The 57,671-nt window shown below is 56.2% G+C and carries 55 protein-coding genes (1 of these 55 running past the window's edge); 42 read left to right on the top strand and 13 right to left on the bottom strand.

Annotated features, from left to right (window positions below; translation table 11 throughout):
- The 7 genes from VQ830_RS22635 to VQ830_RS22605 form a co-directional block, all read right to left on the bottom strand.
- Positions 1–609, bottom strand: partial view of an MFS transporter gene (locus VQ830_RS22635; protein WP_337270419.1) — the 5' portion only. Its footprint begins 603 nt before the window's first position; only the first 609 of its 1,212 coding nucleotides appear in the window; the start codon lies at positions 607–609; the stop codon falls past the left edge of the window.
- A complete protein-coding gene (locus tag VQ830_RS22630; RefSeq protein ID WP_337270418.1) occupies positions 606–1,463 on the bottom strand; it encodes an MBL fold metallo-hydrolase in 858 nt (285 codons plus the stop codon). Before VQ830_RS22630 ends, VQ830_RS22635 begins: the two co-directional genes overlap by 4 nt.
- A 142-nt stretch (positions 1,464–1,605) precedes the next feature.
- Positions 1,606–2,646: an MBL fold metallo-hydrolase gene (locus VQ830_RS22625; RefSeq protein ID WP_337270417.1), complete on the bottom strand. Its 1,041-nt coding sequence runs from the start codon at positions 2,644–2,646 to the stop codon at positions 1,606–1,608.
- Between the two features lie 88 nt (positions 2,647–2,734).
- A complete protein-coding gene (locus tag VQ830_RS22620; RefSeq protein ID WP_337270416.1) occupies positions 2,735–3,847 on the bottom strand; it encodes an HlyD family secretion protein in 1,113 nt (370 codons plus the stop codon).
- Positions 3,844–5,544: an MFS transporter gene (locus tag VQ830_RS22615; RefSeq protein ID WP_337270415.1), complete on the bottom strand. Its 1,701-nt coding sequence runs from the start codon at positions 5,542–5,544 to the stop codon at positions 3,844–3,846. Before VQ830_RS22615 ends, VQ830_RS22620 begins: the two co-directional genes overlap by 4 nt.
- Before the next feature lie 72 nt (positions 5,545–5,616).
- Positions 5,617–5,895, bottom strand: a complete 279-nt coding sequence (locus tag VQ830_RS22610) for a XapX domain-containing protein (RefSeq protein WP_337270414.1) — start codon at positions 5,893–5,895, stop codon at positions 5,617–5,619.
- Positions 5,896–5,965: 70 nt separating this feature from the next.
- Positions 5,966–6,622 (bottom strand): hydrolase, encoded by a 657-nt coding sequence (locus VQ830_RS22605; RefSeq protein ID WP_337270413.1) that lies wholly within the window; start codon positions 6,620–6,622, stop codon positions 5,966–5,968.
- A gap of 360 nt (positions 6,623–6,982) precedes the next feature.
- Here VQ830_RS22605 and VQ830_RS22600 point away from each other — a divergent pair, with 360 nt between their 5' ends.
- The 7 genes from VQ830_RS22600 (at position 6,983) to VQ830_RS22570 (ending at position 13,895) form a co-directional block, all read left to right on the top strand.
- A complete protein-coding gene (locus tag VQ830_RS22600; protein ID WP_337270412.1) occupies positions 6,983–7,804 on the top strand; it encodes an alpha/beta fold hydrolase in 822 nt (273 codons plus the stop codon).
- Positions 7,801–8,454: a response regulator transcription factor gene (locus VQ830_RS22595; protein ID WP_337270411.1), complete on the top strand. Its 654-nt coding sequence runs from the start codon at positions 7,801–7,803 to the stop codon at positions 8,452–8,454. Before VQ830_RS22600 ends, VQ830_RS22595 begins: the two co-directional genes overlap by 4 nt.
- Before the next feature lie 337 nt (positions 8,455–8,791).
- Positions 8,792–9,418 (top strand): hydrolase, encoded by a 627-nt coding sequence (locus VQ830_RS22590; RefSeq protein WP_337270410.1) that lies wholly within the window; start codon positions 8,792–8,794, stop codon positions 9,416–9,418.
- A gap of 54 nt (positions 9,419–9,472) precedes the next feature.
- Entirely contained in the window at positions 9,473–11,350 is a 1,878-nt protein-coding gene (locus tag VQ830_RS22585; RefSeq protein ID WP_337270409.1) for an amidohydrolase, read from the top strand.
- 11 nt (positions 11,351–11,361) lie between these two features.
- The gene (locus VQ830_RS22580) at positions 11,362–11,817 is read left to right on the top strand and encodes a DoxX family protein (protein WP_337270474.1); all 456 of its coding nucleotides are present in this window, start codon (positions 11,362–11,364) and stop codon (positions 11,815–11,817) included.
- Positions 11,818–12,297: 480 nt separating this feature from the next.
- On the top strand, positions 12,298–13,140 hold the full coding sequence (locus VQ830_RS22575) for an alpha/beta fold hydrolase (RefSeq protein ID WP_438618521.1): 843 nt from the start codon (positions 12,298–12,300) through the stop codon (positions 13,138–13,140).
- A 74-nt stretch (positions 13,141–13,214) separates the two neighbouring features.
- Positions 13,215–13,895, top strand: coding sequence for a YoaK family protein (locus VQ830_RS22570; protein WP_337270407.1), 681 nt, complete (start codon positions 13,215–13,217; stop codon positions 13,893–13,895).
- Between the two features lie 51 nt (positions 13,896–13,946).
- Here the strand turns inward: VQ830_RS22570 and VQ830_RS22565 are convergent, their stop codons facing one another.
- From VQ830_RS22565 to VQ830_RS22555, 3 genes are all read right to left on the bottom strand, one after another.
- Positions 13,947–14,837, bottom strand: a complete 891-nt coding sequence (locus VQ830_RS22565) for a helix-turn-helix domain-containing protein (protein ID WP_337270406.1) — start codon at positions 14,835–14,837, stop codon at positions 13,947–13,949.
- Positions 14,838–14,877: 40 nt separating this feature from the next.
- A complete protein-coding gene (locus tag VQ830_RS22560) occupies positions 14,878–15,459 on the bottom strand; it encodes an AraC family transcriptional regulator (RefSeq protein WP_337270405.1) in 582 nt (193 codons plus the stop codon).
- A gap of 581 nt (positions 15,460–16,040) precedes the next feature.
- Entirely contained in the window at positions 16,041–16,745 is a 705-nt protein-coding gene (locus VQ830_RS22555; RefSeq protein ID WP_337270404.1) for an alpha/beta fold hydrolase, read from the bottom strand.
- Between the two features lie 363 nt (positions 16,746–17,108).
- Between VQ830_RS22555 and VQ830_RS22550 the strand changes: the two genes are divergently transcribed.
- From VQ830_RS22550 to VQ830_RS22495, 12 genes are all read left to right on the top strand, one after another.
- Complete coding sequence (locus tag VQ830_RS22550) at positions 17,109–17,999, top strand: glyoxalase (protein WP_337270403.1); 891 nt, start codon at positions 17,109–17,111, stop codon at positions 17,997–17,999.
- Positions 17,996–19,447, top strand: coding sequence for an alginate export family protein (locus tag VQ830_RS22545; RefSeq protein WP_438618495.1), 1,452 nt, complete (start codon positions 17,996–17,998; stop codon positions 19,445–19,447). Before VQ830_RS22550 ends, VQ830_RS22545 begins: the two co-directional genes overlap by 4 nt.
- A gap of 201 nt (positions 19,448–19,648) precedes the next feature.
- The gene (locus VQ830_RS22540) at positions 19,649–19,891 is read left to right on the top strand and encodes an acylphosphatase (protein ID WP_337270472.1); all 243 of its coding nucleotides are present in this window, start codon (positions 19,649–19,651) and stop codon (positions 19,889–19,891) included.
- 176 nt (positions 19,892–20,067) lie between these two features.
- Positions 20,068–20,721: a Rieske 2Fe-2S domain-containing protein gene (locus VQ830_RS22535; protein ID WP_337270402.1), complete on the top strand. Its 654-nt coding sequence runs from the start codon at positions 20,068–20,070 to the stop codon at positions 20,719–20,721.
- Complete coding sequence (locus VQ830_RS22530; RefSeq protein ID WP_337270401.1) at positions 20,718–21,563, top strand: aromatic ring-hydroxylating dioxygenase subunit alpha; 846 nt, start codon at positions 20,718–20,720, stop codon at positions 21,561–21,563. Before VQ830_RS22535 ends, VQ830_RS22530 begins: the two co-directional genes overlap by 4 nt.
- Positions 21,560–22,234 (top strand): glutathione S-transferase family protein, encoded by a 675-nt coding sequence (locus VQ830_RS22525; RefSeq protein WP_337270400.1) that lies wholly within the window; start codon positions 21,560–21,562, stop codon positions 22,232–22,234. Before VQ830_RS22530 ends, VQ830_RS22525 begins: the two co-directional genes overlap by 4 nt.
- Positions 22,235–22,239: 5 nt before the next feature.
- Positions 22,240–23,619 (top strand): amidohydrolase, encoded by a 1,380-nt coding sequence (locus tag VQ830_RS22520; protein WP_337270471.1) that lies wholly within the window; start codon positions 22,240–22,242, stop codon positions 23,617–23,619.
- A gap of 31 nt (positions 23,620–23,650) precedes the next feature.
- Entirely contained in the window at positions 23,651–24,748 is a 1,098-nt protein-coding gene (locus VQ830_RS22515; RefSeq protein ID WP_337270470.1) for a BMP family ABC transporter substrate-binding protein, read from the top strand.
- Between the two features lie 36 nt (positions 24,749–24,784).
- On the top strand, positions 24,785–26,329 hold the full coding sequence (locus VQ830_RS22510; protein ID WP_337270469.1) for an ABC transporter ATP-binding protein: 1,545 nt from the start codon (positions 24,785–24,787) through the stop codon (positions 26,327–26,329).
- A complete protein-coding gene (locus VQ830_RS22505; protein WP_337270399.1) occupies positions 26,326–27,411 on the top strand; it encodes an ABC transporter permease in 1,086 nt (361 codons plus the stop codon). Before VQ830_RS22510 ends, VQ830_RS22505 begins: the two co-directional genes overlap by 4 nt.
- The gene (locus VQ830_RS22500; protein WP_337270398.1) at positions 27,408–28,319 is read left to right on the top strand and encodes an ABC transporter permease; all 912 of its coding nucleotides are present in this window, start codon (positions 27,408–27,410) and stop codon (positions 28,317–28,319) included. Before VQ830_RS22505 ends, VQ830_RS22500 begins: the two co-directional genes overlap by 4 nt.
- Positions 28,320–28,660: 341 nt before the next feature.
- Complete coding sequence (locus VQ830_RS22495; protein ID WP_337270468.1) at positions 28,661–29,545, top strand: fructose bisphosphate aldolase; 885 nt, start codon at positions 28,661–28,663, stop codon at positions 29,543–29,545.
- 163 nt (positions 29,546–29,708) lie between these two features.
- Here VQ830_RS22495 and VQ830_RS22490 read toward each other — a convergent pair whose 3' ends face one another.
- On the bottom strand, positions 29,709–30,407 hold the full coding sequence (locus VQ830_RS22490) for a FadR/GntR family transcriptional regulator (protein ID WP_337270397.1): 699 nt from the start codon (positions 30,405–30,407) through the stop codon (positions 29,709–29,711).
- A gap of 153 nt (positions 30,408–30,560) precedes the next feature.
- On the opposite strand from VQ830_RS22490, the gene VQ830_RS22485 reads away from it, so the two are divergent.
- From VQ830_RS22485 to attM, 7 genes are all read left to right on the top strand, one after another.
- Complete coding sequence (locus VQ830_RS22485; protein WP_337270396.1) at positions 30,561–31,358, top strand: transporter substrate-binding domain-containing protein; 798 nt, start codon at positions 30,561–30,563, stop codon at positions 31,356–31,358.
- Between the two features lie 62 nt (positions 31,359–31,420).
- Positions 31,421–32,092 carry an amino acid ABC transporter permease gene (locus VQ830_RS22480; RefSeq protein WP_337270395.1) on the top strand — a complete coding sequence of 224 codons (672 nt, stop codon included), beginning with the start codon at positions 31,421–31,423 and terminating at the stop codon, positions 32,090–32,092.
- A complete protein-coding gene (locus tag VQ830_RS22475) occupies positions 32,092–32,841 on the top strand; it encodes an amino acid ABC transporter ATP-binding protein (RefSeq protein WP_337270394.1) in 750 nt (249 codons plus the stop codon). Before VQ830_RS22480 ends, VQ830_RS22475 begins: the two co-directional genes overlap by 1 nt.
- Before the next feature lie 30 nt (positions 32,842–32,871).
- On the top strand, positions 32,872–34,143 hold the full coding sequence (locus tag VQ830_RS22470; protein ID WP_337270393.1) for a cysteine desulfurase-like protein: 1,272 nt from the start codon (positions 32,872–32,874) through the stop codon (positions 34,141–34,143).
- 24 nt (positions 34,144–34,167) lie between these two features.
- The gene (hydA, locus tag VQ830_RS22465) at positions 34,168–35,568 is read left to right on the top strand and encodes a dihydropyrimidinase (RefSeq protein WP_337270392.1); all 1,401 of its coding nucleotides are present in this window, start codon (positions 34,168–34,170) and stop codon (positions 35,566–35,568) included.
- Between the two features lie 431 nt (positions 35,569–35,999).
- Entirely contained in the window at positions 36,000–37,160 is a 1,161-nt protein-coding gene (locus VQ830_RS22460) for an iron-containing alcohol dehydrogenase (RefSeq protein ID WP_337270391.1), read from the top strand.
- A 60-nt stretch (positions 37,161–37,220) separates the two neighbouring features.
- Positions 37,221–38,012, top strand: a complete 792-nt coding sequence (gene attM, locus VQ830_RS22455; protein ID WP_337270390.1) for an AttM family quorum-quenching N-acyl homoserine lactonase — start codon at positions 37,221–37,223, stop codon at positions 38,010–38,012.
- Between the two features lie 158 nt (positions 38,013–38,170).
- Here attM and VQ830_RS22450 read toward each other — a convergent pair whose 3' ends face one another.
- Positions 38,171–38,977, bottom strand: coding sequence for an inositol monophosphatase family protein (locus tag VQ830_RS22450; RefSeq protein WP_337270389.1), 807 nt, complete (start codon positions 38,975–38,977; stop codon positions 38,171–38,173).
- A gap of 319 nt (positions 38,978–39,296) precedes the next feature.
- Here VQ830_RS22450 and VQ830_RS22445 point away from each other — a divergent pair, with 319 nt between their 5' ends.
- The 9 genes from VQ830_RS22445 (at position 39,297) to VQ830_RS22405 (ending at position 48,687) form a co-directional block, all read left to right on the top strand.
- Complete coding sequence (locus tag VQ830_RS22445) at positions 39,297–40,646, top strand: ABC transporter substrate-binding protein (protein ID WP_337270388.1); 1,350 nt, start codon at positions 39,297–39,299, stop codon at positions 40,644–40,646.
- A 97-nt stretch (positions 40,647–40,743) separates the two neighbouring features.
- Complete coding sequence (locus VQ830_RS22440) at positions 40,744–41,295, top strand: SIS domain-containing protein (protein ID WP_337270387.1); 552 nt, start codon at positions 40,744–40,746, stop codon at positions 41,293–41,295.
- A 69-nt stretch (positions 41,296–41,364) separates the two neighbouring features.
- Positions 41,365–42,267, top strand: a complete 903-nt coding sequence (locus VQ830_RS22435; protein WP_337270386.1) for a carbohydrate ABC transporter permease — start codon at positions 41,365–41,367, stop codon at positions 42,265–42,267.
- A complete protein-coding gene (locus VQ830_RS22430) occupies positions 42,267–43,085 on the top strand; it encodes a carbohydrate ABC transporter permease (protein WP_337270385.1) in 819 nt (272 codons plus the stop codon). The genes VQ830_RS22435 and VQ830_RS22430 overlap by 1 nt, the downstream gene beginning before the upstream one ends.
- Positions 43,082–43,987: a sugar phosphate isomerase/epimerase family protein gene (locus VQ830_RS22425; RefSeq protein ID WP_337270384.1), complete on the top strand. Its 906-nt coding sequence runs from the start codon at positions 43,082–43,084 to the stop codon at positions 43,985–43,987. Before VQ830_RS22430 ends, VQ830_RS22425 begins: the two co-directional genes overlap by 4 nt.
- A 13-nt stretch (positions 43,988–44,000) precedes the next feature.
- Positions 44,001–45,002 carry a sugar-binding transcriptional regulator gene (locus VQ830_RS22420; RefSeq protein ID WP_337270383.1) on the top strand — a complete coding sequence of 334 codons (1,002 nt, stop codon included), beginning with the start codon at positions 44,001–44,003 and terminating at the stop codon, positions 45,000–45,002.
- Between the two features lie 54 nt (positions 45,003–45,056).
- Positions 45,057–46,139, top strand: coding sequence for an ABC transporter ATP-binding protein (locus tag VQ830_RS22415; RefSeq protein WP_337270382.1), 1,083 nt, complete (start codon positions 45,057–45,059; stop codon positions 46,137–46,139).
- 168 nt (positions 46,140–46,307) lie between these two features.
- Complete coding sequence (locus tag VQ830_RS22410; RefSeq protein ID WP_337270381.1) at positions 46,308–47,036, top strand: SDR family oxidoreductase; 729 nt, start codon at positions 46,308–46,310, stop codon at positions 47,034–47,036.
- Between the two features lie 40 nt (positions 47,037–47,076).
- Complete coding sequence (locus VQ830_RS22405) at positions 47,077–48,687, top strand: FGGY-family carbohydrate kinase (RefSeq protein WP_337270380.1); 1,611 nt, start codon at positions 47,077–47,079, stop codon at positions 48,685–48,687.
- A gap of 77 nt (positions 48,688–48,764) precedes the next feature.
- Here the strand turns inward: VQ830_RS22405 and VQ830_RS22400 are convergent, their stop codons facing one another.
- A complete protein-coding gene (locus VQ830_RS22400) occupies positions 48,765–49,835 on the bottom strand; it encodes a LacI family DNA-binding transcriptional regulator (RefSeq protein WP_337270379.1) in 1,071 nt (356 codons plus the stop codon).
- Between the two features lie 241 nt (positions 49,836–50,076).
- Here VQ830_RS22400 and VQ830_RS22395 point away from each other — a divergent pair, with 241 nt between their 5' ends.
- The 7 genes from VQ830_RS22395 to VQ830_RS22365 all read left to right on the top strand — a co-directional run bounded on the left by VQ830_RS22395 (position 50,077) and on the right by VQ830_RS22365 (position 57,257).
- Positions 50,077–51,054 carry an autoinducer 2 ABC transporter substrate-binding protein gene (locus VQ830_RS22395; protein ID WP_337270378.1) on the top strand — a complete coding sequence of 326 codons (978 nt, stop codon included), beginning with the start codon at positions 50,077–50,079 and terminating at the stop codon, positions 51,052–51,054.
- Positions 51,055–51,246: 192 nt separating this feature from the next.
- Positions 51,247–52,737, top strand: a complete 1,491-nt coding sequence (locus VQ830_RS22390; protein ID WP_337270377.1) for a sugar ABC transporter ATP-binding protein — start codon at positions 51,247–51,249, stop codon at positions 52,735–52,737.
- Positions 52,730–53,743: an ABC transporter permease gene (locus VQ830_RS22385; RefSeq protein WP_337270376.1), complete on the top strand. Its 1,014-nt coding sequence runs from the start codon at positions 52,730–52,732 to the stop codon at positions 53,741–53,743. Before VQ830_RS22390 ends, VQ830_RS22385 begins: the two co-directional genes overlap by 8 nt.
- Positions 53,740–54,735, top strand: coding sequence for an ABC transporter permease (locus VQ830_RS22380; RefSeq protein ID WP_337270375.1), 996 nt, complete (start codon positions 53,740–53,742; stop codon positions 54,733–54,735). The genes VQ830_RS22385 and VQ830_RS22380 overlap by 4 nt, the downstream gene beginning before the upstream one ends.
- Position 54,736: 1 nt before the next feature.
- The gene (locus tag VQ830_RS22375; protein WP_337270374.1) at positions 54,737–55,609 is read left to right on the top strand and encodes a sugar phosphate isomerase/epimerase family protein; all 873 of its coding nucleotides are present in this window, start codon (positions 54,737–54,739) and stop codon (positions 55,607–55,609) included.
- Between the two features lie 31 nt (positions 55,610–55,640).
- Complete coding sequence (locus VQ830_RS22370; protein ID WP_337270373.1) at positions 55,641–56,309, top strand: nucleoside triphosphate hydrolase; 669 nt, start codon at positions 55,641–55,643, stop codon at positions 56,307–56,309.
- Between the two features lie 78 nt (positions 56,310–56,387).
- Complete coding sequence (locus VQ830_RS22365; protein WP_337270372.1) at positions 56,388–57,257, top strand: D-psicose 3-epimerase; 870 nt, start codon at positions 56,388–56,390, stop codon at positions 57,255–57,257.
- Positions 57,258–57,671: the final 414 nt, after the last annotated feature.

The following is a 57,671-nucleotide window of genomic DNA, read 5'->3' as shown; positions in this document are numbered from 1 at the left end:
CGGGACCTTCGGCTTCCAACGTCCCGACGGCCGCGAGGCAGTGTGATTTGGCATAAACCATGTCATGGCGAACAAGCCAGCGAGAAAGCCTGATAGCACCGCGAAGTTCAGCCTCAGCGGAAGCGGCGCGTATTGGATCAATGGGCCGCCGATCAGCGCAGCTGACATCATTCCAAGGCCTTGGGCCGCCGCGGTTGCACCGCCGGCTTGACCAACTCGATGAGGTGGGCTGAACTCTACAATTGCCGCGGCTGATGGTCCGGCTGAAAGACCAACTCCTATGCCCATGAACGCGCGGCCCCAGAACAGCCAGTCAACACTTTGAGCGAGTGCGAAGGTCAAAGATCCAAGGCCAGAGAAGGCGAGCCCTGCCAACATCGTCTCCCTTCTCCCAATGAAGTCTGAAAGGTTTCCAAACAGAACCAGGACGAAGACGACAAGCACAGGATAGACCGCAAAAATCGCTGTCGTCGTAAATGTCGTGAGATGCCATTGTTGAGCATATAACGGGTAGCTCAGAGCGGGTGCCGCACTTGTCCAGATCGTATGCGCGACGACAGCCGCAGATGCAAGAAAGCTTCCTTGTCGTCCGAGGACTCTCCGGGTCAAGGTCTTTCTCCCGCGGCGCTCACGAACTCATAGGCAGCGCCGACCTGCTTGATCCAACCCACTCCGGGATAAGTCCAATGGAAGCCAAGTAGCTTTGCATTTTGGGCCACTGCCCGGTCCATCAGAGACCGGCGCGTGACCCTGGCTTCGGCAGGATCCATATCGAAGCCAAAACTCCATTCAGGATGTTCAAATGAAACAATGTCACTGGAAACAGCATCGACGGTGATGATCAACGGGACGTCGCCGTCGAGCACAACCGATAGATGACCAGGAGTGTGTCCCGGTGTGGCGAGGACATGCATGCCAGCGACGATCTGGTCGCCATCCTCCAAAAAGTTCGCTTCATCTTTCAAAGCGCTGAGATCCCGGCGTGCGCCCGCGACAAAGGGTTGCACTTCCGGGGGTAACGCAGAAGCGGCCTCTCCCATCCAAAAGGCCCACTCAGCCTTTCCAACAAAGTACTTCGCTTTCGAAAAGCGCAAGCTTCCGTCGTCTTTCAGCAGTCCCCAGATATGATCCGGATGCGCATGGGATATCAGAACGATTGTGATGTCATCTGCGCTCAGGCCGACGCGTCCGAGGTTTTCTTCGAGCATACCCTCGGTTGGCTGGAAACGCTTGCCTGCACCCACATCCACCAGGATGATATCCTTGTTATGGACGATCAGCGGAATGTTTGACTGGGCGTGAGCCTTGTTATCATACCCTTTCAGTCTTGAAACAATATTGGCGCGCTCAGCCTCGTCCGCTTCCGGCGCGAATAACTCGCCATGAAGGATAATGGGACCATCGGAGAGCACGGTGATATCAAACTCTCCGTGACGAAAGCGATAGAGCTCAGATTGAGGCATTTAGGAACTCCATTGATGTGAAGGAGATGCTCGCGGCTCATCGATTCGGCTCGGACCTAAAATTGGTAAGATCCGCTTGCCTCTGTACAAGCAATGCCGCATCGCTCTGTGCGAGCTGTGTGAAGCAGGCGATAATCCCCGGCTATTTCTGCACAGGTGAACCGTCGTAGTTCGCGGGGATCCAGTAATATTTCCCTTGCGAGGCACTGACGTGCCCGACACCGGGAAAAGAAATGTGTGCTGCGCCTATCCAGTAGCCACTCCGTGCGGCCTCGGAAAAAACCATTTCGCGCTCGTTTTCGGCCATTTGCGCATCGCTATCATAGGCCAGCGTGACAGAAGGGTTGGGAAACTGCACGGCCGCCACGTGCACCACATCACCCCACATCAGCATCCTCTGGCCATCGCTTTCCACCATGAAAAAGCTGTGACCAGGCGTATGACCGGGACTGGCGATCGGTGTGATACCAGGTGAAAGTTGTTCGCCATACGTAAAGGGTTTAAATTTGCCAGCGTCGATGTATGGCTTCAGAGAGGCTTTATCTCCCTCGAACATCGAGTTTAGCAACTTTGGTGCCGCCTGCTCGTTTTTGTCGCTTAGCCAGTAGTCCGCATCGACTTGGCTCACCCTGACGACGGCGTTTTTGAAGGCCATGTTGCCATTCGGCGCAATACCGCCGACATGGTCCGCATGAAGATGGGTCAGATAGATTTCATCAACTTGATCGGGTGAATAACCGGCACTTTTGAGATTGGCGATCAGGTGGCCACAACAATCTCCGTAAAGCGAGCCGGCGCCGCTGTCGATCAATATGAGTTTTGATCCCGTGTTGATCAAGAAGGCATTGATCGATCCTTGGACTGGTACAGCAAGCTTACTCTCCGCGAGCAGTGCATCTGCCTCGCCCGGCGCTGCTTGATCGAGTGGTATCGCGCCCTTGCCGCCAACCACTTGCGTCAGCACCTTGTGAACGGGAAATGGATGCGTCCCATCCGACAAGACCGTGATTTCGAAGCTTCCAAGCATCATACGGTAAAAGCCGGGCGCTTGCGTTCCTACAATTGGCGCGGCTGCGAATGACGGCTTTGCTGCTGAAACGAAAAGGGTTTCCGTTATCACAAGTGCGGCTGCTGCGATTGGAATGAGGCGTCCTAATGATGTGCCGGCGGATTTGGAAGACATCTTGTTTCTCCATATTCATTAGAGAAACCTTAGACTCAAGCTATCGCGAACGCTTGGACACCAGTCTCGTGTTTGTCTGCAAGTACGGTCAATTTGCAGCGTGAGGTTCGCCGACAGTTGCGGTATCGACGGATGCTTCAACGGACATTCCCGGACGAAGGGCAGAACCATCGCTTTCCGTATCGTCGATCCTTATCTTCACCGTTATTCTCTGGGGGATTTTGACGAAGTTACCGATAGCGTTATCGGTCCGAAGCACTGAATATTCCGACCCTGTCGCAGGGGAAATCTGCTCTACGACGCCGGTAAACCGTCGAGGCCCAAGAGCATCCACGTAGAACCAGGCGCGTTGTCCGACCTTGATGTTTCTTGTCTGAGCCTCTTTGAAATTTGCGATGACCCACTTTTCCGCAGGCACCAGGAACATCAACTGCGTTCCGGTGGTGACGTATTGCCCTTTCCTTGCGCCCACATCGCTCAGATCACCATCGTCGGGTGAAACCACAGTCGTGTAATCAAGATCAATTCTGGCCATCTCAAGCTGAGCTGCCGCGCTTTCAACCTCGGAGCGGAGAGCGTTTTCGTTCACCTGCGCAGAGCGAACACCTTGATGTGCGCTTTCAAGCAAGGCTTGCGCTTCCTGAAGCGCAGCAGCCATAGAAAGCTGCGTGGCGCGTGTAGCATCCAGTTCGCTGGTCGATACGGTGCCGCGCTGAACCAGTTGCGTTACGCGCTTCAGATCATCTCCGGCTTTGGCATTTTGAGCCTCGGCACTTGCGACCTTTGCCTCAGCTGTAGCAACATCGAGATTTCGCTGGGCGATTGCTTGACTGTTATTGGCCAGATTGGCATTGGCCAGATCTAGGTTCGCTTGTGCTTCAGCAACCTTCTGTCGATAGATACGGTCATCCACCCGCAGCAGCTCGTCTCCTTTTCTGACATGTTGGTAGTCCGCGACAGCGATTGATCGGATGTAACCGCTGACTTGCGAGCTAATCAATGTCGTCTGGCCGCGAATATAGGCATTCTCGGTCGTAACGACAGCACTTGAGAAAGGAGGAAGCTGCCAGACTTTGAGAACGGTGAGCGTACCAACTGTTCCAAGGCCGACAGCAAGAGCAATCGACAGAACACTGCTTCGTGGTGGACGCCACGCGGCTCCTGAACCGGCGGGGACCGGCATGGGGTTTGCATCGGTCATGTTGCGTGCCTCTTTGTAATTGAGTTCATAAGCTTGCCCCATGAAGTTGCGATTGTCACAATAATAGCCGCTGAAAAGGCGATGATGGATATCGCAAAGAACACATCGTTATAAGCAGCCAGCCTGGCGTACTGCAGTGCCTTTTGAGAAAGCGCGGACGCACCTTCTCCGGCTCGAAGAACCGGATCTGAAATCACGGCACCGTATAAACTCACATTCTGTGAAATTACTGCAAGCACGCTTGCGCTCGACTTCGAAGCCTGCCCCGCAAAGTCTAGAAGATGGCGCTGCTGCGCGTAAAAAAGATAAGTTTGCACAAAGGCGGTACCCAAGAGCGACCCGATAGCCTGGGTGATGCCGAACAGCGCTACGAAGCTCGTCATTTTCGCGCCGCCTTCGGTGATGACCCTTGACAGTCCAAATATAAAAGAGGGGCCGATAAACGTCGTGGTCGCGAAAGCAATGATCGCTTGGGTGACAAGAAACTGCGAAACACGGCTTTCGATGCCCGAGAAGGAATCTGCGAACGCCGCGACAGCCACCAAAAGCAAAGATGCGACGACCATGAGCGGCAGTCGTTTAGGGCCAATGAACAGTGCTGCAGTCAATAAACCGGCAACTGCGGAAAGAAATATCACGAGCGAAAGATCAAAGAAGTCGTCGTTGGTCAGGCCAAAGTCACGCAGCAGACCGATCACGCCGAGTGATTGTTCAGCGATCGCAATTCGCCAGATCACCGCAATGATCGACCATCGGATAAAGGTCGCAGAGGATAACCAACGAACATCGATCAGCGGGCGACTGCGCAAGTATTCGATTATGAACGCTAGCGTAAGGCACGGGATTGCAGCGGCAAGCCCAAGGCCGATCCAGGCCTCATTCGTCCACCAAAGATAACCGCCAAGGCCAAGGCAGGAAGCAAGCAGAGCAACACCGCCGGTATATAATATAAACGTCAGCGCATCGAGCGGTTCAAAGCTGTTTTGCCTTGTGTTTGGAGGCAATCTCACCACGATGACGACCGCGAGGGTAAGCGCTGATAGCCCGAGTTCAAACAATGTCAGACCCTGCCAGTTGTTTAAGGCAAGCTGATCTTTGGGAAATAGGCGCGCAAGCGGCAAGGCCAGTTGGGGGATACCGATGCCCAAGGTCACGGCAGTAAGTCTTTGGCTCACTGGAAAAGCTTGGATCATATAGAAGACGCCCAACGACAAAAGCGCCGTGCCACAGAACCCGCTCGCTGCTCGGATAAGGACAGCACTTTCCAAAGTGTCCACACTGAGATGAGCGGCGATCAGAAAAACTTGGACCGTCAGGAAGACCATACAAAAAGACCGTATGCCGAACAGCTGGCGATATTTGACAAGAAGCGCCCCAGAGATTGCTGATGTCATCAAATATGCTGCAGGAAGCCAGGCCACTTCGCTGCCATTCAGTTGCAGGGCGCCTTGCAAATAGGGAAGGTTTACGACCACTAGGCCATTTCCAAGTGCCCCGGTCAAACCGACAAGAATTGAGGTCGCGCCATATATGCATCTTAAACTCTTCGAATGCGCGGGCGTAGGCGGCGCGCCGGGTATCACTCCTCGCTCTTCAGCAGAGAATTCGAAGATCTCGTCTTCGTAAAAATGAAGGCGTTCGCGACCTCCACGCATTAGCTCGGCAATACGCATCAGCAGCTGGGCATTCACGCGCATCGGCCTCATACCTCCAACCACAAAGAGATGAGCGAGAGAGCTTCCCGCTCATCTTGTTCGCTAACCTTGATCTCAGACGTCGACCTTATCTGATTTCGTCGGAATGTCTGCTCGGCTTAAGCCTCCCGGCAGATGACCAAACATATGCGGTTTTATTTGATAGAGCCAAGACACCGCGGCGGGCTCTTTGCTCCAAACACTCCGTGCGAAAGGAATCAGCTGTTCGCCGACCAAGATGCCAAGGAGGCCGATCAAGGCCACAACCGGGGGCGCCGGTGAGCGGACGTTGAGAAGGCTGTAGATGATGCCGACCAGAAGGCCTGCACCAAGCGATAAAAGATATATTTTCATAGGTGTACCCTCCATCATGGTCGACCTGTCGCTTGAAGCCAAAACGACGGCGCGACAAGCTTTGAATGTGTCAGTGGCCTTCGGCGGCGTTGAACATCGTCTTGGCGTAAATAATGCCAAGGCCATACGAACCGCCGAACTTCTTTGCGATGCCTGTTGTCATGTCGTAGGTCTCTGTACGTGCCCAATCGCGCTGAAGTTCGAGCATGTATTGGAGCGACGTCATCGGCTGAACCCCGATCTGGACCATACGGTCCATAGCGCGATTATGCGCTTCATCGGTCACGTCTCCGCACGCATCTGCCAGAACAAAGACCTCAAAGCCCTGTTCGATTGCAGAAAGCGCGGGACCCACGATGCAAACACCCGTCCATAGCCCAGTGAGAACGATCCGCTTCTTGCCGATGCGATTGATTTCTTCGATGACAGCGGCATCTTCCCACGTGTTCATGGAGGTGCGATCAAACAGCTTCTGTCCGGGGAAAGCATCGGTGATTTCGTTGAACATCGGTCCGGAAAAGCTTTTTTCCGCAACCGTCGTCAGAATGGTGGATACGCCAAAACCCTTGGCGGCGTTGGCAACAAGGGCGGCATTATTACGCAGATTGACCGCATCGATACTCTTGGTCGCAAAAGACATCTGCGACTGAAAGTCAATCATGAGAAGCGTGTGGTCTTTCGGCGTCAAAAGCTTGGAACCGGGCGTCGGAGTAGCATGAACGGTCATCAATGTTGTCCTCTCGTGATGCACAATTGCATGGGGACAACATGCGTCATAACGGACGAGCGTTCTTGTCGCATACGAAGGCGGTTTGGATTTTTCTATGGAGAGCGTTCGGCGAGCTGGGCAATGGTTCGCGAACGCGTCGATCAGACGAAATCTGTTGCAGAATGCCTAAATTTGCATCGCCTGCGGGGAAATAGCGGCCTCGACGCTCTATCAGGCTGAGGCGTTCATGACTATTTTTTGTATGTTTGTGCTGCGATTTGACGATTGCTCCCACTAAAAAAATGCAGCTCTGGCGGTTCGAGCGAACAGTTGTTAGACCTCATATGCGCTTTGAAATTACAACTTCGGGGCTACAAAATGCCACTGCTGACTGTTCGCGATGACACGCGGCTTTATTACAAAGATTGGGGAAGCGGTCCTCCCGTTTTGTTCAGCCATGGATGGCCCCTGAACTCTGACATGTGGGAAAACCAGATGATGCATTTGGCATCAGAAGGTTTCCGCGTCATCGCCCATGACCGCAGAGGGTTTGGTCGGTCGGATCAGCCGTGGCACGGATATGACCACGATACGTTCTCGGAAGACCTATCAGAAATTATAACGGCACTTGATCTCTGGGACCTAACCCTTGTCGGCTACGCAATGGGCGGTGGAGAGATTACCCGTTATATCGGCCGATATGGGAGCGAAAGAATATCACGCCTTGTCCTGATTGGTGCGACGACCCCAAAGCTCGCATGGAGCGAGGACTATCCGAATGGCGTTCCCGAAGCAGTGTTTGACAGCGTCAGAGCAGGACTGCGTTCGGATCGAGCAGAGTTCATTCGCGGCTTTTCGCGTTTATTTTTTGGGGCGGACAAAGAGGGCGCGTGCATTTCCGAGGGCAGCATGATGCAGCTCCATCAGATCGCGATGCAATGTTCCTTAAAGGCAGCTCATGATTCAATAACCGCCTGCGCTATGACCGACTACCGCGGAGACATCGCGAAGTTCGATATCCCAGTCCTCATCATCCACGGCGAGGACGATGCTTTTGTTCCTTTTGGCGCTACCGCCCAACAGGCTATCGAATTGATGCCGACTGCGGAACTGAAGCTCTATGAAAACGCTCCGCATGGGTTGCTTTTCACCCATAAAGACCGTCTCAACAGTGATATGCTGAGCTTTATTCGCCAATGAACATTGTCGCTCAAGAGGGGCCAATCGTATTCATCGTTGAGGATGACGATGAACTGCGAATGTCCTTGGACAGCCTCTTTCGCTCGGTCGGCTTAACAACCAGCATGTTCGGCAATGCAAGGGAATTTCTCGACGCCAGAAAGCCCGATGTCACAGGATGCCTTGTTCTCGACGTTCGCCTGCCAGGGCAAAGCGGTCTGGATTTTCATGATCAACTGATGAAGGCCGGCGCATCCCTCCCGGTTGTTTTCATAACCGGCCATGGCGATATTCCAATGACGGTGAGGGCAATGAAGGCGGGCGCAGTTGATTTCCTGCCGAAGCCATTTCGGGATCAGGACATGCTTGACGCAGTTGCCGCGGCCTTGGCGATCGATCGCAACAGAAGACAGGAAGAAGCCGAGCTTCGTGGGCTGAGAAAGCGTTATACCGAACTGAGCCTGCGAGAACGACAGGTGATGTCGCTGGTAACGACGGGGTTGATGAACAAGCAGGTCGCCGGCAAGCTTTTGTTGAGCGAAGTAACAGTGAAAATCCACCGAGGCCACGCAATGCGGAAGATGGGCGCCAAGAACCTGGCCGACCTGATCAAGATGGCTGAGCTTCTCGAGCTTCACCGCGACTTGGAAGAGCCTTTCGTTCGCTCATGAACTTATCCTTCAATAGCCCCAGCGAATTCGTCGTGATTCCGAGCCGTCCGGCAACCATCCCTATTCGATCCGGTTTCCGATCTTTCCAGCGTTTCTGCGAGTAAAGTGCGGGTAACGCTTCAAAGCTGAAGAGAGAAAGAAGCTCTACCTCTCGACGGCTGCCGATCTTTGGCCGCGTGACAGCTAGGCTGACATCTCCCCGGCCATACTTTCCTGCCTGCGAAACAAACTTCGTGCGCGGTTTCATCAAATCCAGAGCATCCGTCCAAGTCACTAGATGCTCCCGGGGTTAAATGTCGGCAATTCCTCCCAAGCCGTTAAAACACGGAGCACGAATATGACCGAACATCCTCTCCTTTCTCCTCAGGATGCGACGCTTCTCATCGTCGATCATCAAGCCGGTCTGGCCTTCGGGGTTGGATCGACCGACCGTCAGTTGTTAGTGAGCAACACGGTTGCTTTGGCCAAAACCGCGAAAGTCTTTCAAGTCCCTGTCGTGGTCTCGACTTCAGCGTCGAAGGTCTACAGCGGCCCCCTCATGCCGACGATCCAAAACGTGCTGGGCGAAGTTCCCTCGTTCGAGCGCAGGAACATGAATGCGTGGGAGGACGATGCGGTCCGCGCTGAAATAGCAAAGATCGGTCGACGAAAGCTGATCGTGTCGGGCCTTCTCACCGAAGCATGCGTGTCATTCCCCGTTTTATCCGCGCTCGCAGATGGATACGATGTTTTTGTCGTCGCAGATACTTGCGGCGGGGTGACCGCCGATAGCCACTCCCTTGCGCTTCGTCGAATGGAAACTGCCGGTGCCGTCATGACGTCATGGCTGCAAGTGCTTCTCGAGCTCCAACGTGATTGGACGAGAAGGGAAACTTACGATGGAGCAAGGGCGATCGTTGAAGCCCATGCCGGCGGCTACGGCATAGGCCTCGCCTATGCTCGCGACATGATCCACCCGATCTGACCTTTCACCACCTAAACATTTGCCGACATTAGGCTTTGAACGGAGAACTTTTCGATGACCGCCGACATTATTCTGCACCGCGGGCTTTTCACGACGCTTGATCGCACCAATCCAGTCGCCAGCGCAGTTGCAATCCAAGACGGAAAATTCATCGCCGTAGGGCACGACGCCGATGTCATGATACACGCTGGCCCTGATACTAAGATGATTGACCTGAAGGGGAAGCGGGTACTGCCTGGACTTATCGATAATCACACTCATGTCGTCCGTGGCGGTCTGAATTTCAACATGGAACTGCGCTGGGACGGGGTACGCTCGCTTGCAGACGCCATGGACATGTTGAAGCGACAAGTGGCAAACACACCCGCGCCGCAATGGGTTCGCGTCGTCGGAGGTTTCACTGAACATCAATTTTCCGAGAAGCGCCTGCCCACGATCGAGGAGATCAACGCGGTCGCGCCCGACACGCCCGTCTTTCTATTGCATCTATATGATCGTGCGCTCCTAAATGGAGCAGCGCTGCGGGCAGTAGGCTACACGAAAGATACACCGAACCCACCAGGCGGCGAGATCACCCGGGACGCCAACGGGAATCCGACGGGGATGCTGCTTGCAAAGCCGAACGCCGGCATCCTGTATTCGACTTTAGCAAAAGGGCCAAAACTCCCTTTCGAGTATCTGGTAAACTCAACGCGCCACTTCATGCGCGAATTGAACCGCCTGGGAATTACTGGAGTGATCGACGCGGGCGGCGGATTTCAGAACTATCCAGACGATTATGCTGTCATCCAGAAACTGTCCGATGACAATCAGCTCACCGTAAGGCTCGCCTACAATCTTTTTACTCAAAAGCCAAAAGGCGAAAAGGAAGACTTCCTCAATTGGACCTCATCGGTGAAGTACAAGCAGGGTACCGACTATTTCCGCCACAACGGTGCCGGCGAGATGCTCGTATTTTCTGCGGCAGACTTTGAAGACTTTCGCCAACCAAGGCCCGATATGCCACCTGAAATGGAGGGCGAACTCGAGGAAGTCGTTCGAGTTCTGGCTCAAAACCGCTGGCCATGGCGTCTTCACGCCACTTATGACGAAACGATATCAAGGGCCCTGGACGTCTTCGAGAAGGTCAATCAGGATATTCCCCTTGATGGCCTGAATTGGTTTTTCGACCATGCCGAAACAATTTCCGATCGCTCTATCGACCGGATCGCGGCGCTTGGTGGCGGCATCGCTGTACAGCACCGCATGGCCTATCAAGGCGAGTATTTCGTAGAGCGGTATGGCCATGGCGCTGCCGAGGCGACACCACCAATCGCGAAGATCCTGGAGAAGGGCGTCAAGACCTCTGCAGGAACAGATGCTACTCGCGTTGCCTCCTATAATCCGTGGGTATCGCTGGCATGGATGGTGACCGGCAAGACCGTCGGGGGCATGCAGTTGTATCCTCGCGCAAACTGCCTAGACAGAGAAACCGCTCTTCGCATGTGGACGGAAAATGTGACCTGGTTTTCGAATGAAGAGGGCAAGAAAGGACGCATCGAGATAGGGCAATTCGCCGATCTTGTGGTTCCGGACAAGGACTTCTTCTCTTGTGCGGAAGACGAGATATCGTTCCTTACCTCCGAACTCACCATGCTTGGTGGAAAGATCGTCTATGGTGCAGGCGATTTCGCGACCCTCGACGAAAACGATGTGCCCCCCGCAATGCCCGACTGGTCTCCGGTTCGCAAATTTGGGGGCTATGCCGGATGGGGCGAACCTCATGGTGCGGGCAGGAACTCTCTTCGTCGGACGGCGATCTCATCATGCGCTTGCAACAGCAATTGCGGTGTTCATGGACACGATCATGCTGGCGCATGGACATCAAAGCTCCCGATCGCTGATCTCAAGGGCTTTTTTGGAGCGTTGGGTTGCTCCTGCTGGGCAGTTTGAGGGAGGATCAAATGGCTACACATCGACAGTTGCCGGCAGCCCCTCAAATTGGGCTTAGAAGGAGTTTTGTAGGAAGCAAGGCTGTTCAATGGATTGGGCTGCTTGCTCTATGCTCTGCCTACATCCAAGGACCGATCACGAAACTATTGGACTTCAACGGCGCGCTAGCAGAGATGGATCATTTCGGCCTGCGACCAACACATCTCTTTGCCATCGCGGTTATTATCTTCGAGCTCGCAATGTCTGCAGCGATCTTGATCGACTTTTTCCGGTGGGTAGCGGCTCTCGCTCTGGGAATTTTTACCCTTATGGCGATGTTACTTGCCTTGCGTTTTTGGGAGCTGCCGCTCGGTAGCGAACACACCATGGCCATGAACGGGTTTTTCGAGCACCTCGGCTTAGCAGGCGCCTTTCTCTTGGTGGCCTGGCACGACCTTCACAGGAAAATAAACGATCTCGGCGCCTAGCGCAAAGAAAGTTCACGGGCATCAATTTCAGGTCTCTCGGAATTACATCACTGTCGTCATAGCCCCACAGAACTAGATGCATGAGTGTAGGCAGCACGTCCGGTTGCGAAACCGGCACAAGATAACAAGAGACCGATAAGACGACGAATTTAAAGTCCATGCAGCCCACCAGTTGCATGGATTTCATTGTTACAGCACACCTTGCCCGAGACACTCGCACTTCGGATCGACCAATCCATCGGCATTGTTCAAAAACCGTCGAAACCAACAAGATTGGGTAGTCGGTCGCTCTTATAACTCCTCTCATGGCGATCGATCTTCCGCCAAGCCACGAGGGGGCCAAGAATGGCAAACGACTTCGACTTCTCACTTTCCCGTCGCCAGACGCTTATTGCCGGCGCAGCATTTTCCGCCGTGATGGCGGTTCCAACTCTCGCATTCCCAAAATCAGCCACTCAGACCATAAAAGGAAACTTCGACATGACCGACGGATTTGTCAAAACCAAGGATGGCGTCAACATCTACTATAAAGACTGGGGTCCGAAAGACGCACAGCCTATCCATTTCCATCACGGCTGGCCGCTGTCCTCCGACGATTGGGATGCCCAGATGCTTTTCTTCCTGCAGAACGGCTTTCGTGTTGTCGCGCACGATCGGCGAGGCCACGGCCGCTCGTCGCAGGTCGCTGATGGTCATGACATGGATCACTATGCAGCTGACGCCTCTGCCGTGGTTGAGCACCTCAACCTGAAGAATGCCGTCCATATCGGTCACTCAACGGGCGGCGGCGAAGTTGCTCGCTACGTAGCGAAGTTCGGTGAGCCGCAGGGTCGCGTCGCAAAAGCTGTTCTCGTCAGTGCAGTTCCGCCGCTGATGCTGAAGACCGAGTCCAACCCTGGCGGTCTTCCGATGGAAGTCTTCGACGGCATTCGCAAGGGTGTCGCAGAAAACCGAGCCCAGTTGTTCGTTGATTTCCCGACAGGTCCATTCTACGGTTTCAACCGTGAGGGCGCCAAAATCTATCCAGGCGTAATCCAAAATTGGTGGCGTCAGGGGATGATGGGTAGTGTCAAGGCTCACTATGACGGCATCAAGGCGTTCTCCGAGACCGATCAGACGGAAGACCTGAAGAAAATTACGGTACCGACTCTCGTGATGCATGGTGACGATGACCAAGTTGTTCCGATTGCCGACTCCGCCGAACTCTCAGTTAAGCTCGTCAAAAACGGTACGTTGAAGATATACAAGGGCTACCCGCACGGAATGCTGACGACGCATGCCGACGTCATTAATCCAGATCTGCTTGCCTTCATCAAGGCCTGAGACGGATAAAGGTTGAGCCGCTCGCAAGCACTCGCGAGCGGCATTTTTATTTTGAAGTAATCGCGGGGAATGTCATGAAAAGAATGCCGCTTTCAGTCCTTTTAAGTTTCAACGGGGGCTACGTCGATACAGCCGGCTTTCTAGCGCTGCAGGGTCTTTTCCCTGCACACGTCACCGGCAACTTTGTAACGTTGGGCGCAACCCTCGTGATGGGCGGATCAGGTGCTCTTCCTAAGCTGCTGGCTCTTCCGGTGTTCTGCCTCGTTATTCTGGTTTCACGCATTATTGGTCTGATACTTCAAAGAGCTGGCAAGCCAGTGCTCAAATGTTTGCTCGCTGCCAAAGTGATCTTGCTGATCGCCGCCGCATCCTTTTCAGTTATCCATGGCCCCTTCAGCAACGCGACTGCGGCTGCAAATCTTGTCATGGGCATGACTCTAGTTTCGGCAATGGCGGTCCAAAACGCACTCCACCGCGTTCATCTCGCCAAGTCACCTCCATCCACTTTGATGACAGGCACAACCACGCAGATCATGCTCGATCTCGCAGAGATCTTGGCGGGTAAGAAGGGTGAAAGCTCCGTTCAAGCTATCGGACGCGTCAAGCGGATGACAGTTGCGGTCGCGGCATTTGCCCTTGGTTGCGCATGCGCCGCCCTCGCGATCGTGTTTGTCCCCTTAGTGGCATTCGTGATCCCGGCTGTTCTGAGTATCTTTTCGTTTGTTGCTCGCGTTGAAACACCCGAAGGCGACTGAACGGCCTTTGTATCGAGAGGATGTCATCAAGGCCGTTGAGGCGCGCGTTCGTCAGTCCCGCGCGCCGGGCCTATTTTCTCTGCGCCACTTTCCAGGTGTCTTGCCAGTAATGCCCTGGAAAATACGGGTCATATGGCTTTGGTCGGAAAACCCGCACTTGGTCGCTACGCTGAGAATGGTGGCGTCCGAAAGAAGAAGTTCTTTCGCCTTTGCAACACGATATTCCGTCAGCCAACGGTAGGGGCTCTTTCCAAAAGTCAGCTTGAAGGCGCGCGTAAAGTGGCTTCGCGACAGCCCGCATGTTTGCGCAAGCTTCGTTATGGACACTTGATCAAATGCCATGGTCGTCAGAAATTCGAGGGCACGTTTTTCCTGCCAAGGTGCGAGAAGCCCACTCTTCGTTGTTGGAAAATACTGGCCGCCATAAGTCTGTGCAAGATGAGTCAGGAGCACGATACTGATCTGCTCCAGGAACATCTGATTTGGTTCTTTCCTGTTGAGCAGATATGGCGAAATTGCCTGTGCAAGGCCCAATATCACCTCGTCCTTCGTGCCGGGTTGGCAATCGAAACCCTCAAATTGCGGACGCCCCAACTCTTCCAAAAAATTTCGAATGAAAACGAGCGGGATATTGAATCTGAGGTTGTCGAAAGGCGACATGTGATGGCACTGCCATTCTTCGCGCAGGTCAGTAATTGCAATTGCCGCCTTGGGATGTCCACCTTCGAATATCAGCCGTCCATTTCTCCACAGACGATGATGTCTGAAATCCGCCAATTGGGTGATGACAGAGACAGAGTCTTCACGCTTGCTGGGAGGAGCAATCGGCAAATCGTAACCGTCGTAGCTCAAACGTGAAACCGTTATAGCGGACGCCTTAATCGACCAGCTCGTAACTCTCGTTGCGAATGGGCTGAAAGCAACCTCGACATCCGTTTCCAAGGTATTCTCCCGAGGTGTTCATCGGCTTAAACCATGTGACTCAATGGAGCTGACGAATTCTCCATTGCGCCGGAGTGGTGCCGACTTCCTTTAAAAAAACTTTGGTGAAGTGGCTTTGATCAACAAAGCCACAGGCCTTGGCGATCTCTTTAATAGAAATATCGTGAGCAGCTAAAAGATCCTTCGCCGCCCCTACCCTTGCCTGTATCAGCCATTGATGCGGGGTCACGCCTGTCACATTCTTAAAACCTTGGGCGAAATGACCTGCCGAAAGCCCAGTTACTTCCGCGATCTCGGCCACGCTAATTTCGCCGGCCAGATTCTCGCGCATAAACCCTTTCGCCGCGATCTCCCGATCGAGCGGCAGCATAACCCCGGTCTTCAACGTCTTGGCCTGCAGACAATCCTGCAGAAGATGCGTGCAAACCGCGATGGATAGATGCCGCAGTATGGGATCGATCGTTAAGGGATCTTTCTCAAACAACGACAATATGACAACCGCCAGATTGCTAACAACTTTGTCTGGCTCAGCTCTCCGGCATCGCAAAACCTTGCTTCTCTCCTCGGGGAAGCTCGCCTGCGCAACTTCTTCGATCAGTGCTTTTGGCAGATAAACTGCCAAGGAAGACAGATCACGATGTAGAACGACAGAAGCACCTCCATGAAGATCTACGAGACAAATCGAGCCTTTGCCACACCAACGCGGTGGGGCAAGATCAACGTCGCTTAAGACGTCCGAGTGGATCGTGTCCTCAAGATAGATCATCAAAAGGTAGGCATCGGCATTTGGAATGACCACCTTGGCCTCAACATCTTTACTGACGGACCGAAATATTCTGGTGACGGTGATAGACGACGAATGCAAAGGCACTGTCTTCAAAGACCGTGCGCCCGTCATACCAAAGTAGGACCCGAGAAAATCGTGGTCAGAACAGTCCGTATTCAATCTTACCTCCGAGGGCGGATGGTTAGCGCGGCGCGCTGAGCGTGCGATAACAGATTGCATATCCCATTCGATGGATGTCGGTCTGGTTCAACTTCGACCGGCGACACCTGCTATCTCTTAACTTGTAAGACAAACCATCGCCACAAATAGATGAATGGAACCGCAGCTTTCACGCCTGAACGTCTTCCACCGTACTCGAGTTCTGATCATCATCTTTAGGCTTGGGCGGCGCTTCGGTTAACAGCCGCGACCTTAGGTCAAGCATTTCTGACTGCAGCCACCGCCTCCAAGATCACATCCGCAACCGCATCAGGCCGTGACAAGATAGACAGATGGCTCGCGTTGAGTTCCGTGGTTTTAGCTCCCATCATCACCGCAAGCTCTCGCTCAAGTTCGACACTGACAACCCTATCCTGTGCTGAAACGATGTACCAGGCCGGTCGTGATAGCCATGCCGGCTGGCTCACTTTTTCCATAAATGTACCGGCCGGAAGCGGCGGTTGAAGCGCTGAAAGTATACGTGTCTCTTCTTCTGGAAGATCTTGACCGACATCATGTATCCAACCCTCCTCTGAGAGCGTAAGGTGGCCGGCCCCATCATTCTTGATCTTTGAGAGACCGGGAGGTGCCGGGTATCTTCCGACCTGATCGCCAACCGTCTCACCGGCCTTGGGAGCAAATGCGGCAACGTAGACGAGAGCCTTCACCTTCGGGTCGTTGCCGGCTTCCGTGATGACGGCACCGCCCCAGCTGTGTCCAACGAGGACGATAGGGCCTTCAACAGAGTGGATGGCACGGCGGGTGGCGGCAGCGTCATCTGACAGCGAAGAGGTAGGATTTTGAACTGCTAAGACAGGAACATTCTCCTTCAAAAGCAGCGGGATCACTCTTTGCCAACTTGATCCATCGGCCCAAGCACCATGGACAAGAACGACAGTGGGATTTGCGTTGGTCGAGATCATTAGGTCCGTACTCCTGAAGCGGTTCTCATACAATGGAGCTTAGGCTTTTGGCCTCGGACCGTCTTGATCAATCAGACTATGTTTGGACGACGACACTGCGCTTTGCCGAATTACGTTCCAGAATGATGCGCCCCCAGGATACATGAAAGAGCAAGCCGGCCGGAATCGGCGCTGAAGCATTTTCATCGTCGCGATCGAGATTTGAGAATTTCCTGCGATCGCGAGTTCAACTTTATCTCGCAGCGGCCAGCGACACGTGATTCTCAGGTCATTCTTCAAATCGGCATGGTTCCATTCAAGCCGAGAGAGCCGCCCAAGCTTTAGAGATTGGTTCTCCATTCACTGATTTTCAGAGGACCCGTCATGCGTAGCCTACCCTTTTTTACGCTGCCTTTCATTGCAGTCCTAACTCTCTCATCAAACGCGCTGTCGAACCCTGCTATTCCTCCTGTAGCGGTTGCGCCCCAGTACGACACGACCCACGTCTATGTCGCACCCGATAAGGTGGATGTCTTCGTCCAGGCCTTTCTCGGGACGTTTGGCGGAAAATCGACGAAGCAAGTAGTGGCGACGGTGACGCCTACACCCAGCAGCACCACAAGCCAACTGCTTCAAACCCCTGTAGGCACCGTTTCGCTGTTTGGATTCAAGACGCCAATACCCTATCCATTCGGACTGGAACGCAATGGTTACCTCGTTCGGGACATGGACAGTGCAGTGAAAGCAGCGCGCGACGCTGGCGCCAGTGTCGTCGTCGATGCCTTTCCAGATCCTATCGGTCGCGATGCCGTGATCCAGTGGCCCGGCGGGCTCAACATGCAGCTATATTGGCACACCAACCATCCCAATTATGATGCATTCCAAACCGTACCGGAGAACCGCACCTATATCTCACCAGACGCCGTTGAAGAGTTCCTCAAGGACTTCCTGTCGTTTTCTGGTGGCAAGATCGTTGCTGACGATAGCCATGCTTCCGCTGCAGAAATCGGTCAGCCTGACAAAACATTCCGTCGCATTGAAATCCTGTCCGACTTTGGGCGAATGCTCTTATTGGTTTCCGATGGGCACCTTCCCTACCCTTACGGATACGAAACGACGGGATACGAAGTCCAAGACATCCAGCAGACGCTGAGCAAGGCACAAAGCCTTGGCGTGAATGTTCTTGTTCCAGCGCATCAATCCGGCAGTCGCCAAACCGCAATGGTTCAGTTTCCCGGCGGATACATTGCTGAAATCCATGCGGTGACCAAGTGAGCACACGCACGGATCTGGTTGGAAGAGGTAATGTCAGAAGGCGATATCGCAAAGCGCTTAAGCTGTCCGCGCTTTTTCCGGCCGCCCTGACGATTTTCTCCCCTTTTGCCCACGCACAGAGCGCTACCACTTCGGTAAAGCGGCCAGCGATAAAAACCAATCGCTGGCAGGAAGATTGGTCAGCGCTTTCCGACCCAAGTTTCAAAACGGAGCCGCTGGATGATCTCAAATATCTTGCGCTGTTGCTCGGTGACCCAGAAAGCTATGTCTCTTTTGGACTGACGCTGCGTGAACGGTACGAAGTTAATACCGCGCCGGGATTCGGGATCGCTGACGGAAGAGATTCCTACCTTCTTCAGCGTGCTCAATTTCACATTGATACCCACCTCAACGAAAACTGGCAATTGTTCACGCAGTTCGAAGACGCGAGAGCATTTGGAAAGACGGACATCGGCAGTGCGGATGAGAACAGACTTGACTTAAGACTGGGTTTTCTCGGCTACTCCGAGACTTTCGACACCGGGACATTGAAAATTCGTGCCGGACGTCAAGATTTTGCCTTTGACTTGCAGCGCTTCGTTTCATCGCGTGATGGACCGAACGTCCGCCAGTCCTTCGATGCATTTTGGGCTGACTGGGAAAGCGGTCCTTGGCGGATACTGGGGTTCATCAGCCAGCCGGTCCAATACCGGAGCGATCGAGCCTTTGACGACACATCGAATGGACATTTCACCTTCAGCACGATCCGCCTTGAGAAGCAGGTCTTCGGCACCAATGAACTATCAGCTTATTACGCGCTCTATGATCGTGACGAAGCGCATTACTTCGATGCTGCTGGTGATGAGCAGCGTCATGTTTTCGACGTCCGGTTTGCCGGTAGCCACAACAACTTCGACTGGGACCTAGAAGGTATGGGACAACTTGGCACCGTCGGGTCAAGCGACATCAGAGCTTGGGCGGTCGGGGCGCGGGCAGGATATACCTTCGCCGAAACCAGCTGGACGCCGCGGCTCGGATTTCAGTTCGATCTAGCTTCGGGTGATCAAAAGCGGAATGACGGAACCGTCGGCACATTCAATCCGCTCTTCCCAAACGGGTACTACTTTACCCTCGGCGGATACACCGGCTATACGAACCTGATCCACTTAAAGCCGTCGCTTACGGTTAAACCCAACGACAAACTCAGCGTGACGACGGCCGTAGGCCTACTCTGGCGCATGACCACAGCCGACGCGATCTACACCCAGCCGAGCATTCCTCTGGCGAACACGGCCGGTCAAGGCAAGGCATGGACGGGAGCATATGCGCAACTGCGAGCGGACTACTCTTTCACAGCCAACTTGACCGGCGCTCTCGAGGCAGTGCGTTATGATACAGGCTCGACGATCCGCAAGGCCGGGGGCCACAATAGCACTTACGTCGGGACCGAGCTGAAATTTTCTTGGTGAAGGCCATGGACGATCCTACAGACCAGCGTGGCTGTCGTCTTTTGCACAAAAGGCAACTTCGCGCTTGCGCCTATCAACCGATCTTGGGACAACATCGTCGACGGCCCATCGCGGGCGATCCGAATTGAGTGTGTCATGGTCATAACCCGTCATCAGTTCCCTGCACCAGAAAAGCCCTGGGATAACGGCCCGGCGATCCGCATGGAACGTATGACCATTCTTGGCCGCCTGCAGACGGAAAGCTTCCTTCCATGGATCAACCGTCATGCTGCGAAACTCGGTCTTGAACAGCGGGTCAGCCATGCCGATCGGTGCCGCATCGAACTGATCGTCCGAGGACCTGTCGAATTGATCGATGCGATGGAAATGGGCTGCTCACTCGGCCCGATCGATGTTTGGGTCGATGATATACAACGCGCGGAAGCTGCAGAGGAAACTGCCTGATCGCCCTTTCCTAGAAAAGGCATGGCGCATTAAAAAAAGACCTCTGCGCAAATATTAGCCACAGTTGCACGTGAGGAATTTTTATGCAAACGTGCGCACGGCGTTCTACGGTCTTCGCTTGCAGGCGCCTCATACGCGCAGAGGACGAGCCTCTCAATTCATTCGGAAGCTGTTGAATGCAAAAGGATTTTTCCGCTGCCTGGACGCCGGTCGCTTTATCGGCCGATTTACCCGTGGCATACGTTATCCCAGCGAGAATAGAGACCGCAGACGTTGCAGTCTGGCGTGCCGAGGACGGTACAGTATCGGCCGTCGCGGATCGCTGTCCACATCGCGGCATGCGACTTTCCCATGGCTTCGTGCGCGGCGAGGCACTGTCATGCATCTATCACGGCTGGCGATACGGTAAGACTGGCCACTGCCTCGCTATCCCCGCTCATCCTGGTCTTCGTCCGCCGGAGGCTATTCGTGTCACGGTTTACCGAGTTGCAGAACGGGACGGCGTGATCTGGGTCTCGGCCACCGAAGAGCCAGGCGAGGCACCAGCGCATGAGGGCTTCACTGGCCTACGAAGCATCACGCTCTCCGCGACGGCGGAGACACTTGCGGGATGCCTCAACAGCGCTCTTCGTCATGGAACGATCGACTGGAAGATTGACGAGATGAAGGCCCGCCTCTTGACGACGCCATCCAGCGAGGAAGGCATCCTTCTCGCGCATCTTCTCATTGAGGCGGGTGCCACCCAGTCGCAGAAACGTTCGGCTTCGATCGCCCTGGAAGCTCTGCGCCGCGCGGCGGAAGCCGCCGTCAAGCAAGGAGAGGCCGCATGAGTGGCGAGGCTATGATCGACCAATGGTATCCTGTTGGCCTTATCAGTCAGCTTCTTGCGAAGGGCCGTCAAACGCTGTTGATGGGCGAGACCATTTACGTCTCGTGCAATGCGGTCGGGAAGGCAATCGTCACCACATCTGATGGTCGTGATTTACCCGTCACAGAGCGCTACGGCCATGTTTGGTCCTCGCTCGGCCTCCCGGCGGCGCCTCTCTTTGACATACCGGAAGCCGAGCAGCCCGGCCGTCGCCTGGTCGACGTCGGTGTCGTGCGTGTGCGCTGCTCGCCGCTAAGAGCTGTGGAAAATTTTCTCGATATCGCGCACTTTCCCTTTGTGCACACCGATATTCTCGGCGCCGAACCGCATACCGAAGTCGAAAATTACAAAGTCGAAATCCGCGAGGATGCCGACGAGGTCTGGGCAACACAGGTAAAGTTCTACCAGCCGCAGGCCGCGAGATCCGCAAGTGGCGGCATTACAACAGAATACATGTATCGGGTACCGGCTCCCACCTGCTCGATCCTTTACAAGACCTGCCCACCCCGACCCAGCGAATGGGACGTTATCACCCTATTCGTGCAGCCGCTGACGGAAGAACTTTGCGACGTTTGGCCGTGGATGGCGCTTTTCGACGATGAAACGCCAATGACCGATCTCATCCATTTCCAGCAGATGATCTTTCTGCAAGACCGATCGATCCTCGAGAACCAGATTCCGCGCCGGCTGCCGCTCGATCCAGGCATGGAAATCCCCACCCGCGCGGACCTCACCTCGGTCGCCTATCGTCGCTGGCTGAAGCGCCATGCGTTTACATACGGCGCGCAGTTGGTGGCGCAATGATCCTCTACGACTACATCCTGTCCCCAGGCTGCTACAAGGCCCGCCTCATGGCGGCGCTGACAGGCCTTGAATTAACGCTGCGTGCCGTCGACTTCCATCCTGGCGCCGAACATCGCGGCCCTGAACTGCTGGCGTTGAACCCGGCTGGCTCTATTCCGATCCTTGTCGACGGGGATCTTGTTCTCACCGAATCCGCCGCCATTCTCGTCTACATCTCCGGCAAGGCCGCACCTGCTTGGCTCGGCAACGGTCAGCCGGCCACCAATGCCCGCATCCAGCAATGGCTCTCCTTTTCTGCGCGTCTAACGGCGAGCCTCGGCGGCGCTAGACTGCATGAGATGCTGCATCGCCCAGGCGATATCGTCGCTTTGCGCGCGGCCGGCGTCACAGCACTACGAGAGTTGGAAGCGGCCCTCTTCGAACAGCGTCTGAAAAACGAGGCTTTCCTTGTCACCGACAGGCCGACAATTGCCGACATCGCTTGCTTCCCCTATGTGGCGCTGGCACCTGACGGCGGCGTATCGCTCGACGCTTATCCGTCCATTCGCTTGTGGATGCGCGCGGTGAGGTCTTTGGAGGGCTTCATCGAAATGCCGGGCATTCACCGCCTGCATGAATTAAAGCCCGACCCGCACGGACTTCCATCCTCTTCAGAAGCGGTCGAAGAATGACGAACATGGGAGGCTATTTACTGAAAAACTGCGCGGCCGTCATCGTTCATGACGGTACTGCCATGTCGGTCCGCCGAAATGTCGATCTCTTGACCGACGGGCCTTCGATCAAGTCGATCGGAGAAAACCTGGCGGCCGAAGCCCTGCCGGAGCGGACAGAGATCATCGACGCCTGCGGCTGGTTCGTCTATCCCGGCCTCGTCAATACCCATCATCACTTTTTTCAGTGCTTCGTACGCAACCGCGCCGACCTCGACTGGACGAAGCTCTCGGTTATCGAATGGCTTGATCGGATCTACCCGATCTTTTCCCGCCTCACCGAAGATTGTTTCTATCACTCGTCGGTGACGGCGATGGCGGAGTTGATCAAGCATGGCTGCACCACGGCCTTCGATCATCAATACAATTTCCCGCGGCACGCGGGCAAACAGCTGATCGATCGCCAGTTCGAGGCAGCCGATCTGTTCGGAATGAGATTTCACGCCGGACGCGGCGGCAATTCGCTCCCGAAGTCCGAAGGCTCAACCATTCCCGACGAGATGCGTGAAACCACCGATGAGTTCATCGCTGACTGCGCCCGTTTGATCGATACCTATCATGATAGCGCGCCCTTCAGCATGCGCCAGGTCGTGGTTGCGCCATGTCAGCCGGTCAATGGCTATCGAGAGACTTTCGTGGAGTCGGTGCGCCTTGCGCGGGATAAGGGCGTCAGACTGCATACGCATGTTGGTGAGGGCGAAAGCAATGTGATCCTTGCGCGCCATGGCTCCCGCACGGTCGATTATCTGCACGAAATGGGATTTGCCGGACCGGATACGTTTTACGCTCATTGCTGGGAGCTTACCCGTGAGGAATTGCGCACCATGGCGGCCTCCGGCACAGGCGTCGCGCATTGCCCGGAGCCGGTCTATCTGGTTGGAGCAGAAGTGACCGATATTCCGGCCATGAGCGCCTTCGGCGTGCCGGTGGGGCTCGGCTGCGATGGCGCTGCTTCGAACGATAATTCGAACCTCATGTACTGCATTCATTCAGCCTATATGCTGCAGTGCCTGGTCGCCACGACACGATCTCATCCTGTGCCGCCTCCAGCGGATTTCCTCGGTTACGCCACGACAGGCGGCGCGCATCTGCTAGGCCGCTCCGACATCGGACGCCTGGCCCCCGGCATGGCTGCCGATCTCTTTGCCGTCGATACCCGCCGTATGGATTACGTCGGCACCCGCCACGATCCGCTAAGCCTGGTCGCCAAGGTCGGCATCGGCGCGCCTACCGATATGACGATGATCAACGGCCGCATTGTGTGGACGAAAGGCGAATTCGTCGGTCTCGACGAACCAAAGCTCTTTGCAGACGCCGAGGCGGCGCTGGCTACCATAGACTTCTAGAACAACAGAACGAACAGAGGGAACAGACATGATCGACATCATAACCCGCCGCACGCTTTTGAAAGGCGCCGCGCTATCTGGTCTTGCTAGCACGTTCGGCGCTCGCGCGACGCTGGCTGCCGATAAACCTTTGGGCATCGCACTCGTCGTGCCTTCACCGATCGGCGATGTCGGCTGGGGTCACGCATTGGCCGCCGGCCTCGACCCAGTCAAGGCCGCTTATGGCGACAAGGTCAAGATTACCGTGCTCGAGAACATTCAGGAAGGTCCCGATGCCGACCGCATCATGAACAAGACGGTTGCGGACGGAAACAAGGTGCTGATCGCCGGCTCCTTTGGGTATCAGAATGGCGCCCTGCAAATCGCCCGCCGCAATCCGGGTGTGACGGTGCTGCATGCGTCCGGCTTTCAAGTCGCGCCAAATTTCTCGCCCTTCGCAGCCAAGTATTTTCAAGGTACATACCTCATGGGTATGGCCGCTGCGGCTTTGTCGAAGTCGGGCAAACTTGGCTCTGTATCGGCCTTCGCGATCCCCGAACTCATCACCTCCATCAACGCCTTCACGCTGGGTGCACAGGCCGTTAAGCCGGATATCGAGGTCTCCGTTGTCTGGGTGAACTCCTGGTTCGATCCGGCCAAGGAACAAGAAGCCGCCAAGGCGCTGATGGCGCAGGGTTGCGATGTGATATTCTCCAACGCTCAGGATACGCCCTCCGTCATCTCCGCCTGCGAGGAAGCCGGCGTCTATGCGTTCAACCTTAACTCCTCTATGAAGAAGTACGCCCCGAAGACCTATCTCGGTTGCGTTGCGACCGATTGGTCACCTTTCTTCAAGACATCGGTCGATGCCCATGTTGCGGGGACATTCAAGGGCGCCAACACATTCCTCGGCATGGCCGACAAGGTGGTGGAGGTCGTGGACTGGAGCGCCAATGTTCCAGGCGACACGATGGCGAAAATCAAGGACGCCGAAGTGAAGATCGGCAATGGCAGCTTCTCGCCATTTACAGGTCCGATCACCAAGGCGGACGGCTCGCAGGCCGTTGCGGCCGGAAAGACGATGACGGACGCCGAGATCGTGGCTATGGACTGGCACGTCAAAGGCGTCGCCACACCCTTGCCGAAGTGATCGACGATGCCCGCAACGGCAGCCACAGCATCGACCATGACAACGCCGTTGCTTTCGCTGCGCGGCCTGTCAAAAAGCTACGGGCAAATCCGAGCCAACCAGGCAATCGATCTCGATGTCGCGGAACGTTCGATCCACGCCATCCTCGGCGAGAACGGCGCGGGCAAGTCAACGCTGATGAAACTGATCTACGGTGTGGAGCCGCCAGACGAAGGGACGGTCGAATGGCAAGGTGAGCCCATCCGGCTTGCCTCTCCGGCTGAGGCGCGCCGCCATGGCATTGGCATGGTTTTCCAGCACTTCTCACTCTTTGAGACGCTCACCGTTGCGGAAAACATCGCTCTCGTCGTCCCCGGTAATAAGAGAGAACTGATAGAGCGTGTTCGCACGCTGGGGCGAGATTTCGGCCTCGAAGTCGATCCGCTCGCCCATGTGCATGCTCTATCGGTCGGCGAGCGGCAACGAGTGGAAATTATCCGTTGCCTCATGACCGACCCGAAATTGATCATTCTCGACGAGCCAACCTCGGTCCTGCCGCCGCAGGCGGTCGAGAAGCTCTTCGAAACGCTGAAGCGCCTGCGCGAAGGCGGGGTCTCCATTCTGTTCATCTCCCATAAGCTGGAAGAGATCCGCGCGATATGCGACCGCGCCACGATCCTGCGCTCCGGTCGTGTCACCGGCCATGTTGACCCACGCGAGCACGATGCACACGACCTCGCCCGCATGATGATCGGGCGCGACATGCCCGAGATCAAAGCCGCAGCCGAGGTCGAGGCAGGCGAAAAGCGCCTTGAACTGATTGGTCTCGACTATATGCCGGACGATCCATTCGCCGTGCCGCTCAAGCGGGTTACAATGGAGGTGAAAGCCGGCGAAATTCTTGGCATAGCAGGCATTTCCGGCAATGGTCAGGCGGAACTGTCCGCCATCATCTCAGGCGAAAAGCGCCTCGGACGCGACGCCAAAGATCGTATCTTCATGATGGGGGAAGATGTCGGCAACCTTGGTGCTGCAGCACGACGACGTCTTGGCTTTGCCTTCGTGCCGGAAGACCGCCTTGGCCGTGGCGCCGTGCCTGAACTTTCCCTCGTCCTCAATGGGCTGCTGACTGCCCATCCGCTTCGCTTGTTGAAGCAGGGTCTGATTGATCGTGCTCGTGCGAAAGCCTTTGCCGAAACCTGCATTCGTGACTTCGATGTTCGTACACCCGGCCCCGAAGCGGAGGCAGGCGCTCTTTCGGGCGGCAACCTGCAGAAATTCATTGTAGGCCGCGAAATCATGTTGGCGCCAAAATTACTCTTCGTTGCACAGCCTACATGGGGCGTGGATATCGGCGCTGCCACCGCCATCCGTCAACGGCTCATAGCGCTGCGCAATGCAGGCATGGCAATCCTCGTCATTTCAGAAGAAATCGAAGAACTCTTCGAGATATGCGACCGCATCCAGGTCCTGAATGCTGGCTCGCTGAGCCCGTCCCTTGAAACTCGCAATACATCCGTTGAGGACGTCGGTCGCTATATGATGGGGGCGGACCACCATGCTCGCACCGAAACCTTTGCGTCCGGAAAGGCATCAGCATGAGCGTGCTTCCTCACCTCGTACGCCGTGAGCGCGCGTCGCTGAAGGCAACGATCCTGGCACCCCTGGCGGCGCTCGCCATCGCGACACTCGCCAATCTTGTGCTCTATACCGTCATGGGCAAAAGCCCCGGGTCGGTTTTATACGCTTTGCTCCTGGAGCCATTCCTCTCTTGGGCGGCCTTTTCCGAAGTGCTGCTGAAGATGGGACCGCTGCTCTTCATTGCGCAGGGGCTTGCCATCGGTTTCAGAGCAAAGGTTTTCAACATCGGGGCCGAGGGCCAGTTTATTCTCGGCGCCATCTTCGCTTCGACTATTCCAGTTTACTATCCGGCTGCGACAGGCGCCTGGATCTGGCCAGCGATGCTTCTATCCGGTGCGATCGGTGGCGGCCTCTGGGCAGCTATCACTGCCTTTTGGCGCGTGCGCCTCAACGCAAACGAAATCCTTGTTTCGCTGATGCTGAGTCTCGTTGCGACGCAAGTGCTGAACTATCTGTTGCTCGGGCCCTGGAAGGACCCAAACGGCTTTAACTTCCCGCAGTCGGTCATGTTTCAATACGACGCCATGGTGCCGATCCTGATCGAGGGCACGCGCGTCAATTGGTCTTTCCCGTTGGCAATCGTCCTATCGCTCGCTGCCTATGTCTTCATGCAGAAAAGTTTTTTGGGCTATAAGCTGCAGGTCGGCGGCCTCGCTCCGCGTGCAGCCGATTACGCTGGCTTCAGTCAAGGTCGCGCCATCTGGCTATCCCTCCTCATCAGCGGCTTGGCAGCGGGCCTTGCGGGCGCTGCCGAAGTGGCTGGACCGCTCGGACAGTTGCAGCGTTCTATTTCAACAGGCTACGGTTATGCGGCGATCATCGTTGCCTATCTCGGCGGCCTGCATCCGCTTGGCATTATCGCTTCCGCACTCGTCATGGCGGTGATTTATATCGGTGGGGACAATGCCATGGTCTCCGCAGAGCTTCCGATCGCGGCAGTGCGCGTCTTTCAGGGGAGCTTGCTCGTTACGTATTTGATAGCAGTCGCCTTCATCCGCTACCGGTTGGAATGGCCGAGGAGCGCAGACCGGAGGCCCGCATGAACGCGGTCGATTTCATCCTCTCCGGCATGCTCGCGGCAGCAACTCCCTTCCTGCTGGCGGCTTTGGGCGAACTTGTCGTCGAGCGCGCCGGCGTGCTCAATCTCAGCGTTGAAGGACTGATGTCGCTTGGTGCGGTCGTGGCCTTTATCGTGGTTTATCACGGCGGCGGCCATACGCTTGCATTCATCGCAGCAGGTCTTGCCGGCTTATTGCTGTCTTTGATCTTTGCCTTCGTCGCTTTAGGTTTCCGGGCCAATCAGGTGGCAACGGGCCTTGCCGTCGGGATATTCGGTCAAGGTCTATCAGCGCTCTTCGGCAAAACCTACGAGAGCCTGACAGTGAAGGGCCTGCCGAAGCTGGCTCTTCCTGGCCTCTCGGATCTGCCGGTGATCGGCGGCCTCTTCGTTCAGGATGTCGTCGTCTGGCTATCGCTTCTCGTGACCTTGGCGATATGGGCCGGATTTGCTTTTACCAAGACAGGCCTCATCATCCGCGCGGTGGGCGAAAACCCCAAGGCAGCGCATGCGATCGGCTATTCCGTACTGGGCGTGCGCACGGCGGCAATCGCCTTTGGTGGATTGTTGGCCGGTTTTGCCGGTGCCTATGCATCGGTCGTGTACACACCGCTGTGGGCCGACGGGATGATTGCTGGCCGCGGCTGGATCGCAATCGCGCTCGTCGTCTTCGGCACATGGCTGACGGGACGTATTTTTCTCGGCGCCTGCCTGTTCGGCGCTGTCTCGCTCATGAGCCTCGCTGCGCAAGCGACGGGCATTGAACTGCCCTCGCAATTTCTTTCAAGCCTACCCTACCTTGTTACCATCCTCGTTCTCGGCATCATCTCCGCCAACAAACGTCTGCTGAAATTGAACGGTGTGGCCTCCCTTGGAGAGCCCTTCGAGCGGTGAATGAGCAGCGCGCGAAGGGCAAGTTTGGCCCTCATTATTCAGCGTCCGATATTTCAAACGATTAGACGTTAGTCGCCCTCATCAAACGTGTTGAACTACGGCTTGATCCAGTGTTGTGTCTTACCTGTAACGCCTTTTCATTTCAGGTTTACACGCAAGGAGCATGCGAATGGGGCAACAAACAAGGTTCCTTCATAAGCTCGACAAAGGATTGTCGGATCATCAGATAGACGAACCTCTTGATCGGCTACAAATGTGCGTAAATTGCCCTGGACAATGAGAAGAACAAACTATCTTTGATGCAATAGCAGGAGGAATGGAATTTGACAGTGGACGCACGAATGTTGTCGCAAATGAGCAGCAAGGATGGCTTCATTGCTGCCCTCGATCAGAGCGGCGGCTCTACTCCCTCGGCGCTACGGCTCTATGGGATTGCTGATTCCGACTACAGCAGTGAAGACGAAATGTTCCGCCTCATGCATGAGATGCGGGTGCGTATCATGACGTCGTCGGCTTTTTCCGGCGACAAGGTCATCGGTGCCATTTTGTTCGAGAAGACGATGGACGGCGATGCGGCCGGCAAGCCAGTCCCGACCTTTCTGTGGGAAGATCGCGGCGTTGTCCCCTTTCTCAAGGTCGACAAAGGACTTGCCAGCGAGGAAGATGGCGTCCAAGTGATGAAGCCGATGCCCGATCTCGACGCACTGTTGGCACGTGCAGTCAAGAAAGGCATCTTTGGAACCAAGATGCGCTCGGTCATTGCCCACGCAGATAAGGTCGGCATTGCCAAAGTGGTTCAACAGCAATTCGATGTCGCACGTCAAATCCTAGGTCATGGCTTAATCCCAATCATTGAGCCTGAAGTTTCGATCAAGAGCGCTACCAAGAGCGAAGCAGAAGCCATCCTCCGTGACGAGATTCTCAAGAGGCTCGGTGAATTGCCGCAAGGCCAGAGCGTCATGATCAAGCTGACCATACCAACCGCGGAAGATTTCTATAAGCCGCTCATCGACCATGCCTCCGTGATCCGTGTCGTTGCCTTGTCTGGCGGCTATAGCCGCGCCGATGCCTGCGAAAAGCTTCGGCACAACCATGGCATGATCGCAAGTTTCTCACGCGCGCTGACTGAGGATCTTCGCGTGAGCATGAGCGACGCCGAGTTTGATGCAAGCCTTGCGGGCACTATCGATCAGATCTACCGGGCCAGCACCTCGAAGATCGGATGACTTCGAACTGACCTGAAATGGCCGAGTATGACGCAGCGCGTTTGGAAGAACGCGCTGCTTTTTTCATGGACGAATTGAAACTCGTCCACGACGGCTTGTCAAAACCGCCGCGTCACATCGCCTACCGATACACTCTCATTCGCGGACTGATCCAAAGGCCTTCCTAAGGCTCAAGGCCCGCGCAGCGCGCCGTATTGCGGATATGGGTTTCCATCTCCAGCTTCGAACGTGTACTGTCGTTGGCGCGCAGAGCCGCGATGATCTTGCGATGCTCCCCGATCGACTCGCGCATGCGTTCGGGATCAGTGATGGGGATCGGCTGGCGCTGCGTTTCGGTAACCTGATCGCGTACAGTCTGATAGAGCGCTTTCAGCATAGCGTTGGAGCAGGCCGAAACGATCGTGCCGTGAAATTCAAGGTCAGCTTCGACGTTGGCTAGTAGATCCTGATTTGCCCAGCATTCCTCCATCGTACGGGTGGCCTGTTCCATCTTGTCCAACTGCAGCTGCGTCAAACGTCCTGCGGCCAGTCGCGCGATTTCACCCTCGAGCAGGATTCGCGTTTGAAAAACGTCGAACACAGAATAGCTGTCGGAATAACGCCAAGGTGCCATGTTGCCGGTAGCGGCCGATGTTGGCGCAGAGGAGTTTGCGACGAAGGTGCCACGCCCAGCTTCCGTCTTCAAAAGCCCCAGCGTTTCCAAGGTCAACAGGGCTTCGCGCAGGGAAGCCCGGCTGATGCCGAACTTTTGCGAGAATTCTCGTTGAGACGGTATCTTATCTCCCGGTTTCAGTTGGCCCGACTGGATCATCGTTTGGATCTCGCGTGCCACAGATTGCGGAACGAGTGTCTTGTTGAACATGCATTCCCTTTTCTGAAAGCCAGCTTCGACACGTAGTCTATTTTTTCAGGCATCCCCTTGCCAAGTCGAAAGCGACATGCTTGTTTGGCCTGACTGGTCTGACCAGTCAGGCCAATGTAGATTGAGTCTCGTCATAAAAACAAGGGGAACTCTATGACACGCATATCAGCCATCAAGACCACGATCCTCGCCGGCCTGTTCGGCATAGTCGCATCGGCAGCCGCACATGCGGCCGACCTTACCGTCGGAGCCAATATCGGCAATGTCCCGTGGGAGTTTGAGGATGCCAGCGGCAAAGTGACAGGATTCGAGGTTGATCTTGTCAACGAGATCGCCAAGCGCCTTGGCAAGACGGTCGAATTCGTCAATACGCCTTTCAATGGCTTGTTCCCGGCTGTTCAGTCTGGCCGCATCAACATGGCTATCTCCTCGATCACGATTACCGAAAAACGGCTTGCATCGGTGTCGTTTGCGCAACCCTATTATGACAGCGACCAGTCGCTCACAGTGACCGCGGCTTCGGGGATCAAGGGTCTGAAAGACATGAGCGGCAAGGTGGTCGGCGTCGATACCGGGTCGACGGGCGACATGTGGGCGGAGGGCCACAAGGCTGAGTATAAGTTTGGTGAAATCCGTCGCTTCGAGGGTCTGCAACCAGCCATGCTCGACCTCGTTGCCGGTCGCATCGATGGCTACATTTCGGATATTCCGGCGCTCCTTTACTACGCCAAGGACAAGCCTGAACTGAAGGTGGTCGAGCGTATCCCCACGGGTGAGAAATATTCGGTGATGTTCAATAAGGGCGATCCTCTCGCAACGCAGGTGAACGACGTCATCACCACCCTGAAGAAAGAAGGCTTCATCGCCAAACTGCATGAAACCTGGTTTGGTGCGAAGGCAGAAGATACGACCTCGACTGTCAAAGTGCTCGATATGCCAAAGGCTAAGTAAAGCTCGAACGCGACTGGCGGGATGTCTTCGTCCCGCCGGCCCGCCATGGGAGCCCATGCGGCATGACACTGATCAATACCTTCTTTAATCTCAACGTCCTGGCGAACAGCCTGCCGGCTCTGCTCTGGGGCCTGGTCGTGACACTTCAGATCGGGATAACGAGTATTCTCGTCGGTCTGGCAGGTGGGTTGTTTCTCGCCGTCACGCGTCTCTACGCGCCAAGCTTCGTCAAACTCATTATCCGCATTTACATCGATATCTTCCGCTCAATCCCGCTTCTGGTACTGCTGATTGTCGTTTATTACGCACTGCCCTTCGTCGGCATCCGGCTTTCACCCTTCCTTTCTGCAGTCACAGCGCTTTCGCTGGTGTCCGCAGCCTATACTGCGGAAATCTTCCGTGCCGGCATCGAGGCGATCCCACATGGGCAATTCGAAGCCTCAGCGGCTTTGGGACTGTCGAACCGCCATACAATGGTGGACGTGATCCTGCCTCAGGCGATCCGCATCGTCATTCCGCCACTGACTAACAATTGCATCAATGTGATGAAGGATACAGCGCTCGCTTCCGTCGTCGCGATGCCCGATCTTTTGAAGCAAGCAACGCAGGCCCAGGCGCTCGCAGCCAATCCGACGCCTCTGATCGGGGCAGCGCTTATCTACATTGCCTTGCTTTGGCCGATGGTCGCAGTCGTCTCGCGGCTCGAGAAGCGCTTCAGCCGGGGGAAACGTTGATGTCGAAAACTGCAGCACCCATCATTTCCATTCGGGGCCTCACAAAGGCCTATGGAAACTTTACCGTCCTGCACGGGATCGACCTTAATATTGCAGAGGGTGAAGTTGTTTGCGTCATTGGCCCCTCTGGGTCGGGAAAGTCCACGCTGATCAGATGCATTAACCACCTCGAAGCGTTTGCACCCGAAAGCCGCATTACCGTCGATGGCATTCGCGTCGAGCCAGGCTCTGCGCTTGCGAAGGTTCGCGCCGAGGTCGGCATGGTCTTCCAGTCGTTCAACCTCTTTCCGCATATGACCGTTTTGAAAAACGTCATGTTGGCCCCGATGCGGGTGCGTGGTACCGCCCCGTCGGAAGCCGAGCGTAAGGCGCGCGAATTGCTTGCCCGGGTCGGCATTTCTGAACAGGCCGAAAAATTTCCTGGTCAATTGTCCGGTGGCCAGCAGCAGCGCGTCGCAATTGCCCGCGCGCTCGCGATGGAGCCGCGTGTCCTGTTGTTCGACGAACCAACCTCGGCGCTTGATCCCGAAATGGTTGGCGAAGTGCTTGACGTCATGCGCAAACTCGCCGGCTCGGGTGTGACCATGATCGTCGTCACGCATGAAATGGGCTTTGCCCGGCAGGTGGCCGACCGCGTGATCTTCATGGATGGCGGAAAGTTGGTGGAAACCGGCACGCCCGCTGACATTTTCGACACCCCACAGCATGAGCGAACCCGCGGCTTCCTGCGCGCGGTGCTTAACCACTGAACAAGAACAATGACCGGAGGACACCCCGCAATGACAACCCCTTTCGTCAAGGCACTCGATCTTGATTTCGTCCGAAGCCAGTTTCCTGGTCTCGCGCGTGGCTGGACCTTTTTCGACAATGCGGGTGGTTCGCAAATTCTGAAGGGTGCGGTCGAGCGGATCAACACGTTTCTGTTCGAGAAGAACGTTCAGATCGGCGGATCCTATGAGGTCTCGCAGGCAGCCGCTGCAGCGCTCTACGAAGCCCGTACCGCCGCAATGCATCTTGTAAACGCAAGCCGTCCGGAAGAGATCGTCTTCGGAAACTCCACAACGGCGCTCCTACAGAACCTTGCGCGCGCCATGCAGAGCCAGTTGCTACCGGGTGACGAAATCATCGTCACCGTTGCCGATCACGAATCCAATATCGGTCCCTGGGACCGGCTTCAGGAGCGCGGCGTGGTGTTGAAGATCTGGCCGCTGAACAAGACGACATTGGCGCTGGATCTGGATGACCTGGCGCCACTGATGACGGAACGCACCAAACTTGTCTGCGTGACGCACTGCTCAAATCTTCTGGGCTCTATCAACCCCATCCGAAACATTGCCGACTTTGTCCATGCTCGCGGCGCAAAACTCTGCGTCGATGCCGTCGCCTATGCGCCGCATCGCGCCGTCGACGTCCAGGCGCTTGATGTCGACTACTATGTCTTTAGCCTCTACAAGACCTATGGGCCGCATTACGCCTTGATGTATGGCAGATACGATCTCTTGCTGGAGCTCGACACGCTCTACCACTACTTCTACGGCAAAGACAAAGTGCCAGGCAAACTCGAACCGGGAAACCCGAATTACGAACTTGCCTATTCAACCTGCGGGATTGTCGACTATCTGGCGAGCCTTGGAGAACAAGCCGGCGAGAAAGGCAGCGTCCGCGAGAAGATCGAGGCAGCCTTTGCCGCAATTACGATGCAGGAAAACGCGCTGGTCGAACGTCTTCTCACCTATCTTCGTTCTTGCAATGACTGCACAATCGTCGGACAGCCCGTCAATCGCGACAGCGCAAGGGTGCCGACGGTTTCCTTCCGGTTCGACGGGCGCGAAGCGGCGGATCTCTGCAAGGCGATGGACGCCGAGAAGATTGCAATGCGTTACGGCGACTTTCATTCGCGCCGCCTTGCTGAATATCTCGGTTTGACCGACCATGGTGGCATGCTGCGCGTATCCATGGTTCACTACAATACGATCGATGAAGTCGATCGCTTCACCGCTGCCCTCGACAGAATTCTCGCCGGGCAAACGGGGCTAGCCAAGGCAAGCTGAAGATCATCAGAGAAGGATGGGTCGATGCGCTACGATACGGTAATCCGCAATGGAACGGTGGTCACGGCAAGTGACACCTTTGCCAGCGACGTCGGGATCAAGGATGGGCGGATCGTAGCCTTGGGTACCGATCTTGAAGACGCAGACGAAGTGATTGACGCGGGCGGTCTTTTCGTTCTTCCAGGCGGCATCGACAGCCATGTGCATCTCGACCAGCCTTCAGGCGAGGGCATCGTGATGGCCGATGACTTTGACAGCGGCACACGGTCGGCGGCGATGGGTGGTAACAGTACCGTCCTCGCCTTCTGCATGCAGGAGAAAGGACAGTCTCTGCGCGAGGCACTCAAGGTCTATCACGCCAAGGCGGATGGCCGCTGCCATATCGATGTCTCGTTTCACCTCGTCATTACTGATCCGACGGCGGAGGTGCTCGGTCAGGAGTTACCGGCTCTCGTGGAAGACGGTTACACGTCCCTGAAGGTCTTCATGACCTATGAGGGTCTTCGCCTGCGCGACGACGAAATTCTAGCAACACTGGACACGGCACGCCGCACGGGCGCACTTGTTATGGTCCACTGTGAAAACGAGGATGCCATCCGCTACCTGATCGGCCGGCACGAGGAAGAGGGCAAGCTCGCGCCGAAGTATCATGCGACGACCCGGCCGGTGGCAGCCGAGCGCGAGGCAACGCACCGGGCGCTGTCGCTCGCCGAAATTGTCGACGTTCCCGTTGTCATCGTGCATGTCTCCAACCGGGAGGCGATGGATGAGATTCGACGCGCGCGCCAACGCGGCCAGAAGATTGCTGGTGAGACATGCCCGCAATATTTAATGCTGACTGCTGACGACCTTGATCTCGATGACCTGGAAGGTGCCAAGCTTGTTTGTTCCCCGCCGCCGCGCGACAAGGCGAGCCAGGAGGCCTGCTGGGAAGGCATCGAACAGGGCGTGTTCGACCTCTTTTCCTCCGATCACTGCCCATTCCGCTTCGACGATCCTGAGGGCAAGTTGAACGAAAAGGGCAAGCGTCATTTCCGCTGGATCCCGAACGGCATTCCGGGTGTGGCAACGCGCCTTCCCATCCTGTTTTCCGAAGGCGTCATGAAAGGACGGATCGACCTCAATCGTTTTGTTGCAGTGACATCAACCAACCACGCCAAGCTGTACGGTCTTTATCCGCAGAAAGGCACGATCGCGATCGGTTCCGATGCTGACATTGCGCTTTGGGATCCGAAAAGCAGCGTGACTTTGACGAACGAGATGCTGCATCACGGTGCTGACTATACCCCTTATGAGGGGCTTGAGGTTCAAGGTTGGCCGGTCCGCCTGATGATCCGCGGCAAAACTATCATGGAAAACGGATCGCTCGTGGAAGCAGGACAAGGGCTCTATCAGAGCCGGAAAAAATCAAGTCTCTCGAGCTAAGCCGTTATTCCCTCGAAAAGACAATGACGCTGGTAAGCGGCAGCGGCGTCATGAACGCTTAAGACGGCCTCGCCATAAGCGATCAAGAGGCCGCAATTCGCCTGCCGGCCACATACCGTTTACGTCGTTCGCAACGAAGGCTGGACAATTGGCGCCTTTCTCCGACTCGCCAATGATTGTCACCCATCGGGCGACGTTGAGCGTGTGGTGCTGATCTCGAGCAACGGTCTCTATCATGACAGTGAGTAGTCCATATGCCCTGCACTTTACGGTGGCGAAAAAGCATCGGTGATGCCTTAAGCCACTATCTGACCTTTCATCAGCGTATATCCTTGACGTCTTCGGTTCCCATCACAAGATCGACAGAACCATGGAACTGACATTTTCTTCCGTTAGTCGCATCGACAACCGTCGAAAAGGGAGGAATTTAAATGACGATCAACCCATTCGAATTTCGGACGGTGCCTTCGATGGAAGTGGCTTGGGGTGGATCAGAACGGCTCGGTGATATTGTCGCTGCGCGGTTTGACGCTCGTAGGGTCCTTCTTGTCACCGATGCAGGCCTGATACAGAGCGGAATTATCGCTCCCATCGCCGAGAGCCTGAAAGCAGCAGGTTTTAAGGTCACGATCTTCGACAAAGTCGTGGCCGATCCTCCGGAGCGCGTCGTTTATGCTTGTGCGGAAGCGGCTCGTGAGGCGTCTACCGATATCGTGATCGGGCTTGGAGGCGGATCATCGCTCGATATCGCCAAACTCGCGGCCGTCCTGCTCGCCTCGGATCAGTTGCTCGCAGACATGTATGGCATCGGCAAGGTGAAAGGATCGCGCCTGCCACTGGTGCTTGTTCCGACCACGGCCGGAACTGGCTCCGAAGTTACCAACATCTCCATCATTACGACAGGCGAAACGACGAAGATGGGCGTCGTCTCACCTCAGCTTTATGCCGATTTTGTGCTCTTAGATGGGGCGCTCACCGTCGGCCTGCCGCAACTGCATACTGCGGCAACAGGCATAGATGCCATGGTGCATGCTATCGAAGCCTATACGAGCAAGCACAAGAAGAACCCGCTTTCGGACGCACTGGCGCGCGAGGCTTTGCGACTTCTCGGTGGCAATCTTATTACGGCATGCAGACAGCCTTCAAACCGGGATGCGCGGGAAGCCATGCTTCTCGGCGCAACTCTGGCGGGGCAAGCCTTCTCGAACTCTCCGGTTGCCGCCGTTCACGCGCTCGCCTATCCGCTCGGCGGCCATTATCATGTGCCGCATGGCCTTTCCAACGCGCTCATGCTGGGGCCGGTCCTGCGTTTCAATGCCCAGGCGGCTGCCCCGCTTTACGCTGAGCTTGCCGATGTGCTTGGTGTCAAGGATGGCAGCGATGTCACGGCGCGTTCCGAGGCATTCGTTGCCCATATGCAGTTTCTCATGGATGAGAGCGGCGCGCCCAGGCGCCTTCGCGACGTCGGCGTGACCGACAACAGTCTGGCCATGCTGGCAGCCGACGCGATGAAACAGACCCGTCTGCTCGTCAATAACCCGGTAGAGGTTCGCGAGGAGGATGCGCTTGCTCTCTACCGGGAGGCTTTCTAGCCGATCGATGCAGGAGCAATCTGAAATTCCACCAATGACCTATTCAAGGGAGGATTCAACGTGACTGATATCAGACTTTACATGCTTCAATCCGGCACTTTGAAGTGCAAGGTGCATAACATCAAAATGAACCAGGGCAACGGCGCCGACTACGAGATCCCTGTTCCTTTCTTCCTGATAACCCATCCGGACGGCCACGCAATTATCGATGGTGGAAATGCCATTGAGGTAGCAACGGATCCACGCGGCCACTGGGGCGGTATCTGCGATGTTTATTGGCCGGTTCTGGACAAGGACAAGGGCTGTGTCGACCAGGTCAGGGCGCTTGGCTTCGACCCGGCGGATGTCAAATACGTGGTACAGTCGCACCTGCATCTCGATCATACCGGCGCAGTCGGGCGCTTTCCCAACGCCAGTCACATCGTCCAGAGATCCGAGTACGAATATGCCTTTACACCCGATTGGTTTGCCGCCGGCGGCTACATTCGCAAGGATTTCGATCGCCCAGGCTTGAAATGGCAGTTTCTGAATGGCACGCAGGACGACTTCTACGATATCTATGGCGACGGCACGCTGACCACTATCTTCACGCCAGGACACGCACCGGGCCATCAGTCCTTCCTAGTACGGCTGCCGAACAGCAAGCCGCTGCTCCTAACGATCGATGCAGCCTATACCCTCGATCATTGGGAGGAAAAGGCGCTGCCGGGCTTCCTCGCCTCAACGGTCGATACGGTGCGCTCAGTGCAGAAGTTGCGGACGATAGCAGACCGGACTGGGGCAACTGTCGTTACCGGTCACGATCCGGACGCTTGGTCGACTTTCAAGAAGGCGCCTGAATACTACTCCTGATCTGCGCAGGCGCCCATTCGATCACAGTCTGCATGGGAGCCGCGCCTCCAACTCGTGGCTCCCCTCCCCCCCGGTCGCGCCATAGCGCGCAGCGTTTCTGTCATGATCCGCATTTACATTCTCAATTCAGCGTCCCGCCGGATCGTCGACTATCATCTTCAAGCTTGCAGGCGGTTGGAACTCAGCCGCTTCAGATCCGCAAACACGGTCTGATTTCCTGCCCAAATTGGCCCTGGCTTCGTGAGGTCGCCAGCAAACTCTGCCAATCCGCCTGCCTCGCGGATGAGAGCGACACCGGCAAGACAATCCCAGCAATAGAGAATTGGATCATAATAGCCTGCAAGTCGATTTGCGGCCACATAGGCCAGCATAAGCGCGCCCGATCCCACGCGGAATAGCACTCCACCCTCCTGATAAAGGCGCGTGACGAATGCACCGACCTCCAACGGGTCGGCACGTTCTGTCCCTCCATAGCCGATCGTCGTCGAGCGGATCGTCCAATTCCGATTGATGACCAATGGCTGACCATTCAGCCATGCGCCGCGTTCTGTTTGACCTACATAAAGCTCGCGCAAAGCGGGCGCGTAGATGACGCCAATGACTGGCTCCGAGCGGTGCATGACAGCAATGGACACAGACCAATTGGGTTGTCCAACGAGAAACGCCATCGTGCCATCAATGGGATCGATGACCCAGACATAGCCGGAGGTTCCCTCGGTTGCGGTAGCTTCTTCCCCCACGATACCGTCATGCGGAAAGTGCTTCAGGATCGCCCTGCGAAGATAGGCTTCCGTCGCTTTGTCGGCGATGCTGACGAGGTCCTGGGACGACGATTTTTCTGCCGCTTCCAATCGGTGCGGCTTTGAAAGAAACCCCTTTGCCTTGGCGCCCGCAACTTTCGCGACGCGTTCTGCCAGCGCTCTGCGCGCATCGATCTCAGCCGCCTTCTTGCCCTTCGTCGTCATCTCTGCCTCACCTCCGTCCGGCGCCGATAAAAACACATTCTTGCCTTACTTACTATTGCAAAATTAAAAATACATCTGTATTAATTAATCATCCCGCTGAGAGGACAGCGAGCTTAATTCTTTGTTATTGCTTCTCTAATGCGCATTCGCGCAACCAGCGAAGCTTTGCCATTGAGGCGGCTCCAGGTGGGTAAACCGGAGTTTGGAAGTTCAGGCAGTTCGGCAGGCACAAAAATGCTGTTGAAGAAGGAAAGCCTTTAGCGACCGATAGCTCAAGCAAGTCTGCGCCGGTGGCAGCAGGCACGATAGGAGGAGTGGAATGAAACGTATGTTGAAAGTATGTGCCAGTGTCCTGGCCTTGGCCGCAGGCGCCGCTGGTGTGCCTGCAATGGCACATGCCGACTGGCTCGAAGACGCAGCCAAGCCGTTGAAGGGGACGGAAATCAGCGGCATATTCCTGGATCGCCCTGGCTATCGTGCGATCATCAAACTGCTTCCGGAATTTGAAAAGAAGACCGGGATCAAGGTGAATTACGAAATCGTTCCTTATGAAAACACCCGTGAGAAGGAAGTCTTGAACTTCACGTCGAAGGGTGACCTGACGATGGCGCTTGTAGACCTGGTTTGGATCGGCGAGTTTGCTGAAAACGGCTGGATCGACCCCATCGATAACTTCACCAAGGACAAGTCGATCACGGATCCGAACCTGAAGCTCGACGGCTTCTTCCCGCTTCTGCTGGATGCTTTCGGCTCTTGGGGCGGAAAGACATACGGCCTGCCGTTCGACAACTATTCGGGCTTGATGTTCTATAACTCATGCAAGCTCAAGGACGCCGGCTTTGACAAACCCCCGGCGACCTGGGACGAGCTCATGAAGGTCTACGCGCCGAAGCTGACGGATGCCTCGAAGAACCAATACGCCTTTGCCCTGCAGTCGCTACGCGGCGAAACGCAGTCGGCAGACAGCTTCATGCGTATGCTGTGGCCCTTTGGCGGCTCTCTGCTCGACAAGCAATTTAAGTCCAATCTGATGAGCAAGGAAAGCCAAACGGGCCTCAACTTCCGTCAGGATCTGATGAAATACATGCCACCCGGCATCGTTTCTTTTGACCATGCCGAGTCCGTGAACGCCCTAGCGCAGGGTCAAGTGGCCATGATCACCGAATGGTCGGCATTCTATGGCACGTTGGTCGATCCTGCGACCTCCAAGCTCGGCGATTGCTTGGCCGTTGCGCCGGAGCCTGCAGGTCCGGCGGGCCGATTGCCAGCGCTCGGTGGCTTCTCCCTTGCCGTGGCAGCGCAGGCCTCGGACGAGCAGAAAAAAGCAACCTGGCTCTTTATCCAGTGGGCAACCTCTGAGGACATTGCCAAGGCCTATGTCGAGGCTGGCGGTGTATCCGGCCGCATGTCTGTCTATAACGACCCGGCGATCAAAGCGAAATACAAGTTCGTCGAGCCGATGGTCGCTTCTTGGCAGAAGGGCGTTCCGGAATTCCGTCCACGCTTCCCGGCATGGCCAGCCATCTCTGAAGTCATTGCCGAATGGGGTTCCAAGATGATGCTCGGTGAGGTTTCGGTGGAGGCTGGCTCCAAGGAAATCGGCACGCGCATGGAGGATATCCTGAAGAAGGAAGGTTACTACGACGGCAAGAAGCCGCTGTTGCAGTAATCGCAAAGGTCGAAACCTCCCGAGGTTGATCGCCCAGCCGGTGGTGGCAGCAAGCGCTGCAGCCATCACCGGCTGATCTTTTAATCGGAGCCGAACCATGCTTCATCTCTCAGATAACGCCCTTGCCGAAATCGGCGAATGCCTGCGCAAGATCGAGCCGCAGCAGTTCGACGCGGCAGTAGACGAAATCGCCAAAGCCAAGCGGATCGCGCTTTACGGGGTCGGACGCGAGGGGCTCCAGATCAAGGGGCTCGCGATGCGCCTTTTTCATCTGGGGTTACGCACTGCGATGGTCGGCGACATGACCACCCCCCCGCTGTCGCAGGGCGATCTGCTCATCGTTTCTGCTGGACCCGGCGACTTTTCGACCGTGTCGGCGCTTGTCGGCGTCGCGCAAGATGCCGGAGCCCGCGTCCTGGTCGTCACGGCGCAGCCGCACAGTGAAACGGCACGCCGAGCAGATTGCCTGCTCACCGTGCCTGCGCAGACCATGGCCGACGACCAGGGAGACGTTCAATCTGTCCTTCCGATGGGCTCGCTCTTCGAAGGCGCGCTTTATCTCGCCTTTGAGCTTCTGATCCTTGCCTTGCGAGACCGCCTCAAGGTTTCGCCGGAAGCCATGCGCGCCAATCATACAAACCTGGAATGAAATCGAAAGCATTGCGGCCGCTGGGGATTTGACCATCCGGCGCCAGCGACGCATCGAGAGGAAGCACTGATGTCCGAACCAACCATCAGACCCAACCGCGGCTATGGCCGATGGACACCTTTTTGGTTTCTTGCGCCTGCGGTCCTGACCCTCTTCATCATCGGTATCTATCCGACGATCTTTGCGGTGGTCACGTCCTTCCGGCGCTACAACATCGCTCGCCCGCGCGATGGTTTCCCGTTTGTCGGGTTCGAAAATTACCTCTCGGTTCTATCCGACAGTACGTTCTGGGCATCGCTGTCGCTGACCGCGAAATTCTACGTCACCGTTCTGCCAATCCAGATCGTGCTTGGTCTGATGATCGCGCTTCTCCTTCATAAGCCAGGCATGGGCCTGCTGAAGTCGCTGGCGCGCGTGACCCTCGTCGTGCCGCTCGCAACCACCTATGCCGTTGTCGGCCTCATCGGGCGACTGATCTTCAACCGCGACTTCGGTGTCGCAAACTGGTTTTTGAACCTCGTCGGCATCGGCGGCCTCGACTGGCTCGGATCTCAAACAGGTGCTTTCGCGGCCATCGTCATCATGGACATTTGGCAGTGGACGCCATTTTGCGCGCTTATTTTTCTCGCTGGTCTGTCTATGGTACCTGGCGAGATTGAAGAGGCGGCGCGGCTTGAGACGTCATCAAAGATTTCCTTGCTGCGTTACGTCCAACTGCCCTATCTCATGCCGGGCCTCACGGCATTGCTCATTTTGCGATCGGCCGACGTGCTGAAACTCTTCGACATGGTCTTCGTCATGACCCGAGGCGGTCCGGGCTCAGCCACCGATCTCGTTTCCGTCTATATTCAGCGGATCGGGTTTCGCGTGTTCGATCTCGGTACGGCGTCTGCACAGGCGATCATGTTGCTGATCATAACGATCCTTCTCAGCCGCCTTTACATCCGGGTTCTCTATAAGGAGGTGAATTGATGCGACTGTCATCCGGCAAGGTTCTGCACGCTATCGGCTTGACTGCCGTCATCCTCTTCACGCTGTTTCCCTTCTACTGGATGGTGTCGGCAAGCTTCAAATCTCAGTCAGACATTCTGGCTTCTCCGCCGGTCTGGGTCTTTGTGCCAACACTTGATCATTACCGGGAAATCTTTGCCGACTCGAAGGTCCTTGGTGCAGTCGGTAATTCGCTGATCATTGCGATCTCGACGACCGTGCTCGCCGTTGTTCTTGGCTCTCCTGCAGCCTATGCCCTTGCTCGCTATGACTTCCGCGGCAAGTCGGATCTGTGGTTCTGGTTCATCTCCAACCGCATGACGAGCCCGATCGTCCTCGCGCTGCCAGTTTATATTCTGGCGTTGCAGCTCAACATTCTGGATACGCATCTCGTTCTGATCCTGATCTACCTGACCTTCAACCTGCCGATCGTCGTGTGGATCTGTACCGACCAGTTCAAATCCATACCGCCCGATCTGGAACAGGCGGCCCGCCTGGATGGCGCAGACCAGTTCACCATTTTCCGCAAAATCTACCTCCCGCTTGGCGCACCAGGCATTGCGGTCTCGGCAATCTTCTCGTTCATCTTCTCTTGGAACGAGCTGTTGTATGCGCTGGTCCTGACCCGCCGCGACGTGCAGACGGCGCCTGTTGCGGCCACGAGCTTCATGTCCGGCTACGAATTGCCTTGGGGCAAGATCATGGCGACAGGCACCGTCATCGTCTTGCCCGTAACCATCTTCGCACTGATCGTATCGCGTCACATGGTGCGCGGTCTGACCATGGGAGCGACGAAATGAGCAGCAGTAATCCGCTCGGAATCAATCTTTCTTTCTGCGTCAAGCGATGGATTACCCCGCAGCTTTGGGGACCAGTCGTTCGTGATGGGCTCGGATTGGACACGGTCCAGTTTTCCTTCGACCTTGTGGATCCGATGTGGCCATCGACGGTGGTGTCGCGCCACGCAAAAGACATACGCAATGCCGCCAGCGATTACGGCATCAGTATCCACAGTGCGTTTATCGGGCTGGCGCATTATACGTTCAATCAGTTGCTCCATCCGGATGAAGACGTTCGTGCCTATGCAGAAAATTGGCTGGAGCGTGCGTACGGCTTCGCGGCCGAGGCCGGGATTCCTGCAGTCGGCGGCCCACTTGGTGCCATCGCCTCCAGGATTGACGGAAGCGAAGCGGATGCAATCGACGCACGCGATTATGACAGTCTCATCCTGCGCATGATACGACTTGGGGACAAGGCTAAGTCCGAGGGGCTTTCAGGGCTCTATGTCGAGCCTACTCCCATGCGCCGGGAGTGGCCGTGGACGATCTCGCAAGCGCGACAAATGATGAATGACGTGGCTGGAAGCGCAACCCCATGGACCTTCTGCGTGGACTGGGGTCATGGAACGATCTTGCCGCTCTATGGCGAGCAGGCCGACACGATGGAGCCCTGGCTGGTCGGCCTCAAAGACGTAATCTCTGCTGTCCATCTGCAGCAGACGGACTTCATCTTTGACCGTCATTGGGATTTCACCGAAACCGGACGTGTCGTGCCAGCCGAAGTCAAGGCGCAGCTCGCCAATGCCGGGCTCTCTGCTTGCCCTGCGTTTCTTGAGGTATTCTATCCGTTTGAGCGCGATAGCGCCTCCATATTGAGCGCATTGAAGAGCACCGTCAGGACGCTTAAGCAGGACTTCGCTTAAGCGAGGAGTGGAAATGACGGCGACCAAAGGAACGGATAATGGCTCGGCTACCACGGATGATATCACCGCACAGCAGGTTCGCGCCCGTGTAGCGTGGCTCTATTTCATCGGCGGCCTGACGCAACAGGAAATCGCGGATCAGCTCGGCCTGACACGCCTGCGGGTCAACAAGACCCTAGGACAGATCCGAAGCGACGGCTCTGTTGTCGTCGATATCCGCCTACCGATGGCCGACTGCATCGATCTGGAACACCGTCTGGAGGAGCGGTTTGGCCTAGAGGGGGCATGCGTAACACCTACCTTACCAGACGATGCGGAGAACCAGCGTGCCATCGGCGAAACGGCAGGCGCGTTGCTTGATGGGTTGTTGCAGAATGGGATGGGTCTGGGTGTTGGTTGGGGCAAAACGCTGACTGCCGGCCTCAAGCGTCTGACGCCGAGAACGTTGCCGGAAAGCTGGGTGACTTCGATCATGGGCGGCCTTACGCGCGGCTCGGGCTCCAGCACGTTCGAGGTTGCGACAGGCTATGCGCGCGCAATTTCTGCAGAATGCTGGTATCTGACCGCACCGCTTTATTTTCCAACGGCACAAAGCCGCGAGGCGCTTCTTTCGCATCACGGCATTCGCGATACCATGCGGCGCGCAACCTCGGTCGACATTGCGCTAGTGTCCTGCGGGGATATGACGCCCCGATCGCTGCTCGTACAAACCCCGACCGTTTCCGAAAACCTCGCGACGCTTTTGGAAGCAGGCGCAATAGGCGACCTGCTTGGCGTTTTCCTCGACGCAGAGGGCAAGCCGGTCGACCATCCGCTGAATGAGCGCGTGCTTTCGTTATCGCTGCAAAACTTGAAGGCGGTGCGCCACTCCATTTTGGCGTCGGGCGGCTCTTACAAGTTGAACATCATTCGCGCGATTCTACGGTCCGGCTATGTCAAGCAGCTGGTGACCGATCAGAATTGCGCGGCGGCCCTCTTACGAGATGACCATCCAGAGGATGGCAAACGTCAATAATCGAGCAGCGCTCAGCAGGCGTGCGGCACCGCTCAAGATCAGGAGTAACGAAGAATGACCTTCCTTCGGTTGGAAAACATCAAGAAGCAGTTCGGCGAGGTCAGTGTCATCAAGGGTGTCGACATTTCGGCCTCGAAGGGAGAATTCGTCGTATTCGTTGGCCCGTCAGGCTGCGGCAAGTCAACGCTTCTGCGCATGATCGCGGGTCTGGAAGACGTCTCATCAGGCAAGCTGTCGATCGATGGCAGGGATGTCACGTTCGAGGAACCCGCTAAGCGCGAGGTTTCGATGGTCTTCCAGTCCTATGCACTTTACCCGCATATGAGCGTTTTCGACAACATGGCCTTTGGCCTGCGCATGGCCAAGCTTTCGGAAGATGAAATCAAGCGCCGCGTGGGCGAGGCAGCCCGTATTCTGCAGATCGAACCTCTACTTGATCGAAAACCCCGCGCCCTTTCGGGCGGACAGCGCCAGCGTGTCGCCATTGGTCGTTCAATCGTACGCAACCCTAAGATCTTCCTTTTCGACGAGCCGCTCTCCAATCTCGATGCCGAATTGCGCAGCCAAATGCGCGTGGAGATTGCCAAGCTTCATCGCAACCTCGGGGCGACGATGGTCTACGTGACCCATGATCAGGTCGAAGCCATGACTCTGGCCGATCGCATCGTCGTTCTGCGTGCCGGAATGGTGGAGCAGATCGGTTCGCCCACAGAACTCTATGACCGCCCCGCCAATACATTCGTTGCCGGTTTCATCGGCTCACCGAAAATGAACTTCCTGTCGGCAAAGGTCACGGGAGCAGATGTCAGCAGCTTGCAGCTTTCGCATCCGGCTTTTGACGGGCAGAGCCTTTCGCTTCACCATCCGGGTAGTGGCAAGGTTAGGCCAGGCGACGTCGTTACCGTCGGCCTCAGACCCGAACACATTAGAATTGGCGCGGCAGCCCCCTTGCTGCATCTCACTCTCGACTTTGCTGAAAACCTTGGGGGTTCGACGCAGCTGTATGTCCGCACGCCGAACGAGGCGGTTACCATTCTCGTTAACGGCAGGCCCGAACTTGCACCGGGATCCACCGTCGCCGCTGACATCGATCTAGCCCACATCTATCTCTTCACGGCGGACGGTAAAGCACTTTGAGAGCAGGGTGTGAAGGGCACGGAAGCGCTTGCTAGAAGTGGCAGGGCGAGTTGGCTTGCGGATATCAACCCTTCCTCAGTCTTAGACCGCGCGATGTAGGTCTGCTGATTGGGCTGACAGATCGAATTGATGCTGCCGTGAAATGACCAACGCAAGGAGCCTCAGGCCATGACAAACAAACTCGAAGGCAAGGTTGCAGCAATTACAGGAGCTGCCTCTGGCATCGGCCTTGCCTGCGCCCGCAAGCTCATCGACGAGGGTGCAACCGTCGTTCTGATCGATCGTGCTGAGGACAAACTTCGTTCGTTATGTGCAGACCTCGGTGAGCGTAGCCGCATGGTGGTTGTCGACCTGCTCAACGGTCCTGAAGTCTCCGGCCTGCTGCCACGTATCTTGGCCGAGGCAGGAAAGCTCGATATCTTCCACGCCAATGCGGGAGCCTATATCGGCGGTCCTGTCGCAGAAGGCGATCCAGACAGTTGGGATCGCATGCTCAACCTCAACATCAATGCCGCCTTTCGGAGTGTGCATGCGGTCCTTCCCTACATGATCGAGCAAAAAGGCGGAGACATTCTCTTTACGAGTTCGGTCGCCGGTGTCGTGCCGGTTGTCTGGGAACCGATTTATACCGCGTCCAAGTTTGCGGTCCAAGCATTCGTACATTCAACGCGCCGCCAGGTCGCGCCGCATGGCGTGCGTGTCGGCGCTGTGTTGCCAGGCCCTGTCGTCACCGCACTTCTTGACGACTGGCCGAAAGCCAAGATGGATGAGGCGCTCGCCAATGGCAGCCTGATGCAGCCGCAGGAAGTGGCGGAGGCTGTCTATTTCATGCTGTCGCGTCCGCGCAATATCGTGATACGGGATCTTGTGATCCTGCCTAACGGTGTGGATCTATGATCAAAGTTCAGCACGCAGTCGTCAGGCGGGAGGATTTGCAATGAGCCGTTCCAGATGTTTTATCGGCGTTGATGTCGGCACGGGCAGCGCGCGCGCCGGCGTTTTCGACGAGGACGGTGCCTGCCTCGGGACAGGAAAGCACGACATTGAGCTCTATCGCGATTCCGCTCATATGGTGGAGCAGTCCAGCCAGAATATCTGGCAAGCAGTTTGCGCGTCCGTTCGTGCGGCGGTGACACGTGCAGGCATATCGCCTGGTGACGTCGTAGGTATCGGTTTTGACGCAACCTGCTCGCTGGTTGTTCTCGGTGAAGGCGGACGCTCCTTGCCGGTTGGCCCCTCAGAGCTGCCTGCCCGTGATATCATCGTTTGGATGGATCACCGGGCCGTCGACCAGGCAGAGCGTATCAATGCCCAGGCTCATGGCGTGCTGCGCTATGTCGGCGGGCGAATCTCGCCCGAGATGCAGACGCCAAAGCTCCTCTGGCTCAAAGAAAACCGGCCCGAGATTTTTAGAAGCGCATGGCAGTTCTTTGACCTGGCCGACTTTTTGACCTGGCGGTCTACAGGAAGCCTTGCCCGGTCCACCTGCACCGTTGCCTGCAAATGGACCTATCTTGCGCATGAGCAGCGATGGGACCCAAGCTATTTCCAGCAGATTGGCCTTTCGGAACTTGCCAATGAAAACTTTGTCCGGATCGGACAGGAAATCGTCGAACCCGGTACGCCGGTCGGCGAGGGCCTGACGGCGGCGGCAGCCGAGGATCTTGGTTTGCAAGCTGGCACGCCGGTGTCCGCGGGCATGATTGACGCCCATGCGGGCGGGATCGGCACGGTTGGTGTCGGGGGCGCGCCGGAACGGAATCTTGCCTATGTCTTTGGGACATCCTCTTGCACGCTGACGTCCACCGAAGAACCGAAATTCGTTCCCGGTGTATGGGGCCCGTATTATTCCGCAATGGTCCCCGGGCTTTGGTTGAACGAAGGCGGGCAAAGCGCCGCAGGCGCGGCGATTGACCAGCTCGTCACGTTGCATCCCGCCTTTCCCGAGGCCAACGAGAGGGCTCGTGCCGCCAGCCTTTCGCTTCCCGTCATGCTGGCCAACATGGCAGCGGCCACGCAGGCCTCTCAATCCGATCTTGTCGCGCTTGCCCGCGGCCTTCACGTTGTGCCCGAATTTCTCGGTAATCGTGCCCCCTTCGCCGATCCGGCAGCCCGCGCCGTCATCGCTGGGCTTGGCATGGAACGCGATATCGACAATCTCGTCTCGCTCTATGTGGCCGGTCTTTGCGGTATCGGCTACGGACTTCGCCAGATTATCGAGGTACAAACGAAGGCCGGTGCGGGGGTTGAGCAGATCATCATAAGCGGCGGTGCGGGCCAGCACGATCTGATCCGCCAGCTTCTTGCCGATGCGAGCGGCAAACCTGTCATTGCACCGGAGACGGCCGAGCCGGTCTTATTGGGAGCCGCTCTCTTGGGCGCCACCGCCGCGCACGTTTTTTCCGATCTGAAGCAGGCTATGGGCAAAGTCAGCAAGCCTGGGAAGACCTATCAGCCTGCCTCCGGAGAACTCCGGCTCATCCATGACAAGCGTTATCAAGCTTTCTGTAGCCTGCAAACCGACATTCGTGCCATGAGAGACTTCTGACACCTTGTGGCGGGGCCAGAATGCCGCAATCCGTCAGGTCTGGCCGGAGAATTTGGCGCCGCCGCTTTGCGTAGCGTTTAGCTCGAAACAGAAAGTTCGCTGATGTCATCAAGCGGACCGGCCAACGCAGTCCTCGGCGGAATGAGCCTTGGCTCGATGATGGTGACAAGCGGCTCAGTTGGAGCCGCCTCCAGCAACTCGAAACCGACCTCGAGCATCTTCTGGACATCCGGTTTGATCATGTAGACCGGAAATGGAAGGAAGGACCCAAAGGGATCGTAATCGAAACAACCGACCACGATGTTCGCTACCGTCTCCTCATCATGCCGGCCCATGAAACGCAAAAGCCCCTCGAAGTTGATTGACGAATTGATGAAGAAGCAACGCGGCAACTGCCCGTTGCGCTCGAAGAACTGCTCAAGAACCAGTTCGGTCATTCGAGGCGAATAGCCGGTCTTCTCCACATCTTCGACGCTGCATTCCTGCCCGAAATATGCGTTCTTCGCAGCGTGAAAGCCCGCGATGCGCTCAAGGCTGGCATGGTCGTCGTGGCCGCCGAACAGAACCACGTCCTCTGGAGACAGGTTCGCCCCTCGTGCCGCATGCTGAAGGATTGCACCAGTCAGGACTTCGGCACCGCGCCTGTTGTCGGAAATGACTGAAGACGCCAACTTGCCAGGAAGGTCGAGATTGACATGCGGCAGTGCTGCGCCTGCGCAGACCTGATGCACACCATCTGGATTGGCAACGCCCGCGATGAAAAGCGCATCGATGGAATAGGCAATCAGTGTTTCGACCGTTCGCCGCTCCGCCTCGGGATCGCGCCGTCCAGATACGACCATGGGCGAAAGACCGCGTTTGCGAGCCTCAGCCTCGAAGGCCTGCGCCATGGACGAAAAGAAGCGGTTTTCGTAGACCGGCACAAGCAGTCCCACAAGACCAGATTTAGAGCTTCTCAAACCCCTCGCCTGTAGATTGGCGGTATAGCGCTCTGCTTTGGCGAGAGAGAGGATCTTGTTTGCAGTTTCTTCTGAAATGCGACGTTTGCGCCAGCTTCCATTCAACACGGCGCTGACCGTGGAAGCTGATGCACCCGACAGTACCGACAGATCGTAAATAGTTGCTTTCTTCGAACTGACGTCTGCCATCCTGGCCTCCCCTGCGAAATCGATGTGTAGATGAATCGTCCCCTTGACGAAAGAGATAATGATGATAATTTCCCTTTGCACCATCGATTGTGCAACTTTGAAATATCGATTGTGCAGATGAACATTGCTATGGGAGTGGCAGGAGGAAGTCTCGTTTAGCAGAGACGGAAAACGTTTGCGCGCGCAGATCAAACCTGCGGTGGGACGCCTGCTTTAGATGTCTTTTGGAGGAGGAACATCCATGAAGAAAATCATTTCGGCCGCATTAGGCCTATCTCTTGCGCTTCTTACGTCCACGGCGTTTGCCGCTGGTCCCAAGGTCGGGGTCGTCGTCAAGATCGGCGGCATTCCGTGGTTCAATGCCATGGAGGCCGGCATCAAGGAGCAAAGCACCAAGCTCGGCGTTGATGGCTTTATGGTTGGCCCGACCAGTGCCGATCCTGCTCTTCAGGTGCGCGCGATCGAGGACCTGATTGCGCAGAAAGTCGATGTAATCGGCGTAGTCCCCAACGATGCAAAGGTGCTGGAACCGGTGCTGAAGAAGGCGCAAGAAGCCGGAATCAAGGTGATTACGCATGAATCGCCGAAGCAGCAGGGCGCAGACTGGGACTTCGAGCTAGCTTCGGCCAAGGGTTTCGGCGAAGCACACGGCAAGCTTCTGGCTGAAAAGATGGGGGGCAAAGGCTCCTATGCTGTCTTTGTCGGCTCGCTCACCGTTCCGCTTCACAATGCATGGGCGGACGCAGCGATTGCGTACATCAAGGCGAATTACCCTGACATGAAGCTTATTGGCGACCGTTATGGCGTTGCTGAGGATCTCGATAAGAGCCGCTCGACCGCGCTCGATCTCATGTCGGCCAATCCTGATCTGAAGGGTTTCCTCGCTTTCGGATCGCAGGGACCCATCGGTGCTGGACGCGCTGTCGAAGAGCGTCGCAAAGATGGCAAGGTCTTTGTCATAGGTCCCTTTTCTCCCGGACAGGGCGCGAAGCTGATCAAAAGCGGCGCGTTGACCGGTGGCTTCATGTGGAACCCGAAGCAGGCTGGTGAAGTCTTCGTCACGCTTGCAGATCGCCTCGTCAAGGGGCAGACGCCGAAAGCCGGCGATGAGATCGAGGGTCTCGGTAAGATCAATCCAGACGGCAACACGATCATTGTCGATCAACTCCTGAAGATCGACAAGGAGAGCATCGACAAGCTGGTCTCCATGGGTCTTTAAACCCGCCAGCTGGGTCGCTTCGCCGGATTGGCCCGACCGCCAATCCTGCTGGGCGATGTCAGTCGCGGGAGAGATCGATCCACCTGAAATCGCAATCGTCGCGTGGCTGGCATTCGGCCATGCGGCGGTGTGTCCGTAAAACAAAAGCCAGTAACGCCCGGATTCACTTGGGCGAACGGAGATAGCTGCGTTATGAGCGACAGACCGCTGCTGTCCTTGAGGAACATCAACGTCACCTTCGGCGGCGTTCGAGCGCTCAAGGGCGTGTCCTTCGACGTCAATCCAGGCGAGGTTCATTGTTTGGCCGGTGAAAACGGCTGCGGCAAGAGCACGCTCATTAAGGTCATAACCGGCGTTTATAAACCACAAGACGGCGCCGAGCTGATGTTCGACGACAAGCAGATCGACGTCATGACACCGGCACTGGCGCATTCTCTGGGCATTCAAGTCATTTGGCAGGACTTGGCACTTTTCGACGAAATGACGGTCGCAGAAAACATCGGGTTTCAGCACGCGATGAAGGGCAAATTCGGCCTGGTTGATAAACGCGCGATCTATAAAGCTGCCGAGCAAGCCTTGGAGCGTCTTGGGGTTAATATCGATCTAGATCGGCCACTGAAAGAGCTTCCCATCGCACAACGGCAAATCGTCGCCATTGCCCGGGCACTCATTGGTGAGGCGCGGCTCGTTTTCATGGACGAACCGACCGCCTCGCTCACCCAGTCGGAAACTGATTATCTGATCGAGATCGTCCGCAACCTCTCTGCATCAGGCGTTGCCGTGGTCTTCGTCTCCCATCGCCTTGCTGAGGTGCTGGAAATCTCGAACCGGATCACAGTGCTGCGCGATGGGGCATTGGTCGGGGTTTACCCCGTCGAAGGTATGACACAATCGCGCGTGACCGAACTGATGACGGGGCGCAGCTTCGACAGTGCTGTCATCGCTACTGACCACGAAGACCAACCAGTCGTCCTTTCTGTCAAAGGGCTGACGCGGAAGGGCGAGTTTGAAAACGTTTCGTTTAATCTGCGCAGAGGCGAGACGCTCGGTATTACTGGTCTTCTTGGCGCTGGCCGCACGGAACTCGCCCTAACGCTCTTCGGGATGCATAAACCGCAAGCGGGCGAAATCCGCCTTGAAGGCAAGCTCATGAAATTCCGGTCGAACCGCGACGCCATTCGAGCTGGCATTGCCTATCTATCGGAAGACCGGTTGTCGCTGGGCCTCAATCAGCCGCAGTCCATCGCGGACAATCTGGTCATGGCCTCTCTCGACAGACTGCTTGTCGGCGGTCTGATCTCGCCCTCGAAAAAGGCATCTGTCGTCCAGCATTGGATCAACTCGCTCGGTGTCAAAATCGGCCTGCCCGAAGATCCAATCCGTACGCTATCAGGTGGGAATCAACAGCGTGTCGCCATAGCGAAGTGGTTGGCCATCGGTCCGAAGATCCTCATCCTCGATGCACCTACCGTCGGCGTAGATGTCGGCGCACGCGCTGGCATCTTCGAGATCGTCCGCAAGCTCGCTGCAGAGGGACTATCGATCATTCTGATCTCGGATGAGGCGCCTGAAGTTTATTTCAATGCTGACCGGATCATCCACATGGTCGGCGGTCGATTTCATGCGACCTACGATCCGCGGGCCGTCTCTATGACCGAACTGGAGGCAGCCATATATGCGTAGGTTAATCCTGGCGAACACGACGGAATTCGCACTGGTTCTGGTGACCATCCTGCTTTGCGCGGCGCTGTCCGTCGGCACCGACCGGTTCCTGACCGTCTCGAATGCATTCGACGTGCTAAACGTTTCCGCCGTGAACATCATTTTCGCCGTTGGACTGCTTGTGGTCCTTATCTCAGGTGGAATCGACATTTCGTTCGCAGTCGCGGCCTCCGTTGTCCAATATGTGACCGTGCTGGCGCTCGGGGCACTGGGGGGCGGCAATTGGGCGGAGGGCTTCATCATTGCCGGCGCGGTGGGTATCGGGCTTGGCCTTATCAATGCGCTTCTGATCTGGCGATTGAACATCATCTCCATCGTTGCGACGATCTCAACGTTCAACATCTTCTTCGGTCTGCTGATGTTCTTCACCAAGGGCGTGTCGATCTACGATCTGCCGGATTGGCTTTCAACTCGTGTCGTGTTCTACGAACACGAGATGAGCGATGGTTCATGGATTGAATTGACCTTGCCTGTCGTGGTCATGATCCTGTGTTGCCTCGCCACCTGGTTCATGATTTCTCGTACAACGGTCGGCCGCCAACTCTATGCCTTCGGCGATAATCCGGAAGGCGCTCGACGCTTTGGTATCAATATCGGCGCCATGCATTATCTGTCCTTCGGCTGGCTTGGCCTGATGGCGGGAATTGCCGGTTTGATGCAGGCACATTATGCGCAGGAGGTGGTACCGAACGCGCTTTACGGACGCGAACTCGACGTTCTTGCTGCCACCGTCCTCGGCGGCGCGCGGCTGGGTGGCGGCAAGGGATCTGTCCTCGGCTGCGTGCTTGGCGTTCTCCTCGTCTCGATCACCCAGAACGGCCTCAACTTGATGGGTGTATCGCCCTTCGCCTTCAAGATGGTTGTTGGCGCCATCATTCTGATCGCCATCACACTCTCTTCCGCGCGCTTCGACAAGCTCTTGCCGGTAGCCATGAAGAGTTCGACAAAGGGAAGCGCGCGCCGATGAAATCCATCATTCACAGGTTCAATGCAACGTTTGGCGCCGACATGGCCGGCCCGCTGGTTGCCTTTGTCGCGGTCATGCTAGTCTTTGGACTGGAGGCAGATAATTTCCTGTCGGCCGGCACGTTCGGCTCTGTTGCCTTTCAGCTTCCAGAGCTTGGTCTTTTGACGCTCGCCATGCTGCTGCCGCTGCTGACCGGCGGGATCAATTTGTCGATCACCTTCGCTGCCAATCTTTCGGGTCTCGCCGCTGCCTGGGTCTTGCAAGCCTATGGCGGCGTCAATGCGCCGCCGAGCGCATTCCTGCTTGCTTGCATTGCGGCCCTTATGACCGGGGCCGCTGCCGGCGCCCTCACCGGTGCGGCGATCGCTTACACCCGTGCCCATCCCATCCTTGTCACGCTGTCGATGATGATCTTTCTGCGTGGGCTTGGTGAGTTTCTAACGCGCGGCGGCGATGTCTCCGGCTTTCCGGACTATGTTGCGCCCATCGGTCACGGGTCGGTCCTTGGTCTTCCCATTCCATTGCTGATCTTCATTATATGCGTCGGACTGTGGCATTTGCTGCTGACGCGCGCAAAGCTGGGTTTTGGCCTACTGATGATCGGCTCGAATATCGAGGCCGCCAGTTACTCCGGCCTTAACACCCGTCGCATTCTCATCCTCGTCTACACTCTCTCAGGTGTGATGTGCGCTGTCGCCGGTGTCATCATGCTTGCACGCTTCAATTCGGTGCGGGTCGGCCATGGTGAATCCTATTTGCTGATTACCGTGTTGGCGGCGTTTCTGGGCGGTATCAATCCATTCGGTGGGTTTGGCCGCGTCATCCCGGTTTTCGTCGCCCTGATCGTTCTGCAGCTGCTTTCGTCGGGCCTCAATCTGATGGGTGCGAACCAGCATCTGGCAACAGCTCTATGGGGCGTGCTGATGATCGTCGTCATGGCGGCTCGAACACTTGCTTCGAAATTCTTCATATTGAACAGAAGGAAGGGCTGAGATGCGGGGATTTGGTGTTCACGCGATGATGTGGTCGAGCCTCTGGGACCGGGCCGGCGCCGAGCGTGCGATTTCCGGGGCTGCCGCATATCAACAAGATTACATAGAAATCCCGCTGATCGATATCCCATCGACGGATGCGCGCTACACCAGAAGCCTTTTGGAAGAACATCGACTGCGCGCGACGTGCTCGTTGGTTCTACCAGAAGCCGCCTGGGCGTCTATCCGTCCGGATGCTGCCATCGACCATCTCAAGGCTGCGCTGAACACGGCGGCAGAAATGGGAGCAGAGGCGCTGACTGGGGTTACCTTTGGGGGCACGAATGAGCGTACAGGTATGCCGCCGACGCAAGAAGAATATGACAACCTTTCCAGAGCAATTGGCGCTGCTGCGAAGCATGCGAAAACCCTTGGCCTCCAATTCGGCATTGAAGCCGTCAACCGTTACGAAAACCATCTGATCAATTCCGCAGAGCAAGCCGTCGAACTGGTCGAGCGGATAGGCATGGATAACATCTTTGTCCATCTCGACACGTTCCACATGAACATGGAAGAGAAGGGCCTTGCCGCCGGCATTGTCGCCGCGGGAAGTCACCTCAAATACATGCACATGTCGGAAAGCGACCGCGGTACCCCAGGTTTCGGCAATATTGCCTGGGACGAACTTTTTGGTGCGCTTTCTGCCATCGGCTTTCATGGTCTCCTGGTGTTGGAAAGCTTCGCTGCACTGCCTCCCGCCATGGCAGGTGCAACATCGACTTGGCGTGCGCCAGCGCCAAGTGCGCACGATGTTCTCGACAAGGGAATTCCCTTTCTTCGCAACAAGGCAGAGCAATACGGTCTCTTCAAAGAGAGCCGTAAGACTACGCGCTAAACGTCCTCAACAGTCCGATACGAGCACTACATTGACCATCATCGACGACAATGCCCGGAAAATTGCCGGCCTCATTTCAAAGCGTCTGAGCGAGAAGCAGGGAGGCCGGTTCTTGATCGCCATTGCCGGCGCACCAGGATCAGGCAAGTCGACCATTGCGGAGCGCCTTGTGGATTTTCTGATTGATGAAGGCGGTCTCTCTGCGGCGCTGTTTCCGATGGACGGGTATCATTACGATGACGCCGTCCTCAAAGCGATGAACCGGCGCGCATTTAAGGGAGCAATCGACACATTCGACGTTCATGGGCTGCGGCATATGCTGGAAAGGCTCAAGGCGAATGAAGATGATGTGATTGCCGTTCCAGTGTTTGACCGTTCCATCGAGATCGCACGTGCCGGGGGACGCCTCATCCCACAATCGGTTGACGTTATCGTCTGCGAAGGGAATTACCTTCTGGCGAGCGAGCCGCACTGGTCTCGCCTGAAGCCGATCTTCGATTACACGGTCTTTGTCGATGTTGATGAAGACGACTTGCGGGAACGCCTGCGTGCCCGCTGGCGCGGTTATGGCCTTGATGACGCTGAGATCAATCGCAAGGTCGAGGAAAACGATTTGCCGAACGGCCTGTTCATTATGAAGACGGCCGCGGAGCCAGATTTGCGGCTGACAAATCCTGGACGGATCGGGAGCAATATCTGATCCAGAGAGCACCGATCGCGACTTAAACTGTCGGATCCCGTTCCTGCCAATCCAAACGACAACAAGAAGAGGTCAACTATGAAGCACGGAATCTATTACTCCTATTGGGAGCATGAGTGGAGCGCCAAGTTCGGCCCATATGTCGAGAAAGTCGCTAAACTTGGCTTCGATATCATCGAAGTCGCAGCGCATCACATCAATGAATATAGCGATGCGGAGCTTGCCGCCATCAAGCAGAGCGCCAAGGACAACGGTATTATTCTGACGGCGGGGATCGGACCGTCCAAAACAAAAAATCTGTCCTCTCCAGATGCTGCCATTCGCCAGGCCGGCAAGGCTTTCTTTGAGCGCACGCTGGCAAATGTCGCCAAACTTGACATTCACACTATTGGCGGTGCGCTGCATTCTTATTGGCCCATCGATTATTCGCAGCCGGTGGACAAGGAGGGTGACCGCGCTCGCGGTGTCGAGGGAATTCATGGCATCGCAGATTTTGCCAACGATCTTGGCATCAACCTGTGCATCGAAGTTTTGAACCGCTTCGAAAATCACGTTCTCAACACAGCCGCCGAGGGTGTTGCCTTCGTCAAGGACGTTGGAAAGCCGAACGTCAAGGTGATGCTCGACACGTTCCACATGAACATCGAGGAAGACAGTTTTGGCGATGCCATCCGCACGGCTGGTCCACTTCTCGGTCATTTTCACACGGGCGAAAGCAACCGTCGTGTACCGGGCAAGGGCAGAATGCCTTGGCACGAAATCGGTGCTGCTCTTCGTGAAATCAACTATTCCGGCGCAGTCGTAATGGAACCCTTCGTCAAAACCGGCGGCACGATAGGTTCGGATATCAAAGTTTGGCGCGATTTGAGCGACGGTGCCGATATGGCGAAGATGGACGAAGACGCACGAAACGCCCTCGCCTTCTCGCGCTTCGTTTTAGGAGGCTAAAGCGCATCCACACCACGAACGAGCCGTCTCGCCCGAAAAACGGCTGAGGCGGCGTTCAAAACAAGAAAAGTAGAAAAGAAACGGCAGGAATTCCCTTTTAGTCCTGGAGCACAGCGCGGCAATCCTATTGGGGTCGTCCGAGAGTTTGTTTCTACCCTCACCGATAGCTACCATTATTCGGTGGCGTGTCCGCGGATATCCGGAAATCGAGGGCGATTCAGCGTTGCGTCCCGGATTTGCGACGCGGTGCGTGCTCGGGAGGGTTGCTTGGCGGCGATGGACGCGGCTTCGTAACGGTCGGATGAAGAGGATCGTTCCAGCGGCGAAGCAGCCGCTCGAGCTTCTGCAGGGCTTCATTCGCGCAGTACCAACGGCTTTAGCCCCTCATGGGGGTTATTTGTGTGTAGTATTTGA

Origin of the sequence: Oryzifoliimicrobium ureilyticum (assembly GCF_037199735.1) — a bacterium.
In the GTDB taxonomy this organism is placed as follows: Bacteria; Pseudomonadota; Alphaproteobacteria; order Rhizobiales; family Rhizobiaceae; genus Rhizobium; species Rhizobium ureilyticus.
The sequence above is the reverse complement of the archived record's forward strand: the minus strand, read 5'-3'. Positions and strand labels throughout refer to the sequence as shown.

What these genes read in the sequence shown, in the direction of transcription:
- VQ830_RS22630 (WP_337270418.1), bottom strand. Translation starts at nt 1,463, where the DNA reads ATGCCTCAATCTGAGCTCTATCGCTTTCGTCACGGAGAGTTTGATATC.
- VQ830_RS22625 (WP_337270417.1), bottom strand. Translation starts at nt 2,646, where the DNA reads ATGTCTTCCAAATCCGCCGGCACATCATTAGGACGCCTCATTCCAATC.
- VQ830_RS22620 (WP_337270416.1), bottom strand. Translation starts at nt 3,847, where the DNA reads ATGACCGATGCAAACCCCATGCCGGTCCCCGCCGGTTCAGGAGCCGCG.
- VQ830_RS22615 (WP_337270415.1), bottom strand. Translation starts at nt 5,544, where the DNA reads ATGCGCGTGAATGCCCAGCTGCTGATGCGTATTGCCGAGCTAATGCGT.
- VQ830_RS22610 (WP_337270414.1), bottom strand. Translation starts at nt 5,895, where the DNA reads ATGAAAATATATCTTTTATCGCTTGGTGCAGGCCTTCTGGTCGGCATC.
- VQ830_RS22605 (WP_337270413.1), bottom strand. Translation starts at nt 6,622, where the DNA reads ATGACCGTTCATGCTACTCCGACGCCCGGTTCCAAGCTTTTGACGCCG.
- VQ830_RS22600 (WP_337270412.1), top strand. Translation starts at nt 6,983, where the DNA reads ATGCCACTGCTGACTGTTCGCGATGACACGCGGCTTTATTACAAAGAT.
- VQ830_RS22595 (WP_337270411.1), top strand. Translation starts at nt 7,801, where the DNA reads ATGAACATTGTCGCTCAAGAGGGGCCAATCGTATTCATCGTTGAGGAT.
- VQ830_RS22590 (WP_337270410.1), top strand. Translation starts at nt 8,792, where the DNA reads ATGACCGAACATCCTCTCCTTTCTCCTCAGGATGCGACGCTTCTCATC.
- VQ830_RS22585 (WP_337270409.1), top strand. Translation starts at nt 9,473, where the DNA reads ATGACCGCCGACATTATTCTGCACCGCGGGCTTTTCACGACGCTTGAT.
- VQ830_RS22580 (WP_337270474.1), top strand. Translation starts at nt 11,362, where the DNA reads ATGGCTACACATCGACAGTTGCCGGCAGCCCCTCAAATTGGGCTTAGA.
- VQ830_RS22575 (WP_438618521.1), top strand. Translation starts at nt 12,298, where the DNA reads ATGACCGACGGATTTGTCAAAACCAAGGATGGCGTCAACATCTACTAT.
- VQ830_RS22570 (WP_337270407.1), top strand. Translation starts at nt 13,215, where the DNA reads ATGAAAAGAATGCCGCTTTCAGTCCTTTTAAGTTTCAACGGGGGCTAC.
- VQ830_RS22555 (WP_337270404.1), bottom strand. Translation starts at nt 16,745, where the DNA reads ATGATCTCGACCAACGCAAATCCCACTGTCGTTCTTGTCCATGGTGCT.
- VQ830_RS22550 (WP_337270403.1), top strand. Translation starts at nt 17,109, where the DNA reads ATGCGTAGCCTACCCTTTTTTACGCTGCCTTTCATTGCAGTCCTAACT.
- VQ830_RS22540 (WP_337270472.1), top strand. Translation starts at nt 19,649, where the DNA reads ATGGAACGTATGACCATTCTTGGCCGCCTGCAGACGGAAAGCTTCCTT.
- VQ830_RS22535 (WP_337270402.1), top strand. Translation starts at nt 20,068, where the DNA reads ATGCAAAAGGATTTTTCCGCTGCCTGGACGCCGGTCGCTTTATCGGCC.
- VQ830_RS22530 (WP_337270401.1), top strand. Translation starts at nt 20,718, where the DNA reads ATGAGTGGCGAGGCTATGATCGACCAATGGTATCCTGTTGGCCTTATC.
- VQ830_RS22525 (WP_337270400.1), top strand. Translation starts at nt 21,560, where the DNA reads ATGATCCTCTACGACTACATCCTGTCCCCAGGCTGCTACAAGGCCCGC.
- VQ830_RS22520 (WP_337270471.1), top strand. Translation starts at nt 22,240, where the DNA reads ATGGGAGGCTATTTACTGAAAAACTGCGCGGCCGTCATCGTTCATGAC.
- VQ830_RS22510 (WP_337270469.1), top strand. Translation starts at nt 24,785, where the DNA reads ATGACAACGCCGTTGCTTTCGCTGCGCGGCCTGTCAAAAAGCTACGGG.
- VQ830_RS22505 (WP_337270399.1), top strand. Translation starts at nt 26,326, where the DNA reads ATGAGCGTGCTTCCTCACCTCGTACGCCGTGAGCGCGCGTCGCTGAAG.
- VQ830_RS22500 (WP_337270398.1), top strand. Translation starts at nt 27,408, where the DNA reads ATGAACGCGGTCGATTTCATCCTCTCCGGCATGCTCGCGGCAGCAACT.
- VQ830_RS22495 (WP_337270468.1), top strand. Translation starts at nt 28,661, where the DNA reads ATGTTGTCGCAAATGAGCAGCAAGGATGGCTTCATTGCTGCCCTCGAT.
- VQ830_RS22490 (WP_337270397.1), bottom strand. Translation starts at nt 30,407, where the DNA reads ATGTTCAACAAGACACTCGTTCCGCAATCTGTGGCACGCGAGATCCAA.
- VQ830_RS22485 (WP_337270396.1), top strand. Translation starts at nt 30,561, where the DNA reads ATGACACGCATATCAGCCATCAAGACCACGATCCTCGCCGGCCTGTTC.
- VQ830_RS22480 (WP_337270395.1), top strand. Translation starts at nt 31,421, where the DNA reads ATGACACTGATCAATACCTTCTTTAATCTCAACGTCCTGGCGAACAGC.
- VQ830_RS22475 (WP_337270394.1), top strand. Translation starts at nt 32,092, where the DNA reads ATGTCGAAAACTGCAGCACCCATCATTTCCATTCGGGGCCTCACAAAG.
- VQ830_RS22470 (WP_337270393.1), top strand. Translation starts at nt 32,872, where the DNA reads ATGACAACCCCTTTCGTCAAGGCACTCGATCTTGATTTCGTCCGAAGC.
- hydA (WP_337270392.1), top strand. Translation starts at nt 34,168, where the DNA reads ATGCGCTACGATACGGTAATCCGCAATGGAACGGTGGTCACGGCAAGT.
- VQ830_RS22460 (WP_337270391.1), top strand. Translation starts at nt 36,000, where the DNA reads ATGACGATCAACCCATTCGAATTTCGGACGGTGCCTTCGATGGAAGTG.
- VQ830_RS22450 (WP_337270389.1), bottom strand. Translation starts at nt 38,977, where the DNA reads ATGACGACGAAGGGCAAGAAGGCGGCTGAGATCGATGCGCGCAGAGCG.
- VQ830_RS22445 (WP_337270388.1), top strand. Translation starts at nt 39,297, where the DNA reads ATGAAACGTATGTTGAAAGTATGTGCCAGTGTCCTGGCCTTGGCCGCA.
- VQ830_RS22440 (WP_337270387.1), top strand. Translation starts at nt 40,744, where the DNA reads ATGCTTCATCTCTCAGATAACGCCCTTGCCGAAATCGGCGAATGCCTG.
- VQ830_RS22435 (WP_337270386.1), top strand. Translation starts at nt 41,365, where the DNA reads ATGTCCGAACCAACCATCAGACCCAACCGCGGCTATGGCCGATGGACA.
- VQ830_RS22430 (WP_337270385.1), top strand. Translation starts at nt 42,267, where the DNA reads ATGCGACTGTCATCCGGCAAGGTTCTGCACGCTATCGGCTTGACTGCC.
- VQ830_RS22425 (WP_337270384.1), top strand. Translation starts at nt 43,082, where the DNA reads ATGAGCAGCAGTAATCCGCTCGGAATCAATCTTTCTTTCTGCGTCAAG.
- VQ830_RS22420 (WP_337270383.1), top strand. Translation starts at nt 44,001, where the DNA reads ATGACGGCGACCAAAGGAACGGATAATGGCTCGGCTACCACGGATGAT.
- VQ830_RS22415 (WP_337270382.1), top strand. Translation starts at nt 45,057, where the DNA reads ATGACCTTCCTTCGGTTGGAAAACATCAAGAAGCAGTTCGGCGAGGTC.
- VQ830_RS22410 (WP_337270381.1), top strand. Translation starts at nt 46,308, where the DNA reads ATGACAAACAAACTCGAAGGCAAGGTTGCAGCAATTACAGGAGCTGCC.
- VQ830_RS22405 (WP_337270380.1), top strand. Translation starts at nt 47,077, where the DNA reads ATGAGCCGTTCCAGATGTTTTATCGGCGTTGATGTCGGCACGGGCAGC.
- VQ830_RS22400 (WP_337270379.1), bottom strand. Translation starts at nt 49,835, where the DNA reads ATGGCAGACGTCAGTTCGAAGAAAGCAACTATTTACGATCTGTCGGTA.
- VQ830_RS22395 (WP_337270378.1), top strand. Translation starts at nt 50,077, where the DNA reads ATGAAGAAAATCATTTCGGCCGCATTAGGCCTATCTCTTGCGCTTCTT.
- VQ830_RS22390 (WP_337270377.1), top strand. Translation starts at nt 51,247, where the DNA reads ATGAGCGACAGACCGCTGCTGTCCTTGAGGAACATCAACGTCACCTTC.
- VQ830_RS22385 (WP_337270376.1), top strand. Translation starts at nt 52,730, where the DNA reads ATGCGTAGGTTAATCCTGGCGAACACGACGGAATTCGCACTGGTTCTG.
- VQ830_RS22380 (WP_337270375.1), top strand. Translation starts at nt 53,740, where the DNA reads ATGAAATCCATCATTCACAGGTTCAATGCAACGTTTGGCGCCGACATG.
- VQ830_RS22375 (WP_337270374.1), top strand. Translation starts at nt 54,737, where the DNA reads ATGCGGGGATTTGGTGTTCACGCGATGATGTGGTCGAGCCTCTGGGAC.
- VQ830_RS22365 (WP_337270372.1), top strand. Translation starts at nt 56,388, where the DNA reads ATGAAGCACGGAATCTATTACTCCTATTGGGAGCATGAGTGGAGCGCC.